This is a genomic window from Arthrobacter sp. zg-Y750, from assembly GCF_020907365.1.
GTDB lineage: Bacteria > Actinomycetota > Actinomycetes > Actinomycetales > Micrococcaceae > Arthrobacter_B.
The window spans coordinates 1-57,671 of sequence record NZ_JAJJOC010000019.1 but is presented as its reverse complement, the minus strand read 5'-3'; the positions used below and the strand labels follow the sequence as shown (position 1 = coordinate 57,671).

The following is a 57,671-nucleotide window of genomic DNA, read 5'->3' as shown; positions in this document are numbered from 1 at the left end:
CGGACCTGGAAGCCCTGGTTTCCACTGCCGCTGGCATCAACACCGAACGCGGGGATGAAATCACGGTGGAAATGGTGTCCTTCAACGCTGACGGCGCCACGAGTGCCAAAGACGCACTGGCCGAAGCGGAAGCAGCCGACGAGGCTGAACGCCGCGCCGAAATGCTGCGGATGGGTATTATCGTGGCCGGCATCGTCCTGGTGATCATCCTGGCCCTGGTGGCCTACGCCATGCGCTCCCGCCGCCAGAACCGCGAAGCCGTGGACCTGGGCGAGCTGCCCGAACTGGATCCGCTGGCCCCGGCCACCAGCCTGGCCATGCTGGAACCGGAACCCCTTCCCACGGACACCGCCTCCATGCAGATTGTTGCCGCAGCCGTTGGCCAGGACCGTAAGCGCGCCGAACTCGACGCCCTCGCCGCGCAGGATCCGGTACGCACCGCAGACTACCTGCGCAACCTCATGGAGGACAGCCGGTCATGACCGAACTAGCTACCGCCCCGGCCGGGCTGGGGCTCGGCCTGGCTGTCCCGGATGACGTACCGGCAAAGGGCGAACTGACCGGCACTCAGAAGGCCGCCATTGTCCTGATGCAGATGGAAACCTCGCGCGCCGCCGTCGTGATGCAGCAGTTCACCGAAGCCGAGGCCCAGTCCATTGCCGCGGAGATCGTCCGGCTCCGCCGGGTGGATGCGTCCGTGGCCGAAGACGCCATCAACGAGTTCTATGACATGACCGTTGAAGGCAGGCGCCGCGCCCACGGCGGCCGCGACGTCGCCATGGGCCTGCTGGAAGCCTCCTTCGGCGTCGAGCGTGCCTCCGGCGTCATGGAGCGCCTGGCCTCCTCCATGGCCGGCAAATCCTTCGAATTCCTGGAGAGCGCCGAACCGAACCAGGTGATCTCCCTCCTGGACGGTGAACTGCCGCAGACCATTGCCCTGGTCCTGGCGCACATGCGCCCCCAGCGTGCCTCGGCGGTCCTCACCGGATTGAACCAGGACCTGCGCACCGACGTGGCGCAGGCCATTGCCACCATGGCCCGGGCAACCCCCGAAGCCGTACGCGTGGTGGCCGAAACCCTGCGCGCCCGGGCCTCCGCCCTGGGCGCCGCCCGCGAAGCCACCGATGCGATCGGCGGCATCCAGCCGCTGGTGGACATCATCAACCGTTCCGACGCCGTCACCGAACGCGCGCTGCTCGAATCCCTCGAGGAACGTGATCCGGACCTGGCCGAGGAAGTACGCTCCCGCATGCTCACCTTCGCCGACCTGGTCAAGCTCGAGCGCCGCGACGTGCAGCTGGTGCTGCGCGGAATCGATGTGGGCACCCTGGCCCTGGCCATGAAGGGCGCCACCGAGCCGGTGCTGGATGCGATCCGCACCAACGTGTCCGAGCGCAACCGGGAACTGCTCGACGACGAAATCAAGGTGTCCGGCCCCGCCCGCCTCTCGCAGGTGGAGGAGGCCCGCGCCAACATTGTCCGGGCCATCCGCGAAATGGAAGCCCAGGGCATCATCGAGGTACACCACGCGGACGAGGAAGAATATGTCTACTGAGACCTTCTCCCGCCTGGTCTACACCGCGCTGGGCGCCGCCGACGAAGCCCAGCTCAACGCCCAGGTGGAGGCACGCGGCCACGCTGCCGGTTACGCCGCAGGCCTGCGGGCGGCGGCCGCCGATACCGAACTGCTGCGCCGCACCCTGCAGGAGCAGTACGAGGATGAAATGCGCCGCGGCCAGGAACGCGTGAACCGCAGCCTCGCCGCGCTCAACGCCGCGGTATTCAGCCTCGAAGGCCGCACCGTGGCCCTGATGACCGAGATGCAGGACACGCTGGCCGCTGCCGCGATGGACCTGGCTGAAGCCCTGCTGCGCCGGGAACTGGCCGACGACGACGCCTCCGCCCGGTCTGCCCTGGCCCGCGCCCTGGAAGGGGTGGACACCGACCTGGTGCAGCGGGTCCGGATGCACCCGGTGGACCTGGCGGCACTGGATGAAGACACCCTGCGCCGCGCCCGCGTCGACTTTGTGGGCGACCCAAGCCTGCCGCGCGGCGACGCGGTTACTGAATTCCCTGACGGATATCTGGACGCTTCGCTGAGCAGCGCCGTCGAACGCGCCCGCGCCGCCCTGCTTGAGGACCGGTCATGACGGCCACCGCCTGGCGCCCGCGCCCCGCGGGGTTCGCCGCCGCCCTGCGCGAAGCCGCACCCCAGCGGGTGGGCCGGGTTTCCTCCGTGCTCGGCCTCAGCGTGGAAATTGCCGGCCTGGACTGCGGCGTGGGGGACCTGGTTTCCATCGGGCACCCCGGCGCTGCCATTGACGCGGAGGTAGTGGCTGCCACCCGCGACGGCATCCGCTGCATGCCCTTTGGCCGGCTTACCGGCCTGACCGCCGGCACACCCGCCCGGTCCAAGGGCACGCCGCTGCTGGTACCCACCGGAGCCGGACTGTTCGGCCGCGTGCTGGACGGGCTGGGCCGGCCGATCGACGGCAAGGGACCGCTGGACATTGAGGCCCTGGTGCCGCTTGACCACGAAACCCCGTCCGCGATGCTGCGCACCCGCATTGACACTCCACTGCAGCTGGGCGTGCGTGCCCTGGATACCCTCACCACCGTGGGCCGCGGCCAGCGCATGGGCTTGTTCGCCGGTTCCGGTGTGGGCAAATCCTCGCTGCTGTCCATGATTGCCCGCGGCACCGACGCCGAAGTGTCCGTGATTGCCCTGGTGGGGGAGCGCGGCCGCGAAGTGCGCGAATTCCTCGAAGACGACCTGGGTGCTGAAGGCCTGGCCCGGTCCATCGTGGTGGTTTCGACGTCGGACGAGCCCGCCCTGATGAGGCTGCGCGCCGCCTTCGTGGCCACCCGAATTGCCGAGTCCTTCCGCGACCGCGGCGCCCACGTGATGCTGATGATGGATTCACTGACCCGGGTGGCCATGGCACAGCGTGAAATTGGGTTGTCCGTAGGCGAACCGCCCGCCACCCGGGGTTACCCGCCCTCCACCTTCTCCCTGTTGGCACAGCTGCTTGAGCGGGCCGGCACCGGCGAACACGGCTCGGTCACCGGCATGTACACGGTGCTGGTGGACGGCGACGACCACAACGAACCCATTGCCGACAGCGCCCGGTCCATCCTGGACGGCCACGTGGTGCTGGACCGCAAGCTGGCCGTATCCGGCCACTTCCCGTCCATCGACGCCCTGGCCTCGATTTCGCGGGTGGCCTCCCGGGTCAACCCGCGCGAACGCAGCGACGCCGCGTCCACGCTGCGCCGGGTAATGGCAGCCCGCCGGGCCGCCCAGGACCTGCTCGACGTCGGCGCCTACCAGCGCGGTTCCAATCCGCTGGTGGACGCTGCCGTGACCAACGAAGACGCCATCAACGCCTTCCTGCAGCAGCGCATGGACGAGCAGACCCCGGCCGAAACCGCCTGGGCGCAGTTGAATAACCTGACGCGAATGCTGGGGGTGTCCTGATGCCCCGCACCTTTCCCCTGGCCGGCCTGCTTCGCCTGCGCCAGATGCAGCAGGAACGCGCAGCCGGTGAACTGGCGGCCGCCAATGTCCGCGAGAAGGAAACGGTACAGGCCCGCACCGAGGCCTACAGTGCCCTGGAATCCAGCAACAGCCAGGCCATGGACTCAGCCACGCTCATCGCCATTGCCGCCGCCCGGGCCTCGTCCCGGAGCATGCTGGCGGACCTGAACGCGCTGGGCGCCCGTCGCACCGCGGAAGTGGAAGCGGCCCGCGCCGAATTCTCCGCCGCCCGGGCCCGCTCCGTGGGGCTGGAGAAGCTGGAAGGCAAGTACGCGGCGGCCGAAGCCGCCGAGGACCTGCGCACCGAACAAAACATCCTGGACGAACTTGCCGGCTCCGCCTGGCACCGCCGGCAGAAGGAAGCCAACTGATGAGCATGACCGACGCCCTGGGGCGGATCGATGAAATCCGGAGCACGCTGACCCAGCTCTCCGGCACCGCGGACGTGAAGAAGGCTGCCTCCGCTTCGGCTTCCTCCGTGGCAGGTTCCGGCGCGGAGTTCGCCTCTACGCTGTCCTCACTGACCGCCGCTGCCTCCACCGGAAGCGGTGCGCCTGCCGACGGCAAGGTGCTCGACGCCGTCCAGAAGTACCTGGGCCTGCCCTACGTCTGGGGCGGCAACGACCCGGCGCAGGGCCTGGACTGCTCCTCCTTTGTGCAGAACGTCTACAAGGACCTGGGCTACACCCTGCCGCGGGTGACCTGGGACCAGATGAGCTCCGGCACCGAGGTGGCGTCCCTGGCACAGGCACAGGCCGGGGACCTGCTCTTCAGCCACGACGGCGGCCACGTGGCCATCTATCTTGGCAACGGAAAGGCAGTGGACGCCCCGCAACCGGGCCAGACCATTGCCATCCGCGATGCGTGGGAAACCGACGCGAACCTGACCACCATCCGCCGCATCCTGCCCGCCGCGGCCGCCGGAACTTCGGGAACGGCCGGAGCCATGGACGCCTCGACAGTAACCGACCTGGTGGCCTCCGCCCGGGCCGCGCAGTCTGCCCTGATGGGATCCGCAGCATGAGCGTGACCACCGGGATGCCGCGGCCCGCCGCCCCCGCACCCGCTACGCGGACCGCTCCGTCCGGAGCGCCGCAGGCCGGTGCATCACGGCCCGACGCCGGTGCATCCTTTGGCTCCTCCCTGGAGGACGCCGTGGCGGCGTCGGCACAGACGGCAGCGCCTGGTACCGCCCGGAAGAACGCCCCGGCCGACCAGCCGGGAGCACAGTTGGAAGCACAGCCGGGAACACAGGTAGAAACCGGAAACACAACGGGAGATACAACCTGGGCCCTGCCGGCCGAAAAGCCGGCAACCGGCGGCGACACCCAGGACACCCCTGTCCTCAATCCCGATTCGGCGGCGGCCACGGCAGGGACTGCACCCCTGCCGGTCCCGGTTGCAGCTCCGGCTTCCCCGGCAGCAACCTTCGCAAATCTGGCCGGAACAACGCTTTCGGGCGGATCCGCAGCCGCCGGGAGCGCTTCCGGTGCAGCGATGCCGGCGTCAACCTCCGGCCCTGCCGGCGGCATCGGCAGTGCGGCAGCAGCAACTTCGGCACCGGCCGGGCCGGCGGCAGCAGCAGTTTCCCCCGCTGCAGCCCCGTCCGTTGCCGTGCCCGCAGCTGCTACAGCCATGCAGGCCTCCGTTGCCGGCGCTTTCCGCGGCGCGGCAGGATCGGGGATGTCCGCTGCTCCCACGCAGGGCAGCACGTCGTCCGCAACGGCAGCATCCGCGCACCCGGCGGCAGCAGGAGCCGCGGAAGGTGCCGCTGCCTCCGTTGCTGCGGAACCCGTTTCCGTTCCGCCCGTTTCCGGCACCTCCCTTTCCAAGATACCGGCGGCTGGGAGCCCGGCGACTGGGAGCCCGGCGGCTGCTCCGGCAGCAGGGCAGGCCCCGGCCGATACTGTTTCCGTCGCCGACGCGGCTGCTGGAACTGGGGCTCCGCTCCTGGCTGGCGCGGCTGCCGCGGCGGTTCCGGCCACCGGGACCACAGACGCTGCGGCGGCCGTACCGGATACCGCGGCTCCCGCCGTCGGCCCGGTCGCTGCCCCCGCACCGCCGTCGCCGTCCGCTCCCATCGCCTCACTTCCGGTGCATGCATCCGCCGCGCCGCCCGCGCCCGCCGCAACCCCGCTGCTGACCCAGGTGGCCCAGCCGCTGTTCAGCTTGGCCGCGGCACCGCAGGGTGAACACGTCATGACGCTCAGCGTCACGCCGGACAATTTGGGACCGGTCACGGTGCGTGCCCATGTGGGCGCGGACGGTGTCCGGATTGAACTTTTTGCCCCGTCGGAAGCCGGACGTGACGCGCTGCGGACCCTTATGACGGACCTGCGCCGGGACCTGGCCGGTTCGGGCATGAACGCCAACCTGTCCCTTTCCTCTTCCGGCACCCCGAGCGAGGGCGCAGGGGACGGAACTGCCGGCCGCCGCGACGGGGAAACCCAACCCGGAGCTTCCGCCGATGCCAACGCTGAAGCCCGGCGCCCTGCCGCGGATGACGCACGCCCACGCACTTACCGTCCCGGACTTCCCGGACCGGCCTCAACCATCGACTTCCTGGCCTAGAAAAGGAGACCCCCGTGCCCATCGAAGCAGTAGTGGCAACACGCGGTACTGATACCGCCGCCGAAGCCACCCGCGCACCCAAACAATCCATGGACAGCGAGGTCTTTATGCATCTGCTGGTGACCCAGCTGCGCAACCAGGACCCCAGTTCACCCATGGACACCAACGAAATGATCGCCCAGACCACCCAGCTGGCCTCCATGGAACAGCTCACCTCCATGGCGAAGATGGATGAAGAGAACTTCTCCCTCCAGATGCGCATCGCGGCCGCCGCACTGATCGGCCAGACCGTCACCTACACCGACGACGCCGGCAAGCCCGTCACCGGAACAGCCAGCTCGGTTTCCTATGCGGCCGGTGTTCCGACCGTCAACATCAACGGCAAGGACGTCCTGCTCGACCGGATCTCCGGCGTCGTCTCCGCAACAGCGGCCGCACCGGATACCGCTGCGCCGGCTCCTGCTCCCGCAACAACACCAGTCTCTGCCTAACCTTCCCTCTGCATCACCCAAGCTGAAAGGCGCCAGCCATGCTTCGCTCTCTTTACTCCGGTATCTCCGGACTCCGTTCACACCAGACCATGCTCGACGTCACCGGCAACAACATTGCCAACGTCAACACCTCGGGCTACAAGGCCACGGCCGTCCAGTTCCAGGACACCCTCTCCCAGCTGACCCAGGGCGCCACAGCCCCGGGCGCCAACAACGGCGGCTCCAACCCGGCCCAGGTAGGCCTGGGCGTGCTGGTTTCAGGTATCACCACCAACTTCACCCAGGGCTCGGCCCAGTCCACCGGGCGTGCTACCGACCTGATGATTTCCGGCGACGGCTACTTCGTCACCAAGCAGGGCGACCAGACCACCTACACCCGCGCCGGCGCTTTCGACGTCGACGCCTCCGGCCGCCTGGTCACAACGGACGGCAAGATTGTCCAGGGCTGGACCGGTGTTGACGGAGTCATCAACACCGGCGGTGCGGTTGGCAACGTCACCCTGCCGGAAGGCGCCATTTCCCCCGCCAAGGCCACCGGGAACGTCACCATGGGCGGAAACCTTCCCTCTGAGACCACCGCCGGGGACGCAGCTGCTACGCCGCCGGTGCCGGCAGGCACGATCGTCCGCGACATGACGGTGTACAACAACAACGGCGTCGCCAGCGTGATCCCGCTGACCTTCACCCGCACCGCCGGAGGCTGGTCCGTCTCCGCGCCGGGTTCAACCCCTGAATCAGCGAACCTGAACTTCACCGACGGCAAGCAGGTGGCCGGGAGCGCGGCCTCCATTACCGTGGGCGGCGCGACGGTGGACCTGACCGGCCTGTCCAGCTATGCCGGCGTCAGCACCGCGTCGGTCACCGGCCAGGACGGGCGCGCCGCCGGCACCCTGGAGTCCTTCTCCATCGCCAAGGACGGCACGCTGATCGGTTCCTTCACCAACGGGGCCAAGCAGGCACTGGCGCGTATTGCCGTTGCCACCTTCACCAACCCGGCTGGCCTGGAAAAGGCCGGCAACTCCGGTTTTACCGCCACGGTGAACTCGGGCAACCCCGTCCTGGGCGGCCCCGGCGACCCCGGCATGGGCAACGCGATTGCCGGTTCCCTGGAAATGTCCAACGTGGACCTCTCCCAGGAATTCACCAACCTGATCGTGGCCCAGCGCGGCTTCCAGGCCAACGCCCGCATCATCACCACCTCGGATGAAGTGCTGCAGGAACTGACCAACCTGAAGCGCTAACCGAAGTTTCACGCAGAACGGCCCCCGCTGCACCGCAGCCGGGGCCGTTCTGCTTTTAAGGCGCTGCGTTCCGGGCCGTGACGCGCGAAACAGCGGTCTTCCTTACAATCCGGGCGCACCGGCCGAAAGTAGGGGTGAGGGCTTATCGGAGTCCCGTGGAACGAACCAGGGCAGGGCAATGATTGTACTCACGCGTCTGAACGACGCCCAGTTTGCGATCAACCCTGATCTGATCGAGCGGATCCACGCCAACCCGGACACAACGCTGGTGATGGTGGACGGCTCGAAGTACATCGTGACCGAGAGCATGCAGGAAGTGATCGACCGGATCGCCGCCTACCGGGCCCTGGTGATTTCCATGGCGCGGGACACCCCTGCACCGGTCCGTGAAAGACCCGGGTTGGGGCTAGTGCCCGAAGTCTTTTCCGCGGAACCGTCCGGTGTCCCGACCCCCAGCAAGACCGTGCCCCTTCGCCCTAGGAACAACTAATGGATCCAGCAACAATAATCGGCCTGGTGCTAGCCTTCGGCTCGCTCTACGCCATGATCACCCTCGAAGGCGCGCATGTTGGCGCGCTTCTGTTGCCGGCACCAATGATCCTTGTCTTCGGCGCCACCATTGCCGTGGGCCTGGCGGGCGGAACGCTCAAGGACTTCCTCATTGCATTCAAGGCCCTGCCCCGGGCCTTCATGGGCAAAACCCCGCAGCCGCAGGAAACCATTGACCGTGTGGTCCTGCTGGCCGAGAAGGCACGCAGTGAGGGCCTGCTGTCCCTGGAACAGGACGCTGCCGAAGTGGAGGACCCGTTCCTGCGCACCGCGCTGCAGAACATCGCCGACGGCACTGACGGCGACGAACTGCGGATGCTGCTCGAAGACGAAGTGGCCACCAAGACGGCCAGCGACAAGATCCCGGTCAAGTTCTTCAACAGCCTGGGCGGCTACGCGCCGACGGTGGGCATCATCGGCACAGTGGTGTCCCTGACCCACGTGCTGGAAAACCTCTCCACGCCGGACCACTTGGGACCGATGATTGCCACGGCCTTTGTCGCGACCCTATGGGGCCTGCTCTCGGCCAACTTCATTTGGCTGCCGATCAGCTCCCGGCTCAAGCGCCTCGCAGATCTTGAAGCCGAAGAAATGACCCTGCTGATGGAAGGTGTCCTGGCCCTGCAGGCGGGCAGCCAGCCCCGCCTGCTGGGCGAACGCCTGCGGGCCATGGTTCCCGCGCACGCGCTGGGCACCAAGGCGGATAAGGCGGAGAAGGCCGAGAAGGTCCAGGACGCAGCGTGAGTGCCAGCAAACGGCGCAAGCCGAAGGTCGAGGAGGAGAGCCACCCGGACGAACGCTGGATGGCCTCCTACATGGACATGGTCACCGTGCTGATGTGTATGTTCATCGTCCTCTTTGCCATGTCCAGCGTGGACCAGGAGAAGTTCGATCAGCTCAAGGAATCCCTGGCCACCGGATTCGGTGCCACGGAAACCAATACGGTGGACACCGCCGTCGGCATCATTGTGCCGCCGGACAAAGTGGACAATGAGGAAATCATTGAGCCCGACGCCGCCCTGGCCGCCAAGGAAGTGGACGACCTCACGGCGCTGCAGGACGCCATCTATGCCGGGTTGCAGGAAAAAGGCCTCGAAGACGCCGTCCGGTTTGAAATGGATGAGCGGGGCCTGACCATCCGCCTGGTCAGCTCCGAAATGTTCTTCGCCCCGGATCTGGCGGACCTCACCGAAGCCGCCGCGCAGGTGCTGGACACCGTGGGCCCGGCGCTGGCACCCACCACCTACCAGGTATCCGTTGAGGGGCACACCGCCCAGGTCCGGCAGTTCGCTTCCGACGCCCTGGACTGGGAACTGTCTTCCTCGCGCTCCGTCAACGTGCTCCGTTACCTCGTGGCCAAGGGCGGCGTGGTCCAGGGCCAGATCAAGGCCGTGGGCTACGGCGAATCCCGTCCCTTGACCCCGGGCACCACAACTGAGGAGCTGGCCCGCAACCGGCGGGTGGACATTGTGGTCCTGTCCGGACAGAGCGAGGACGTGAGATCGTTGATCCCCGGAATCGTGGCCGAACAGCAAGCTGCGGCGGGCAGCTGACCGCGTCCCTTACGCGCGGGCCTGCGCTGCCGATAGTCCCGGATGTGACGGTCCAAGAATCACCTCCTATAAGCACGCCCGCTAAAGCCAAACCGGTAGAGGTTTACGACTTCAGCAGGCCCACTACGTTGGCCCGCGAACATGCGCGGGTACTGGAAATGGCGTTCGATACGTTCGCCCGCCAGTGGGGAACCCAGCTCACTGCCAAGGTGCGGGTGCTCTCGCAGGTTACCTCCGAGCAGGTCCAGGTCCTCAGCTACGACGAATACGCCGCGTCCCTGCCGGACAACACCGGCATGGTGCTGTTCAACATGGCCGCTACCTCGGCCAAGGCCGTTATCCAGTTCCCCATGGACGCCGCACTGTCCTGGGTGGGGCACATGCTCGGCGGCACCGGGTTCCAGTCCGCACCCGAACGCAAGTTCACCCACATTGAACAGGCCCTGCTGGGCAAGATCATGGACGACGCCGTCGAGGACCTGCACTATTCCCTGGGCCACCTGCTTACGTCTCCGCTGACGCTGGCATCCGTGCAGTACAACTCCCAGTTCGCGCAGGCGGCCGCCTCCGGTGACCCGATGATCGTCGCGACCTTCGAAATGGTGGTCGGCGAAACCACTGCGCCGGCTACCGTCGCCATACCGGCAGCGGCCCTGCTGCCCCAGCTGGATCCGCTGGGCGCCCAGTCCACCCACGCCAGCCCCGCTGAACTTATCCAGCGGCAGCTGACGCACGTGCCGGTGAAGGTCTGCCTGCAGCTGGAACCCATTGTGGTGAAACCCGCCATGGTCCTTCGCCTGGCCGTGGGGGACGTCCTGAATCTTGGCCACCCCCGCCACCGTCCGCTGAACGTCACCGTTGACGGTCAGACCCTGGCCCAGGCCGCCGTAGGAGCCAGCGGGTCCCGCCTTGCCGGCAGCATCGTCAGTATCGAGGAGAAGTAGTTATGACCAGCCCCCACAGCCTGCACGCGGACGCCGTTTCCGCCCTGGTGCGCGGCCTGCCCACCCCGCTTGTCCTGGAACCTATTGCCCACAACGGTGCGGGGGTGCCGGCGTCGGAAACCGCTGCCGCGGTAACCGCCTCCTTCGTAGGCGCCGAATCCGCCGACCTGGCAGTGGTCCTGGCGAGCTCATCGCCGCTGTCCGCCATCGCCGGCACCGACTCGCCGCTGGTATCCGCCGCGGACGTCCTGCGCCCGTCGCTCGAAGCCGCCAGCGCCACCCTCGGCGTCGGCGTCCTGGGCGAGGCCCGCACCGAAGACGCGTCCGCACTGTTCGCCGATCCCGCCAGCGTGGTGTTCGAGCTCCGTTCCGCTGAAGGCACGGCCGGCTGGTTTGCCATCAGGCTGCGGGACACCCCGTCGGTGCACGGCGGTTCCGCGGACGATTCGATCGTCGGCAAAATGGGCCGCATCAACAACATTGAGATGGCGCTGACCGTGGAGATCGGACACACGCGCATGTCCGTCCGCGACGTGCTGAACCTCGAACCCGGCCGCGTGGTGGAACTGGACCGTTCCGCGGGGGCGCCCGCTGACATCCTGCTCAACGGACGGCTCATTGCCAACGGTGAAGTGGTGGTTATCGACCAGGACTACGCCGTGCGCATCACCAAGATCCTGGACGTGGTTGAGGGGCTTAATTAGTGGACACCCTGTTTCTGGGACTGCGTGTCCTGGTTTCGCTCGGCGCCGTGCTGGGCCTGCTGTGGTGGCTGCAGCGGCGTTTCAGCAAGGTCGCCGGCACTGACCGCGGCGAGCAGGTCCCGATCCGGGTGGTCAGCCGGCAGCCCATAACTCCCAAGGCCTCCGTGGTTGTGGTGGAAACCGACGGGCAGCGTTTCCTCCTGGGAGTCACCGAAGGTTCGGTCAATGTGCTGCACACCTCGGACCTTCCGCCAGAACCGGAAACAGCGGACGCGGCGCCCGATGCCGAGTTTGCCGCTTCCCTGCAGGCCGCAGCGGACGGCACCGCGGACGCCGCTGCGGTGCCCAGCCGGCGGGCGCACCGCGCAGCCCACGCCCTGCCACTGACCGAACCGGTGCCGGCGAAGTCCGTCCTGGGCGGTTCCATCCTGTCGCCGGAGACCTGGCGCCAGACCGGAAACTTCCTGCGCCAGGGGCGCAAAGGGTGAGCACCGCCGTCGCCGTGCGCCGCACCCGCAATGCCCTGGGCCTGGCCGCCGCACTCCTGTTGGCCGTGGCTGCCCTGCTGCTGCTCAGCGCTGCCGCCGGCCACGCGACCACCTTTGACCCGGCGCCGCCCGTGGCGCCCACGGCTCCGGGGGCTCCCGCCGAGCCCGACGACGGCGGCGGGCTGAGCATCGACATCAACGGCCAGGACGGCGCGCCCTCCACGGCCGTGACCACGCTGATCGGCATCACGCTGCTCTCCGTGGCACCGTCGCTGCTGCTGATGCTTACGTCCTTCACCAAGATCTTCGTGGTGCTGGCGATGACGCGCAACGCCCTGTCACTGCCGTCAATCCCGCCCAACCAGGTGCTCGCCGGGCTGGCCCTGTTCCTGTCGCTGTTCATCATGGCCCCGGTCATCAGCGAGATCAACACGATTGCCGTCCAGCCCTATTTGGACGGCTCCATCAACTTCGACACCGCCATCGACACCGGTTCCGGGCCGCTGCAGCAGTTCATGCTCGCGCACACGCGCGAAGAGGACATTGCCCTGATGACCCGCGCCGCGGGGCAGGAAAACCCCGAGAGCCCCGAATCCGTGCCGCTGACTACCCTGATTCCGGCGTTTATGATCTCGGAGCTGCGGGCTGCGTTCATCATCGGTTTCGTGATCTTCGTGCCGTTCCTGGTCATTGACCTGGTGGTCTCCGCCGCGCTGATGTCCATGGGCATGATGATGCTTCCCCCCGTGATGATTTCCCTGCCGTTCAAGATCCTGCTGTTCATCCTCGTGGACGGCTGGGGCCTGATCATTACCTCCCTGATCAACAGTTACCAGGGCGGCACCTAGTGGATACAAATGCCGTCCTGGACATCGCCATGCAGGGCCTCTGGGTGGCGGCCAAGCTGTCCGCACCGGTGCTGATCACGGCGCTGGTGGTCGGTTTCGCGATTTCGCTGCTGCAGTCCATTACCCAGATCCAGGAAGTGACGCTTTCCTTCGTGCCCAAGGCCATTGCCGTGGCCATAGCCCTGCTGGTCTGCGGACACTGGATGATCTCCGAAATAGTGTCCTTCACGCACGAAATGTTCTCAAGGATTCCGTCCCTTCTCGGCGGCGGCTAGATGAACATTCCCCTTGACCAGGACTGGATCGAGGCGTTCCTGCTGGCCTCGGTCCGGATGGTGGCCTTCCTGGTCATCGCTCCGCCGTTTTCCTACAACGCCTTCCCCGCACGCGTGAAGGCCATGATCGGCCTGGGCCTGGCCTTGGCCGTGGCCCCGCAGCTCAGCCAGGGGTACAGTGCGCTGGACACCGGAGCGTTTTTCATGGCGCTGGTGCTGGAACTGCTGGTGGGGGCGCTGCTGGGCTTCCTGGTCATGGTGGTGTTTTCCGCCGTGCAGTCCGCCGGCAACCTGATCGACACCTTCGGCGGTTTCCAGCTGGCCCAGGCCTTTGACCCGCAATCCATGGTCAACGGTGCCCAATTCACCCGCATTTTCCAGATCACCGCCCTGGCGCTGCTGTTCGCCTCTGACGGCTACCAGCTGATCATCGGCGGGCTGCTGCGCAGTTTCACCGCCCTGCCGCTGGCCGGGGGAGTGGACCTGGCCGAGCCGGTCTCTGCCCTGGCCACATCCGTGTCCCAGATGTTCCTTGCCTCGGTGCAGATCGCCGGACCGCTGCTGGTGGTGCTGTTCCTGGCCGACGCCGGGCTTGGCCTGCTTACCCGCGTGGCCCCGGCGCTGAACGCATTCGCCCTGGGCTTCCCGCTGAAGATCCTGCTGACGCTGACCCTGGCCTCGATGGTTTTCCTGGCCCTGCCGCGCATTGTTTCCTCAATGGTGTCCACCATTGTGCGTGCCGTGACGGGGGTGGGATAAATGCCGGAACAGCCCACAGGCGAACGGACCGAACAGGCCACCGAGAAACGGATGAAGGAAGTCCGGTCCAAGGGCCAGCTCTCCAAATCCGAAGACCTCACCGCATGGGTGGGGGTAGGCATGGCGGCCCTGATGATGCCGTTCACCATTTCCCGCGGCTCCGAGGCAGCCGGGGAGGTGCTGACCGGCGTCTCCACCATCATCGCGAACCCGGATCCCCAGGTGGCCGTGACCCTGATGAATGACGGGCTCGGCAGCATGGCCTATATCCTCGGCCCGTTGCTGGGGGTAGTGGCCGGGGCGGTACTGCTCACCGCCGCCATGCAGGGCGGCATCCATATCAAGAAGTTCAAGGGCAAATTCGAACAGTTCAATGTGCTTGCCGGGGTCAAACGCGTTTTCGGCACCCAGGCGCTCTGGAACGGCGTGAAGTCGCTTGCGAAAACAGCGGTGGTGGGCCTGGTCCTGTATGCGGTAATCCAGCAGATGATGCCGGTGCTGATGTCGGCCGGCGGGCTGCCCGTGTCCGCCGTCCTGGAAGCAGCCGGCGGCGGCACCGCCCTGCTGCTGCAGGCGGCGGTGGCCGCGGGCCTGATCCTCGCCGCGGCGGACATCTTCGTGGTGATGAAGCGCAACCGGAAACGCACCCGCATGACCAAGAAGGAAGTCAAGGACGAGAACAAGAACAGCGAAGGAGATCCGCTGGTCAAGTCCCAGCGACGCTCCCGGCAGCTGGCCATGAGCAGGAACCGCATGATGGCTGCCGTGGGGGACGCCGACGTCGTCCTCGTGAACCCCACCCACGTGGCCGTGGCCCTGAAATACGAGCCGGGCAAATCCGCGCCCCGGGTCGTGGCCAAGGGCGCCGGTGTGATTGCCGCCCGGATCCGTGAGGAAGCCGAAAAAAAGGGCGTCCCCATGGTGTCCGACATTCCGCTGGCGCGTGCCCTGCACAGCGCGTGCGAACTGAACGCCGAAATCCCGGCGGAACTCTACAACGCCGTCGCCCGCGTGCTGGCCTTCGTTATGTCCCTGAAGCGGCGCGGATCCGCTGCCGGAATGCACACCATGGCGGCCGTGCCGCCCCTACCCGTGACCACCCCACAACACCGTAAGGCCGCGCAGTGAAACGCAACCGCAACCTCTTGAAACTCGCCGTCCCCGTAGGCGTCATCGGCATCATCCTGCTGCTGGTGGTCCCCATCCCTGCGGCGCTGCTGGACGTGCTGATCATCATCAACATCCTGCTGGCCCTGGTGATCCTGCTGACCACCATGTTCGTGCGCAAGCCGCTGGACTTCTCGGTGTTCCCGTCCCTGCTGCTGGTTGCCACGCTGTTCCGGCTGGGACTGAACGTGGCCTCCACGCGCCTGGTGCTGGGCGAGGGATATGCCGGGCAGGTCATTGAAGCCTTCGGGCACGTGGCAGTGAACGGGTCCTTGATCATCGGCGCGGTGATCTTCCTGATCCTGGTGGTCATCCAGTTCGTGGTGGTCACCAAGGGTGCCGAGCGCGTGGCCGAAGTGGGGGCGCGGTTCACCCTCGATGCCATGCCCGGCAAGCAGATGGCCATTGACGCGGACCTGAATGCCGGCCTGATCACCGACACCCAGGCACGGGAACGCCGTGCCGAGGTATCCGCCGAAGCCGACTTCTACGGCGCCATGGACGGTGCCTCCAAGTTCGTCAAGGGCGACGCCATTGCCGGCCTGATCATCATCATCATCAACATCATCGGCGGCATCGCCATCGGGATGCTCCAGCGCAGTATGTCCGTTGGCGAAGCCGTCAACACCTACAGCCTGCTGACCATCGGCGACGGGCTGGTCACCCAAATCCCCGCGCTGCTGATGGCCGTCTCCACCGGCATGATCGTGACCCGCTCCAATGCCGAAGCCGATATGGGCAGCACCGCGGGGGCGCAGCTGAGCCAGTCCCGGAACGCCCTGATGGTCGCCGGCGGAGCGGCCATTGTGATGGCCCTGATCCCGGGCATGCCCAAGATGCCGTTTATTGTCATCGGCGCGCTGCTGATCTTCGCGTCGCAGCGGATCAAGAAACGGGAAGCGGCGGCGGAGGCGGAGAAGGCCAGCACCCAGGCCGCCCTGGATGCACCGGCCGCCTCGGAGACCACCGAAGACCTGATTGAGCAGATGCGGGTGCACGCCCTGGAGATCATGCTCGCCCCGGACCTGGTGGACATTGTCACCGGCGGCTCCGATGACCTGCTGGCCCGGGTCCGGGCGCTGCGCCGCAAGATCGCCATGGACCTGGGCATTGTGGTGCCGCCGGTCCGCACCCGCGACAGCGTGGACCTGCCGCTGTCCACCTACGTCATCCGGATTGCCGGAGTGGAAGCAGGCCGCGGAGAGGCGCCCTCCGGCAAGATCCTGGCCTTGGGCGACTACCTGGACGGGCTGCCCGGCACCGCCACCGTGGAACCCGTGTTCGGGCTGGCCGGAAAGTGGGTTCCCGCGGAAATGCAGCATGCCGCGGAAATGGCCGGTGCCACTGTTATCGACCGGGTATCCGTGCTTGTGACGCACCTCTCCGCGGTGATCACCGCCAACGCCGCCCGGCTGCTGACCCGCGAGGACGTGCGGGTGCTGACCGAAGGGGTGAAGCAGGTGAACCCCTCGGCCGTGGATGAACTGGTGCCCGGAGTGCTGTCCCTGGCGGAAGTGCAGCGGGTGCTCCAGGGCCTGCTGGCCGAGCAGATCCCCATCAATGACCTGCCCCGGATCTATGAGTCCCTGCTGCTGCGGGCCAAGGTCTCCTCGGACCCGGAGGGCCTGATCGAAACGGCCCGCACGGCACTGGGCCCGGCCCTGGCCGCCCAGTATGTTGCCGACAACGTCCTGCGGGTCATCATGATTGACCCGTCTCTGGAACAGTCCATGCTCGAAGCGCTGCGTCCCTCGGACCAGGGCAGCCAGATCCTGCTCGACCCCGCCCGGATCGAAACCGTGCTGGCCTCGCTGCGGAACGCCGTCGCCGGAGCCGAAAATGCCGGCTTCAATGCGGTGCTGGTCTGTGCCCCGGCACTCCGCCCCGCTATCCGCCGGCTGGTGTCGGCGCAGGCGGGCGGACTGCCGGTACTGTCCTACCAGGAAGCGACAGCGGGTAATGTCAGTATCGAGACTGTAGGGGTGGTGCGTGGAACCGAGACGATTTCAGCTTGAAGGGACGTCGCTTGACGCCCTGAAAGCCCAAGTGTTTGCCGAGCATGGGCCGCGGGCGAGGATTATCGCCGCCGAGAAGGTCACCGTGGGCGGGATCGGCGGGTTCCTCTCCCGCCAGCACTATGAGGTGACGGTGGAGCTGCCGCCCAGCGGCAGGCGCCGCGCCGCCGTCGAGCCGGACCTGCCCAGCCGTGCGTCTTCGGAACGCGCCGGCATTTCGGCGCTGCTCGAAGAAGCGGACCGGGCCGAATCCACCCTGCACCCGGCCGCACCCGCTGCTCCGTCCGTTTCCACCGGATCGCATGCCTTCGCCGAGCTGATGGACACCCTTGCCGCCAGCACCGGGGCCCCGGTGCAGGCACCTGCCGCATTCGCCCCGGCCCAGCCGCCGGCTCCCGTACCCCTGAACCGGATCGAGCTGAACCAGCTGCAGGCCGGCCAGCTCCAGGGGAACCAGCAGCCGGGCATGGCGCTGGAACCGGTCCAGCGCACCTCACTGCCCCCGGCGCCGCTCGGCGGCGCCGGGGACCTGGTCATGGTGGTCGGCCTGGGCGATGAAGCCCTGGAGGTCTGCCGGTCAATGGCGGATCTGGCCGGCAGCGGAGCGGCTGCGGTCCGGGTAGCCGGTGTGCTGGAGACGGACGGGGTGGGCCGGGCGGCGGACCGCCGGGCGGTAGCCACGGCGCGGGCCGCCGGTGTCATGGCCGGGCACGCCATTTTCCTCGCCTACGGGCTGGGTCGCTCCGGAACCGAGATGGGCCGGCACTCCACGCTGATTTCAGCTCTCGCCGCTGACCAGGTTTGGGTGGCCGTGGACGCCGGCCGCAAGCCTGAAGACACCGCCGCCTGGGTGGGCGCGGTGCGCTCCGCGGTGGTGGTGGACGCCGCCGCCGTCGAGGGCATCGACACCACCGGGACTCCCCAGTCCGTCAACTCGCTGGGCCTGCCTATCGGCTGGCTCGACGGCGGGCCGTCGCCCACGCCGGTCCTCTAGCCCGCCGCCGGGCCTCGCCGCAGGGCCGGGCCGCGAAGCCCGGAGAACCTGCCGTCCCGCGCTTCGGCGGCAGCGCCCCCGATTGCGGTAGAGTGAGCGGATGCTGGTGCTAACACGCAGGTCCGGAGAGCAGATCCTGATCGGGGATGACATTGTTATTACCGTTCTGGACTCACGCGGCGACGGCGTGCGCATCGGCATCGATGCCCCCCGCGGCGTGAAGATCCAGCGCAACGAGGTTGTGCGTGCGGTGGAAGAAGCCAACGTGGCCGCCACCGAAACCCTTCCGGGCGCCGAAGAGCGGATCAAGGCCCTGCTGGCCGGGCGGATTCCCCCGGCACCTGCTGACTGACCGGCCTGCTGACTGACCGGCCTGCCGACTGACCGGCAAACCGGTTTTCGCTGCCGGCACCCTTTGGACAGCAGAAACCCCCACCGTTTCTTGGGGAAAACAGCGGGGGCTCCTGGTCAGTTGCCCGGGGACGGCCGGGCATATCAAGGGTCCGGAGGCTAGGCGACGCCGCGCGCTGCGCGTTTGGTGCCCAGCCCCAGGAACCGGCTGCCGGCTTTGGAACGCCGGGCAGACCCTGCGGACTCGCTCCTCGCCGTCAGGCCCGCGGTCGGGTCCTGCTGCGGGAGTCCGAAGTATTCGGGCAGGACACGGCGCTCATGGTTGCTGCAGCGGACGCCGGGGTACTGGAACCCGTTGATAATCCAACGGCCCCGGTCCTCGATCCACCTGGGCACCATGCGGCGGTTGCACTCGGTGCATACCGGTCCTACGAAGGCATCCCGCTGGACGCGCGTGTAGCGGCGGATGGTGTGGCCGCTCATTGCTGTGTCCATGCGAATTCCCTCTTTCCTCCGGCGATGGGCCGCCGGTTGTTATCCTCCCTGTGAGGCTAGGCCCGCTTCCGGCAGGAAACGGTCAAGCCCGGCACAAGGGCGGCCCAATTTATGCACAGTGTTTCCGCAAGGGACTGGGGGAGCGGGCTCAGCTGCGCCGTGCCGCGCGCCGCTTGCCGGCAGCAGCCGCACCTGCCGCCCCGGCAGCCAGGGCGGCGGCCAGGCCGGCCGCGCCCAACGCCGCCCCGGCGCCCGGCGCGGTGTATGCAGCGGCACCTTGGGCCGCCGTATCCACCTCCACCCCGGCGGCCGCTCCGCCGCGCGGCATACCGTCCAGCTGGGAGGGCATCAGCACGCCGCAGGCTGCCGGCAGGGTTGCCGCCAGCGGAAGCGAAGGATCTTCCGGACTGGTTTTTTGCTGTGCCGCTGCCGGCAGGAGTGCCGGATCCACGCCGTGCATTTCCACGGCCGCGGTTCCGGCCTGCAGGGCTGCCATGGTTTCCGGATCCAGTATGACGGTCCGCTCGTAGCTGTAACTTCCGCCGCCCGGGAACCGGTCGACGGCGACGGCGGACGCCGGGCTGGTGTCTCCGGAGATGGTCAGGGACGTGCTGATGTGCCCGGTCAGGGGAGCGCCTTCGGGCGAGCTGACGACGCCGTCGCCGTCGGAATCCGATTCCGGACCGGCACACACGCCCTGCCCGCCGACATGGATGTGCTGGGTGTGCGGGAAGGGTGCGCCGCGCCAGGTTTCGGCGGCGCCGGTGACGGACATGTGCACCGTGGCCTCGCTGCCGTGGACCTCGACCATCACGCTGCCGCTGGTGCCGCTGTTGTTGGCCGGTGCCAGTTCCGCCTGCCAGGTGCCGTCTTCGGCGGCCGCAGGGCCGGCAGCGACAACAAGGGCGCCGAGCACGGCCGCCGGAACGAGGAACAGTTTTCGGGTTTTCATGGGAGGGACCTCTCGCCAAATGGGTGATTTCGCTTGTTACCCCCGGGCAGAAACTGTAAAGCGCTGACCCTTCGGCGAGGAACATGCACGGGGGCCGACGGCAGCCCCGGGAGCGAAATGGTTCGGCGCCGGAACCGATCATGCGCCCGCCCCGCGGATAGGCGGCGGACTGCTTGTTCCGCTGCGGGTTTTATGCAGGCACGCAAAAGCCCCCGGCACCAACAGGTGCCGGGGGCTTAGTGGAGCCTCCTGCCAGAATCGAACTGGCGACCTTCTCATTACGAGGAAGAGTGCTTACTCGCCGAAGTGCGGGGAACTAGCCGCTCTAGGTGACGAGAAAGTGACGGTTACCCCCAACTATTTGCGGTCAAAGCGTCGTTTATTCGGCTGGCACTGTCATGCAGATCGTCGTCGAACAAGCCTGCATAGGTGTCGAGTGTCATCGTGGCTGATGCATGGCCCGCGATTCGCTGGACAACTTTCACGTTCGCTCCCGCACTGATGGCGAGGCTCACCGCAGTATGGCGGAGATCGTGGAAAGTAGGGCGCGGGAAGCTATCGTCTGTTGATGCGACCGCAGCAATGGCGGGGGCATAATGGCGCCTGGTCCATGTATTGTTCCTGAGCGCGGAGCCTCTGGCTCCACTGAAGAGGCGCTCGCGAGGTTCAATCGTTTCGAGGACTACTGCAAGACGATCGGCCACCACTCTGGGCAGGGGAACGATCCTCTTTTCTCCACCCTTTGTCGGACCCAGAATGAGAGTGCCGCCCACTTCTGCGTAAGCCTTGGAAATGGACAAGGATGGGCGGGGGCCAAGTTGTACGTCAGCCGCCGTGAGGGCCGTGATCTCGCCCCATCGGAGTCCGCAAGTTCCGGCAAGCATGATGAACAGAGAGTGTTCACCTGACGCGAGCGCCAGTGCGACGAGCTGAGGCATCGAAAGATAGACATGGTCCCGAGCTGTCTGCCTGGCAGGGATGTAATCCGTGTTTCCTAGGCTGGCCTCCTCGTCACCTACCTTCGACCCTAGTTCAACCTCTACGTCCAATGACGTAGAGGTTGACCTGCAACATTTCCACGTGATGGTTCATTCGCCACCCTGGGTACGCGGCCTAGGCCGCGTACCCAGCCCGTCTCCGGGTCTGTAAACCTTCAGGTTCTACCTCGGTAGAACTTCTTCTTTCCATAAACCTCTTCCTTCACGCGGCGTTGAAGCGCCGAGATCCACCAGATCCTGGCCTCTGAACGTGGTTGTCGACCACCATGCCTCCGCATACAGGCGCGTGCCCTGTATGCCCCTGAGGATCACCAGAAGGTAGAGGACGTGCGGCGCACCGCACAATACCCATTTTCTTCACATTCTCAATAGGACGACTGCCATGCAAACCAATGCTTTTATTCCGCTTCTACAGTGCGAAGTGCCGAATCCCACCCGGCGCGCTGAGGACGAAACGCTTAGCCAAGCTCGCGAATGGGACAAGACCAAGATGCACTACGTGCGTCTTGGGTTGGACCACCGTTGCGCCGCACAGGCGGCCTATGGGCATCAACTCGGATTTACGCAAGTGAAGGATCCTTGCCCTGCCTGCCTGAAGGTCATCGCGGGGTTCCCGACGCCACAACCCGGGCTGTGGCGTAGCAACAGCCGCCGGCGGACGCGAGGGTTCTCAGCTTCCATAACCGCATAGGCTCCGGCGTCATCTAAGGGTGGAGGTTAAAGCCGGTGGAGGGGACAGATCACCCCTTCCACCGCCACCCTCAGATCGCTTCCAGGACGTCAGTCATCAACTCGCAAAACCTCTACTGATCTGACGTACCGCATCCTCGACAGTCTGCCGGTCTGAACGACAACCCGCTGCGCCTTCCGCGGAAGACGAACCACAGGAGCCTGACTGTTGATCGTGAATCCGACGATCCAACCGAGGTGCCGTGCTTTCGGACTTGAGGCTTGTAGCCAAGCGAGCGAGCGAGGCGCATGAACCCAACGATGATCACCTCCGGTTTGCTCGTGAAGTGAGCTCTTCCCTATTTGGTGATGTGGTCGTCAGCGTCCATCAACCCCTGAAGCACCGTGCGATGCTGATCTGGCAGGAACTAGTCGTTCTAGCTGGGCGTGATCGTCCTGGCCCGGAGGGCATGTGTAGCCGCAGCACCACGACCGTGGTGAAATACCGCCCCTTGGCGATCTGAGGGTGGAGGTCCTGCTTCCCGGACTCCCCGGGGTGCGTAGGGTCGATGCCACCCTTAAAAACCTTGCAACCCGTTCGCCTACTGAGGTGCTAAGACGACCGGTCGCGGTTCCTGCCGGGGGAGGGCTCCCACCCCCGCGCCCGTTCGTAGCGTAGCCATGGCGGGAGGGTGAGCGGCATGTCCCGAACGATGTTAAGGCACGGCAAAAGAGATAACGTCAGAGGGCACGAATACTGTGAGCTCATGGAGCTTACGTGCGAGGAATGCGGAGAGTCGTTTTCTGTTGGAGCCGGTCGTCGGGGAGTCCTCCCCCGGGCCTGCAGCCCGGACTGTAGACGGGCGCGGAGGACACGGGTGAATAGAGAAAAGGCCTCCCGTGTTCGAGAATCTTCCTCGGATACCGAGGAAGATACACTATTTCCCCTGCAAATCGAACTAGCCCCGAAGCCGCTTGTGTGCATAGAGTGCGGCCGTGAATTCGATAAGCCTTCTCACGCAACTAGGAATCCTGGCTATTGCAGCGAAGAGTGTAGAAAGGTCGGCCGGACTGAGCGTGTCCGGCTCAGGAATGCGCGGGTTGCAGCGGAGGCGGCCACTGGATTGCGGGTTCGCACGTATCGCAGCGTGGCGGACGAGCATCCCCCGGCTAGGCGGGTAACAGAATTAACTTGCGTGGAGTGTGGCAATGATTTTCCACGCGGTACCAGTCGTAAGCCTCCTTTGACCTGTGGGGTGGAGTGTAAGAAAAAGCGCAAGGCGCACCAGGTCCGTTTGCTGAATTCTGCAAAGCGGGTTGAGAGGCTAGCTGAGAGAGCCCAGCGGGATCTGGACGATCCGCCTGCTCCTCCACCGGGTCCTTCCGTGATTACCTGCTCCGAGTGCCATGAAGAGTTCACAGTAGATCGACCAACAAATCGGGTGGGTGCACTCCCCATGACATGCAGCGACGGATGCCGGAAGACCAGAAACTACCGCGTTGCACGCGAGCGCGCCGCCCTCCTTTCGGATTGTGAAGTGGAGGGGTGCGGTAGAAGGCGGTGGACGCCAGGGGTCCCATGGTGCACGATGCACTACAACAGGTCACAAACGTATGGCGATCCACTTGCCGAGCCTGCCCGCCGAAAAGCCAATGGAACCTGTCATAGGTGTGGGAAGGAAGCCGCTTCTTCCCACCTATTCTGCTCAGCAGCCTGTCGGCGGGAGGACGAGAGGCTTCATGTCTCTGCCGGTTCGTTCACTGAGTGCCAAACTTGTGGGAAACCCAATGAAGGGCCGCCGAGTCAGAGGTTCTGCAGTGACCACTGCTATAAGTTTTTTGAGCGTGCAAGGAAATATGGAGTGGCTCCGCATGAGTTAAAGAAGATATTCGGAGAAGAGGGCCGCTGTGCCATATGCGGGCGGCCGGATGCTGACCATGTTGACCACGACCATGTGACCGGACGTGTACGTGGATTGCTGTGCAGTCAATGCAATGTCGGTCTGGGTATGTTTCAGGATAGTTCAATGCTGCTGGCAAATGCCATGAACTATTTGCATAGTTCGCCTGCCTTAATGGTGGCCTCCCCGACTCAAACTGAGACATAGCGCGCATTAACCGATGGGAGTGACCCACGTGAAGATAGCCGTACAAACGGCTACGGAGGAGGGCTGCCGGTCGGAAGGGGCAACCCGGACGGGGCCCCCTCCTCTATGGTCTTGATGGCGTAGAGGTGCCCTATTCCCAGAGCCGTGTAGCTTTCCACCGCTGAAAGCGTTCAGCAAAAAGTAGGCGGTCGAAACTTTCCAACCCGCCCACGGTGGGAGGCGCTAAGACGACCGGGGCTGGTGATCCCCGTCAGAGGGGTTCCTCCCCCCGGCCCCGGGTGAACTCCGGCGTGTGTCCACCGGTATCGGAACTGCACAGATCTACACTGTTCCGATGGAAGCCCAAACCTTCGCGACAGTCGTTGCAGCGCTAGCTACCACTTGTTCAGCAGCAGTAGTCGCATGGCAGGCTGTTGAGACCCGCAAATCGGCCCATGCAGCAACACGAGCAGCCGATGCAAGTGAGCGCGCACTGGACGTAGCCAACGAGAGTTTGGCAATCGCCCGAGACCAGAGCGAACAGGGACAGTTCACCGCTCTTGAGGCGTTGCGTGCCAGGCTCGACGAGTTGGGCCCATCCGTCTCGGTGCGGATACTCCCCGAAAATAGACCGCTCTATGTCATCGGCGATTCTTCATCCCAAGAGGCCTACACATATGTGCCTCTTGGCACCCTTATTGAGGTTCCGCAGCAACAGGATCAATGGCTGTATGTCATGTACAGGGTCCGCATAGTGAACTCCGGAACGCATCCAGTAACCCTGCACTCACACCCCGGGTTCTTTCTAGAACTGGGACAACGTGGGCCAATCAGGGGGCGAAATGAGATTCATTTGGAGCCTGGTTCGCAGGGAGCGTGGTACATCCTGGTTGGTGGGCAGATCACACGGTGGGTGTATGGGGCGGAAACCGATAAGTACGGTCACAATATTTCCGGCGAGGGCGGTTGGGCGACGTCGCCTGATGCCGACAAGGGTGTTGCGCTGTCTCAAGAACTCAAGATCATGGGGTCAATTATTTATCCTGCTGGACTTGGGAAATGGGAGTTGCGTGGGATCGCAGAAGACGTGAACTACAACGCTCGATTGAGAGTAAAAAAAGTTGAGCGGCTTTACTTCCGCAGTGAGGGAAAGTGACTGCCGGACGTAGACCTACCGAGCACCTCCATTCCCACACCATAATGTCAGTTATGATGTGTGCATGGACCTCATTCACACCACTCTCCCCACCAGTAACAGTGAGCGCCATGCGCGCCTGATCGCCGCGTGGCAGCTCGCGCAGCAATCGACTAACACTGTGAAGGCGTACAGCCGGAACCTAGTGGACTTCTGTTCCTGGCTGGACAGCCACGGGCTGGACCTGCTCACGGTGGAGCGGGTGCATGTGGATGGTTACCGGCATACCCTGGCGGGTGCCCCGGCCACGGTGGCACGCAAGCTGTCTGCCCTGTCCAGCTTCTATAGGTACGCGCTGGGCATGGGACTGGTGCAGGGCAATCCGGTGCAGCTGATCGCCCGTCCAAAGGTGGACGGCGACCACAGTGCAACGCAGGGATTGACGAGGGAGCAGGCCAAGGCCCTGCTCGGTGCAGCTCGTGCGGACGGACCGCGCTCGCATGCCCTGGTCAGCCTGCTCATGTTCACCGGTATCCGGGTCAGTGAAGCTCTGAGTGTGAGCACCGCTGACTATGGTCACGACTCGGGGCACCGCACGCTGACTATCCGCCGCAAGGGCGGAACGATTGCCAAGGTCGCCGTCCCGGCTCCCGCCGCGGACGCACTGAACACCTATCTGGGCACCACGGGCGCTGACCTGGTGACGGCGGCAGCCAAGGGCCTGTCGATCTTCACGACGGCCACCGGCAAGCCGTGGAACCGGTCAGAGGTGTTCCGCACTATTCAGCGGCTCGCTCGTGCAGCCGGCGTCCCCGGTCAGATCAGCCCGCACAGCCTGCGGCACACGTTCGCCACCATCGCCCTGGACAGCGGCACCGCCCTGCACGACCTGCAGGACTCCATGGGACATGCAGATCCCCGGACCACACGGCGCTATGACCGGGCGCGAAACAACCTCACCAAATCAGCAGGCTACGACGTAGCGAAGGCATTAGCATGATTCAACCGAGCCGACGTTCGTCTCACTCCGCCTTCTATGATCCCTTGCCTGTTGTGGAATTTCAGCCGTTTGCTTGCACTCTGATTTGTCCCTGGCCGCGGAGCGAGAGACTGGGGTAGTTCGAGGCACTGATGGCTGCAAGGCCATCCTGGTAAACAGGGAGAGTGGGGCTCAAGCCTTTGAATGTCAGGATCACGAAGACTCTTTGGCTTGTAGTGACTTCACCCTCAACTCGTTCAAGCAAGGACAACTTTAATGCCCACCTATCGCCACCAGCAGTGCCTTGGGGGTACTTCTTTCGGTAGGTCTTGATGGGACTCCACTTGCCCATCTGAACGCGGTCTCGTTCCCAGGCGTGAGCTTGCGCGCCTTTCTCAAATGGAACAAGCCCTTTCAACTGAAACCCTGTCGGGGTAGAGGTCATGCGTCCAAAGCTCGCATCGACACTGCTTCGTACACACTCGTCGCCAAAAGCTGCATCAACTACCGGTGCGTAAGCGACGGTCATCACGATCTCAGCCTTCAGCTTGCCATCGGTTGTGAGAAGGCATGCTGGGACTGGAAACGGATCTTTGAACCAATCGATGCCCCTCACCATGTTGACTTCGTGCACCGTGGTGAATGAGTCCGGCGTATCCTCCAGGATCACCCCGGACTCAGTAGGAACACCTGCACCGAAGTAGGCGCGATGACTCTGGTCTCTTATTGGTGAAGCGACCGCGGCGGAGTGAACCAGCAAACCTTTTACGAGTTCGGGACACGCTGCGTTAGCCCCGCTGCTCGCCTCGATCTCGTCCCACGTATTTGCGGCTATTGCGCTGACGATGGGCGTGGCGAACGAGGTTCCCACAGATTCGGCCAGGTCATCACCCGGTATGACAGACTGAATGCCGTGTCCAGTGAGGGCACCAAATGTTCCGCCGAAGTCGCCTGACCAATGGACTACATCAGGTTTCTGCTGACCACCGAAACTCGGTCCCCGACGGGAATACGAGGCTGGAGAACCAACGGGGACCGCCCCTCCTAGGTGAGCAAGAGACCCAACAGCCAGTGAGTGCACTGCTTCAGCTGGGCTTGCGATGCCGTCAGTCAGGGCGCCAACCGGGGGCCAGGCTCGCCCGGGAGGGACAGTGTAGTTGCCGGCCGCCTGAACGAAGAGCACATTGTGCTTTGCGGACAGCTCGTCCATTGCCTGGGCGAAAGCACCGTATCCGATCGGATTCAGTTCAGTAGTTGCTGCGAACGAGCAGTTCCAGACGCGTGGGCCATTTTTTGCGTGTTTCTCTACTACCTCTGTGATCCGATCTAGCAGGATGTGCTCAGTGATACTTCCATTTGGTAGTACCTGACCGTCAACGATGGGCGCAGTATCGGCGGGGAAGCCTGCGTTCTGATTGATCTCTCTCGACGCCACGATCAACCCCGCAACGAAGGTTCCGTGTAGCTCGTCGCGGTCGCTACCGAGATCGTAGGTCTCGCGGTCCGTCACCCATGGGTCCAGGGCTCCAACTGCCACGCCGGTATCGAGTACGCCGACTGGTCTGGACGCAGTTGTGGGACCGCCGATAGTGACGGAACCTGACGAGGAAACCTTCCGAAACGACTGCTGTTGGATATCCCTGAAGGCGCTGTAATCAGGCGCGAGCACAGCGCTTCGTATGCCTAGGATCTTCAAGAGGGACGACGCCGATGCTGACGGCGAAACACGGAAGTATGCGCTTTTTCGACGCGAGCTGCCTACTGCGTCGAGCAGCTCAAACCCTTCCTCTTCTAGATAATCTCTGATTGGTTGCCCAGTCACGAGGGGGCTTTCGACATCCAGCCAAGGGAAGAAGTCGAGCTTCAGAGGCTTTTCATCCTCTGCGGCGGACTGAACTACTTCTTGTCCGCTGCCGGATGCAGTGGCGTGGGCAAACGGCTCCCATAACGAGAACGAGTCGAAGGTGGACACGGCATAGATTTCCTTCGCCGTCGACGGCGTGTTGATCCGATCAGCGAGGTTTGCCAGAGTGCTTTGACTGGCGTTCGTGACGATCTCACCCGTTCTCAGCGTTGCCTCAACGCTGAGCCCTGACCTTGTCAGGAACTCAGTTGGTCTGTTCGACTTAGCTAGCGCCTCATCTCGCAGGTTGATCACAAGTGGAATCCTGTTTACCCCGGTCAGCGGGTCCATGGATTCGACAAGCCGACCGATGCTACTTACTTCAGTCGAGAGTCTCCCGACGAGGTCCGCCGTGACATCGACGAGAGGATCTTTCTGACTTCCGCCACCTGTTTTAGGCCGTGCTTCCTGGGGTCGGCTCGGAAGTAAAAGAATCGGACGTTCCGGTGCCATTTAATGCTTCCCCTTTGATTGCATTCGAGACCTGCCTTGCACTCACCCCGAACAGTTCAGCCAAGGCGCGGATACTGAAGACAGTAGGTGCCCATTGTCTCAATGCCAAAATCTCGGTTTGTACGCTGTCAAAGACATGGTAGCGGTCGTACCACTTGATCCGGGCGAGCCTGCGCATCGCGGAAGTCAGCACGATCTGTTCATGGCCTTCTAGCATGGTTGTTCTTGCCATGTCGAAAGCGGCTGTCTGAATCGCGGCACCTGATAGGCCCTCGGAGAAACGGACCAGAACTTCTAAGTCCTTGGGGGATGGTGCGAACCTGCCTAGCTTTTGCTTCCAGATCTCCTGCCGTTCAACCGGATTGGGCAGGTCGACTTTGAGTGTGTTCTCGAAACGTCTCCACACCGCTGGATCTAGAAGAGATTCGTGATTGGTCGCTGCGATCAGCACAGTGGAAGGGGACATAGCGTCGATGTTTTGCAGTAGAGCGATCACGACCCGTTGAAGCTCGCCGATCTCTCTAGAGTCTGTACGGTCCTTACCCAGCGCATCAAACTCGTCTAAGAAAAGAACGCAGGGGTTGCGGTCAGCAAACTCAAACACCTGCCGAATGTTGCGACTGGTTTGTCCTAGGAGAGATGAGACAAGAGTGTCACTCCTCGTCGTGATCAGTGGGAGTCCAAGGTCGTAAGCGATCTTCCTTGCGATGGAGGTTTTGCCGGTCCCGGGCGGCCCGTAAATCAGCAAGCGGCTAGCTGTCGCTATGCCTTCGGCAAGCCATCGTTCATGTGATCGCACGGCCATGAGGAAGTCTTGTACAGTGCCCGCAACATACGGGTGCAATACGATTTCTTCCGGAGCCCGATCGGGGTTGAGGACGTCTACCGTATCTAGTTGCGAGTCCTGGTCACGAGGGGGAGCCGTCGCAACCCCAGTTGAGGCGAACGTCGGGGCGGGTGTCTTGGCCAAGACCGTTCGGATTGCGTTTGCTTGCCTCCCCTGCTTCTCGTCTTCCAGTTTGCTCACCAGAAGACTCGCGTAGTCCGCTGCCTTTCGTGGATCGTGCCGCAGTGCGGCTTCCAGGATCTTCACAACTTCGGATAGGTGTTCCATTACGCCACTTCCGCCAAGAGGATACGATTTTGAGACCAAACGTATCACTCGGGGGCGACTTTGTATCACTTGGAGGGGTTGCTGTATCGCGGTGCACGCAGGTCGTTCCGCAGCAGCCGTTCTACGCTTCCTCTGAGGGTTGCCCTCGAATACGGGTGACCGCGATGTTGCGGGCGAGAAGGTGACGAAAAAGTGACAGCTAGCTCGGGAATCACCGGTCAAAGGCGGTAATGCAGATCAAGGAGGCAATGTCAAGGATCATCAAGAAAGCCCCTAGATCAGGGGGATCTAGGGGCTTTTCGCTGAGCCTCCTGCCAGAATCGAACTGGCGACCTTCTCATTACGAGTGAGACGCTCTACCAACTGAGCTAAGGAGGCGGGCTTCAGCTGTCCGTTGCCGGGCAGAATCCACAAGGAACTACTTTATACGCACCTTCGGTGCGGGTCAAAATGGCTGCCTGCCGCGCTCCGGAACCCGGGCACGGGATCAGCTGCAAACCAGGTCCTCCTCGGGCACCGTGCCGTCCACAAAGTAGTCATCCACCACGTCTTCCACGCACTGGCTGCCCCGCCCGTAAGCCGTGTGGCCTTCACCTTCCCAGGTCACCAGCACGGCGGAGTCCATCTGCGCAGCCAGTGCCTGCGCCCATTCGTACGGGGTGGCCGGGTCGCCGGTGGTGCCGATCACCAGGAGGTCCGCGGCACCGGCGGCCTTGATCGGATGCGGCTCGTTGACCGGTGCATGCGGCCACACCTCGCAGGTGATGCCGCCGTAGGCAAGGTACTTGCCAATGGTGGGGGAGGCTGCCTCAAGGTCCCGGGCGTCCGCGGCCATCTGCGCGTCGTCGCTGACCATGGGGTAGTCCAGGCAGTTGACTGCGCTGAAGGCCACGGTGCTGTTGGACTTGTAGTGCCCGTCCTCGTCCCGGTCTGCGCTGATGTCCGCAAGCCGGAGCATCATGGTGGGATCGCCGTCCTTGAGCGCACCCTCCAGTGCCTGGGACAGCACCGGCCAGTTGGCGTCGTCGTAGAGGGGAAGGATGAAGCCGCTGACGAACGTGGAGACGGTGACTACGCGGCCGTCCGCCGCCGTCATCGGGCTGGCTTCAACCGAGGCCAGCAGCTCCTGGATGGTCTGGACCGCCTGGTCGGGGGTGCCTTCAAGCGGACAGTTCCGGCCGGTCAGGCAGTCCTGAACATACGCGCGGATGGCCTTCTCGAACGCGGCCGCCTGGCCCAGGGTCACTTCCTCGTTGCTGGAGGACGGGTCCAGGGCGCCGTCGAGCACCAGCCGCCCCACGTTCCCGGGGAACAACTCGGCGTAGGTGGCGCCGAGGAAGGTGCCGTAGGAGAACCCCAGATAGTTCAGCTTTTGATCGCCGACGACGGCGCGCAGCACGTCCATGTCGCGGGCGGCGCTGGCGGTGTCCACAAAGCCGAGCAGATCGCCGGTTTCGGCAGCGCAGGCATCCGCCAAGGCCTTGGCGCTCAGCCGTGCCTCTTCCAGTCCCTCCGGGGTGCCGGGGTCGACGTACTCGGCGCGTGCCGCGTCCATTTCCTCATCATCCAGGCACTTCACGGGCGAGGAGCGGCCAACGCCGCGGGGATCGAAGCCCAGCACGTTGTAGTTCTCCCGCAGCCGGTCGCTGGCCACCTGGTCCAGGGACTGGCGGACAAAGTCGTATCCGGAACCGCCGGGACCACCCGGGTTGATGAGAATGGTGCCCTCGGCCTCCCCGTCGGCGCTGGCCATGATGGTGGACAGCTCCAACGTGCCGGCACCGGGATCTTCATAGTCCATTGGCACCGTGACGGTTGCGCAGCGGAAGTCCCCTTCGCACTCCTCCCAGGCCACTTCCTGGCTGTAGAACTCCTGCAGCTCTTCGGGCACATCGCCGATGATGTCCGCTGACGCCGTCGTCGCCGATTCCGCGGGCCCGGGCTCCGCCGCCCCGGGGTCCGTCCCGTCTCCGGGAGTGCAGGCGGTGGCAGCAGCCAGCAGCAGCGCCGAGACGGCCGCGGCGGCCATCCGCGGAAAGCGGCGGCGGGCAGTGGCGGTAGTCATTTCTTACTCCTGGTGCGGCTCGGCCTGCGGCGTCCGAAGGCTGGCGGAAGAGGGCGGGAAGGTCCTGCTGTGGACATTACAGCAGGCTCACGGTCATCGCCTCGATGGCCAGCAGCGGCGCCACATTGGTGGTCACCAGGCGGCGGCGGACGGTGTTGATCTCTTCCATCCGCATCAAGGTCTGCTCCGGGGACCCGTAGGCGGCGAACTCGTCCAGCTCGCGGCGCATCGCCTCGTTCACCAGCGGTCCGCGGCTGCCGATCTGGATCATCAGCACATCGCGGTAGAAGGACAGCAGGTCCGTCAGCGCCCGGTCGAAGTAGTCGTTCTTGGACCGTTTCGCGCGGCGCACCTGGTCCTCTTCCAGCCGCTTCACCTGGCTGCGCAGCGACGGCGGCAGGGTCCCGCCCTCGGGTGCGCCCAGGGAGGCAAGCAGGGCCTGCTTCTCTGCAGCGTCACGTTCTTCGAAGGAACTGGCGGCTTCCGCCTCGGCCAGGGACACCAGGTCAGCGGCCGCCTTCATGGCTCCGGAGACATTCCGCAGCGACAGCGGCAGCCGCACAATGCTCTCCCGGCGGCTGCGCGCACCTTCGTCCGTGGCCAGGCGCTTGGCCACACCGACATGGCTCTGCGCGGCGCGGGCGGCGTTCATAGCGACCTCCGGGGCGATCCCGTCGCGGCGGATCAGCAGCTGCGCGACATCTTCCACCGGGGGCAGCCGCAGGCCCACCGGGCGGCACCGGGAGCGGATGGTCACCAGGACGTCTCCGGGGCTGGGGGCGCACAGCAGCCAGATGGTGCGCGGCGGCGGCTCCTCGATGGCTTTGAGCAGCACGTTGGTGCTGCGTTCCTGCATCCGGTCCGCGTCTTCCACGATGATGACCCGCCAGCGGCCGGTGGACGGCTTGTCCTGGGCCTTGCGCACCAGGTCACGCGCCTCGTCAATGCTGATGGTGACTTTCTCCGTGGTCACGGACGTGACGTCGGCATGGGACCCGGCCAGTACGGTCACGCATGCCTTGCACTTTCCGCATCCGCGCAGGGAAAGGTCTTCCTGCTCGCAGACCAGGGCGGCGGCGAAGGCGCGGGCGGCATTGGAGCGGCCGGAACCGGGCGGGCCGGTGAACAGCCAGGCGTGGTTCGGGCGGGGTTCGGCGGCGCCTCGGCGCAGCTGCTCCACCACCGGGTCCTGCCCCTGCAGGTCATCCCACACACTCACGGCAGCAGCTTTTCCACGCGGCGGAGTATGGCCTCGGCCAGTTCGTCCCTGGGGCGGCCGGCGTCGAGCACCAGGTACCGGCCCGGCTCGGCCTGCGCGGTTTCCAGGAAGGCGCGGCGGATCTGCAGGTGGAAGGCGTCCGGCTCGGACTCGAGCCGGTCTTCGGTGCCCTGCCCCGCCGTCCGCCGGTCCCGCCCGCGTTCGGGTTCGACGTCGAGCAGGACGGTCAGGTCCGGTTCCAGCCCGCCGGTGGCCCAGTTGTTCAGGCTGCGCACGGTGTCGGTGCCCAGCCCCCGGCCGGCGCCCTGGTAGGCCACCGAGCTGTCAATGTACCGGTCGCACACCACCACGGTTCCGGCGGCCAGCGCGGGGGCAATCACCTGCTGCACATGGGCGGCCCGGGAGGCGGCGAAGATGAGCGCTTCGGTTCGGGCGTCGATTTCTCCGTTGCCGTGCTCCAGGACCAGTGTGCGCAACGCCTCGCCCACCGGGGTGCCGCCGGGTTCGCGGGTGCGTAGGACGCAGTGCCCGGCGCGTTCCAGGGCCTCGGTCAGCCGCTGCGCCTGCGTGGACTTCCCGGCGCCGTCTCCGCCCTCCATGGCAATGAACAGGCCGCGGGTTTCGGGGAGATTAGAATTGCTCACCCGCCTAGCCTACCTAGTCCGGCTGGGAGCCCATGCAGCACTTTCGCACCGCATCCGGTAGGCGGAGGGGACGCTCCGCCGGACTAGGCTGATCCCTATGAGCCCCTCTTCCCCGCACGGACCAGCTGTTTCCCCCGATACCCTCGTTGTCTCGGCCGGCCGGCCGGTGCGCGAGCACGATGCGCCGGTGAACCCGCCCATAGTGCTCTCCTCCACCTACTTCGGCACCGGCAGCCCCGTTGCGGGCGAGCGCGGGTACGGCCGGTATTCCAACCCGACCTGGGACCCGTTCGAAGAGGCGCTGGGCGAACTGGAGGGTGCCGCCCTGCCCGCCCTGGTCTACGGGTCCGGCCTGGCTGCGGTGATGGCCGCCCTGTCCCTGGTTCCGGCAGGCGGGGTGGTGGTGATGCCCCGGCACAGCTACCAGGGTTCGCTGCTGCTGGCAGCCGAGGAAGCCGCGAACGGCCGCTTCTCGGTGCGGACCGTGGACATCGCCGACACCCGGGAGGTGATTGCGCAGCTCGACGGCGCCGCCATGCTGTGGATCGAAAGCCCCACCAACCCCATGCTCGAAGTCGCCGACATTCCGGTGCTGGCCGCAGCGGCCCGCGACGCCGGGGCGCTGGTGGTTGCCGACAACACCTTCGCCACGCCCCTGGTGACCCGCCCGCTCCTGCTGGGCGCCGACGTCGTGGTCCACTCCGTGACCAAGTACCTGGCCGGGCACTCCGACGTGGTCCTGGGCGCTGCGGCCACCTCCGATCCCGGGCTCCGGGACCAGCTGCTTCGATACCGGTCCCTGCACGGCGCCGTCGCCGGACCGTTCGAAGTGTGGCTGGCCCTGCGCGGGCTGCGCACGCTGGCACTGCGGATCGAGCGCTCGCAGGCCACCGCCATGGAACTGGCCCGGCGGCTGCGGGAGGCGCCGCAGGTGGAGAAGGTCCGCTACCCGGGACTGCCGGAAGACCCGGGGTACGCCCGGGCCCAGGCGCAGATGAACGGATTCGGCTCCGTGCTGTGCATCGAGGTGGCCGGCGGCGCGGCAGCCGCGGAAAAGGTGACCGAATCGGTACGGCTGTGGCTGCCGGCCACGTCCCTGGGCGGGGTCGAGTCGCTGATCGAACGGCGGCGCCGCCAGCCCGGGGAGCCGCACACCGTTCCCGAAGGCCTGCTGCGGCTTTCCACCGGCATCGAAAACCCCGGGGACCTCTGGAACGACCTGCAACAGGCACTTACGCGGTAGGCTAGCGCTGTGGCCCTCATGTACATGATCCAGTACTACCTCTACCTCGCGCTCGGCGTAGTCGCGCTCGCCATTGAGCTGTGGGCGCTCCTGGACTGCGTCCGGCGCAAGCCCGCAGACTTTGAACGGGCTTACAAGCGCACCAAGGGGTTCTGGCTTGGCCTGACCGGCGGAGCCAGTGCCGTGGGGGTCCTCGCGGTTGCCGTGCCGTCCCTGAGCCTGCTGCTGTTCCAGCTGGCCGCGGTTATTGCCGCTTCCGTGTACCTGGCCGACGTGAAGCCCGCCATTGGCAGCTCCCGCGGCAGGGGAGGCAACCAGGGCCCCTACGGCCCCTGGTAAACAACCGGCCCGGGCAACACCGGGCACTAAGCGGGCCGGACGGCGTCCCACGCCACAGTGATCTCGCCCAACCGCCACCGGGACGGACCGGTCAGCAGCGGCGCGCCGCCGGCCTTCAACGCTGCGCACATGCTGAGCCAGCGCTGCCGGTTCCCGTAGGACCCCATGGGTGCGGCTTCCTCCCATGCCCGGTCCATTGACTGCAGGAAAGCATGGATCCGTTCACCGGGAACGTTGCGGTGAATCAGTGCCTTGGGCAGGCGCTCAGCCACGTCGGAGGGCCGCTCGAAGGCGCCGAACCGCAGCGAAATGCTCAGCGAAACCGGCCCCCCGGCGTCAAGTTCCACCCAGGTGGCCCGGCGGCCTATCTCGTCGCAGGTGCCGTCAATGAAAATGCCGCCGGGCGCCAGGCGGGAGCACACCATGTCCCAGTACTGCGCATAGTCCTCTTCCGCATACTGGCGCAGCACGTTGAACGCCCGGACCATCACCGGCCGGCGTCCGTCCACGGGCAGCTCGAACCCGCCCTGCCGGAAGCTCAGCCCCTCCCGTTCCAGCGGTTTGGCGGCCAGCACGCGGGCAGGATCGATTTCGATGCCCATCACCTCGACGTCGGCACGGATGCGGCCGAGCCGGCCATGCAGCTCGACGGCGGTGGTGGGTGCGGCACCGTATCCCAGATCCACGATCAGGGGGTCCGCGGCCTGGCGCAGCCGCCACTTGGCAGGCCCCGCAAGCCACCGGTCCACCCGCCTGAGCCGGTTGGGGTTTGTAGTGCCCCTGGTCACATTTCCCACGGGTTTCTGGGCTTTTTGCACCAGATAATGCTAGCCCTACTGCGGGTGCGTCCTGGACGCGGTTGCGGGCGGCAGGGGCGGCTTGGAATCCTCGGGGCAGCGTGCGGTCCGTGCAGGTGCCGCCCTCCCTGACAGGTGTGCTCTCCGATACCATGGCTTATATGACCTACAAACTGATCCTTCTGCGCCACGGGCAGAGTGAATGGAATGAAAAAAACCTCTTCACGGGCTGGGTGGACGTGGATCTGACGGACCTCGGCCGCGCAGAGGCCATCCGCGGCGGTGAGCTGCTGGTTGAGAACAACATCCTCCCGGACATCCTCTACACGTCCCGGCTCCAGCGGGCCATCAACACCGCCAACCTGGCCCTTGGCACCGCCGACCGCATCTGGATCGACGTCAAGCGCAGCTGGCGCCTGAACGAACGCCACTACGGTGCGCTGCAGGGCAAGGACAAGGCCCAGACCCTGGCCGAATACGGCGAGGAGCAGTTCATGCTCTGGCGCCGTTCCTACGACACGCCCCCGCCGCCCCTGCCGGACGACAGCGAATTCTCCCAGGCCCACGATCCGCGCTACGCGGACCTGAGTTCGGACGTGCTGCCCCGCACCGAGTGCCTCAAGGACGTGCTGGACCGCTTCCTTCCGTACTGGGAGTCGGACATCTCCAAGGACATCCGCACGGGCAAGACCGTGATGATCGCCGCACACGGCAACTCGCTGCGCGCCCTGGTCAAGCACCTGGACGGCATCAGCGACGCCGATATTGCCGCGGTGAACATTCCCACCGGCATCCCGCTGGTGTACGAACTGGATGAAAACCTCAAGCCGGTGAAGGCCGGCGGCACCTACCTCGACCCCGAGGCCGCCGCCGAGTCCATCAAGGCCGTGGCCAACCAGGGCAAAAAGAAGTAGGACTTTCGCAGGTATTGCCCGGCAGCGCTCGGGCAGTGCCGGCAAACAAACAGCAAGGGCGGTCCCGCGCGGGGCCGCCCTTGCTGTGTCCGGAGCCTGCCGCCGGTGCTAGACGCCGCTTTCGGACAGCGGCTGCCATTCTCCCGTCACCAGGTAGTTGACCTTGCGGGTCACCGAGACGCCGTGGTCGGCAAACCGTTCAAAGTAGCGGCTGGCCAGGGTGAGGTCCACCGTGCTGACCGCGGGTACATTCCAGTCGGCGGAGGCGATGGACTTGAAGACCCCTGCATGCAGCTCGTTGATCCGCGTGTTGGCGGCGTAGATGTCCTTGCTCAGTTCCAAGTTGCGGGTTTCCAGCAAATCGGTGAGCCGTTCGGAAATGCGGATGTCCAGCCGGGCCATTTCCCGGAACGTTTCCACCATCGCCTCCGGCACTACGTTGGCCGGGTAGCGCAGCCGGGCCAGCTGGGCCACGTGCCGTGCAAGGTCGCCCATCCGCTCCAGCGACGCACTCATACGCAGCGAGCCCACAATCATCCGCAGGTCGCTGGCAACGGGACCCTGCAGGGCCAGGACGTCGATGGCCCGCTCGTCCAGGTCGTTCTGCAGGAAATCGATGCGTGCGTCGGCGGCAATGACATCCTGCGCCAGTTCAATATCGGCGCCCTCGAAGGCAAGGGTGGCTTTCTGCATCGCCTCCGTCACAAGCTGCGATATCTGGGTCAGTTCTTCACCGATCTGGTGAAGTTCGGCCTGGAAAACCTTGCGCACTGAAGCGTCCTCTCGAAAGCGGTGGTTTCTGCGAAAAAATGCGGGGGCGGTACGGCCACGCCGCTCCTGCAGGATGTCAGCCCGGGGTTAACCGCACGGACCCCTTAGATGAACGTTAGTTTAACTAATCGGCCAAAGCCATCAGGAATCGTTCCGGCCGGGAATCGCGTGCCTAAGCTAGGAAGGTGAATCCTGTACTGCTGGCGCTGCTGGCCGGAGCGCTCGGCCTGGCCGTTGGTGCCTTCGGTGTCCTCGCCTACGAAGTGAGCCAGCGGAAGCGCCGGGAATTGGCCGATGTTTCGGAACCCACGGTGCCCGAGGGCGCGGCGGAGGTCCTGGGCGTCATCGGACGTGCCTATATCGTGGCCGACGCCGTCGACGGTGTGGTCCGGGCCAGTCCCGGTGCGTACGCTTTCGGCCTGGTGCGCGGGCACACCATGGTCAACGACAGCCTGCTGGCCATGTGCGCCCGGGTTCGGCGTGACGGCGTCATCGAGGAGGCGCGGCTGGAACTGCCCCGCGGCCCGCTGGGGGAAGGGGCGCTGATCCTGCAGGTGCGCGTTGCCACTGTGGGGGAGGAATATGTCCTGATCCTCGCTGACGACCGCACCGAAATCACCCGCACGGAGGAAGTGCGCAATGATTTCGTCGCCAACGTCTCGCACGAGTTGAAGACCCCGGTGGGTGCCATCTCGCTGCTGTCTGAAGCGCTCGACGACGCCGCGGGAGACGAGGAAGCGGTCCGCCGGTTCGCGGGGCGGATGCACCGCGAGTCCAGCCGCCTGACCGCCCTGGTGCAGGACATCATTGAGTTGTCCCGGCTGCAGAGCACCGACATTGTGGACCGGGCGAAACCGGTGGACGTGAACCGCGTCCTGGAAGACGCCGTCGAAGCGAACCGGTCCAACGCGGAGAACAAGAACATTGAGGTGGTCCTGGGCGGGAAGTCCGACGCCGCCGTTTTCGGCGATGCCCAAATGCTCACCACTGCGTTCCGGAACCTGATCGACAACGCCATACGGTATTCTCCCGAGGGCAGCCGGGTGGGAATAGGTCTGCAGTCCCGGGCCGGGATGGCCCAAGTGGCGGTCACCGACCAGGGTGCCGGTATTGCTCCGGAGGAACAGGAACGGATATTCGAACGGTTCTACCGCATTGACGCCGCACGTTCCCGCCATACCGGCGGCACCGGGCTCGGCCTGAGCATCGTCAAGCACGTGGTGGCCAACCACGGCGGCGAGGTGGACCTGTGGTCCAGGCTCGGGCACGGATCAACCTTTACCGTGCGGCTTCCGGAAATGGACATAGCCGATACAAATGAATCGAAGCAGGGAGCAACCGCTTGACCCGGATCTTGATTGTCGAAGACGAGGAGTCCTTCAGCGACCCCCTCTCCTATCTGCTGAAGCGGGAGGGATTCGACGTTGATGTGGTGGACAACGGGACGGACGCCATCGCCGTCTATGAACAGTCCGGCGCGGACCTGCTCCTGCTGGACCTGATGCTGCCGGGGCTTTCCGGCACCGAGGTCTGCCGCCGGATCCGCCAGCGTTCCGACGTGCCGGTGATTATGCTGACCGCCCGTGATTCGGAGATTGACAAGGTCGTGGGACTTGAGATCGGTGCGGATGACTACGTAACCAAGCCTTATTCCTCCCGTGAACTGCTGGCCCGGGTTCGGGCCGTCCTGCGCCGGCGCGGTGAGGCTGCCGATTCCGGCGGGGCCGCACTGGAGGCAGGACCGGTTCGGATGGATATTGACCGGCACGTGGTGCAGGTCAACGGTGCCGGCGTGCAGCTGCCGCTGAAGGAGTTCGAGCTGTTGGAGTTGCTGCTGCGAAACTCCGGCAGGGTGCTGACCCGAGGGCAGCTGATCGAGCGGGTTTGGGGAGCCGATTACGTGGGCGACACCAAAACCCTGGACGTACATGTGAAGAGGCTGCGAGCCAAGATCGAGGATGACTCCTCGGCGCCGCGGCACCTGGTTACCGTCCGCGGGCTGGGCTACAAGTTCGAGGCCTGAACCCAGGGGTCGAACCGGCTCCGACGCGGGAAATGACGAAGGGGGCCGGTGCCGAAGCACCGGCCCCCTTCGGGGAATGGAATGTCCTAGCCGTTGGAGGGGCTGGTCGGTGCCGTTCCCGTCTCGCTGTTGGTGTCTGCGTCTGCGTCTGTGGCCTCGTCCGAGGGGACTTCGGAGGGGGACTCCGACGGCGTGGGGGAGGGCAGGTACTGCTGGTAGAACGGCTGGTCGCCGTTGACCACGGGAATGTTCAGGCCGGTCTTCTCAGCGCCCATCTGCAGTTGGGCGTCGATGCCGTCGCCGGCGGGAACTTCGACGGCACTGACCATGACCCGTTCGGGGGATTCCTTCTCGAAAACGACCTTGTCTCCGGCCGGAAGGTTCCACGTCAGCGTGGAGCCGCCCACGGCAAGCGTGAAGGACTGGGAGTTCGAGGAATCGTTCAGGACGGTGCCGATCAGCCGGCCCGGATCTCCGTTGCCGTTGCTGACCACCAAAAGGTTGCGCAGCTGCAGGTCGCCCACGTTCTCTACGATGCCGTCCGAGGGGGAGTACTCGCGGGTGGTTGCCTGCTCGTTCACAGCGCTGCAACCTGCCGTGCCCAGCATGCCCAGCGCGATGACGCCGGCCGCAGCGGCGCGGCGGACCCGGTTCTTGGGTGTGAATCTCACAGCACAAACTCCTGAAGTATTACGGTCTACGGACCTGAGGCTATCTTTGGTGCCTAGCCTATCGGCTAAACGGGGAAAAACTGGATTCCTTGGTCGATTCCGGAGGGTGCGGCAGGCGCATCAAACTACCTGCAAGAGGCGGAATACTACCCACCCGGGACGCCAAGAGGTACCTGACCTGCGAAAACTCTACTCGGCGTGTCGCATCTCTGGTAAACTGAGGGCCGGGAAAGGGGAAAGACCACATGGTTTTTGAGGTTGGCGAAACAGTTGTTTACCCTCACCACGGTGCCGCGAAGATCGAAGAGATCAAGATGCGAACCATCAAGGGCGAAGAGAAAATGTATCTCAAGCTTAAGGTGGCCCAGGGTGATCTGACCATTGAAGTACCGGCTGAGAACGTCGACCTCGTTGGGGTGCGCGATGTAGTGGGCAAGGAAGGCTTGGAGCACGTCTTTGACGTACTGCGGGCCGAGCTCACTGAAGAGCCCACTAACTGGTCGCGCCGGTACAAGGCAAACCTGGAAAAGCTCGCGTCAGGTGATGTTGTCAAGGTAGCGGAGGTCGTCCGCGATCTCTGGCGCCGGGACCATGACCGCGGGCTGTCTGCAGGCGAGAAGCGAATGCTCGCCAAGGCACGCCAGATTCTTATTTCGGAACTGGCACTTGCTGAAAAAACGGATGAAGACCAGGCGGCAGTTGTGCTTGACGAGGTACTCGCGAGCTAGGCTACCGATTCATTTTCCTGCAATTGCCGGTCCTTCGGGGCCGGCAATTGTTGTTTTCCGGCCGTTTTCCGCCGCTAAGGTGGAACGGTGTCCCCATCATTTTCCTCCCCACGGCGCATCGGCGTTGTTGTTGTAGCCGGCGGTTCCGGCCAGCGCCTGGGCTACGGCATCCCCAAGGCAGCTGTTCCGCTCGCCGGTGAGCCGATGCTCGCCCACACCCTGCGTGCAGTATCTGCCGCAGGCATCGCCTCCGCGGTTGTGGTTGCCGTGCCTGCCGGCGACACCGTGATGCGCGGCATCTGCGCCGCCCCCGAGTTCACCGCCCCCGGATGCCCGGACATCCGGGCCGTCGACGGCGGAGCCAGCCGGCCCGAATCGGTGCGTGCCGCGCTGGCAGTACTGCCGCAGGACCTAGCCGCCGTCCTGGTCCACGATGCCGCCCGGGCGCTGACACCTCCGGAGGTTTTCCTGCGGGTAGCTGCCGCGCTGGCGGACGGCGCGCAGGCAGTCATCCCCGCTGTGCCCGTGGTGGACACCATCAAGGACACCGAGCCCGTCCAGCCGGCTGCCGGCGCGGGGGCCGCCCGCCGCGTCACCGGTACCCCGGACCGCTCCCGGCTGCGCGCCGTCCAGACACCGCAGGGTTTCGAGGCCGCCCTGCTCCGCAGGGCCCACGACGCCGCACTGTCCTTCGACGAGGCGCAGGCTGCCTCCGTGACGGACGACGCCATGCTGGCCGAATCCCTGGGTGTCGAGGTCTACGTGGTCGAAGGCTCCCAACTGTCCCTGAAAATCACCACCCCGCTGGACATGGTGCTCGCAGAAGCGATCCTTTCCGGCGGCTACCGGCATCCGGAGAACTGACATGAGCATGCCCCGCACCGGAATTGGCGTGGATGTCCACGCCTTCACCCCCGAATCCGCGCCCCGGCCGCTGTGGGTTGCGGGCCTGCACTGGGAGGATGAACGCGGCCTGGCCGGCCACTCCGACGGCGATCCGGTGGCGCACGCCGCAGCGGACGCGCTGTTCTCCGCTGCCGGCCTGGGTGACCTGGGCACGCATTTCGGCACCGATCGCCCCGAATATGCCGGCGCCGCGGGTGTGGTGCTGCTCCGCGAGGCGGCGCGGATCGTGCGCGAGGCCGGGTTCGAGATCGGCAACATCGCCGTGCAGTTGATCGGCAACCGCCCCAAGTTCAGCCCCCGCAGGGCCGAAGCCGAAGCGGTCCTCAGCGAGGCGGCCGGTGCACCCGTCAGCGTCTCTGCCACCACCACCGACGGACTGGGTTTCACCGGCCGGGGCGAGGGAATCGCCGCCGTGGCCACCGCCGTCGTCGCCTCCGCAACCCGCTGACCCCCAGCCAATCCGGGAACCGGGCACGGGCGGTTTCGGCTAGCCTAGAGCAGTGAGCTTGAGATTCTATGACACGGCGACAGCGCAGGTCCGGGACTTCGTTCCCCTGGTGGAGGGAAAGGCCAGCCTCTACTACTGCGGTGCCACCGTGCAGGGACTCCCGCACGTAGGGCACATCCGTTCCGCCATCGCCTTTGACCAGCTCACCCGCTGGCTGCGGTACCGCGGCCTGCAGGTCACCGTGGTGCGCAATGTGACGGATATTGACGACAAGATCCTGGCCAAGGCCGCCGATTCCGTCGGCGCGGACCCGGCCCCCGGCGTGGTACCGGACGAGCCGTGGTGGGCGCTGGCGTACCGCTTCGAGCAGGAATTCGCCCGGGCCTATGACACCCTCGGCGTGCAGCGGCCCACCTATGAACCGCGCGCCACCGGGCACATCCCGGAAATGCACGCCCTGATCGCCACGCTGATCGAGCGCGGCCACGCCTATCCGGCCCTGGATGACTCCGGCGACGTGTACTTCGACGTGCGCTCCTGGGAAAAATACGGGTCCCTGACCCACCAGAGCATCGAGGACATGCAGGCCGCGCCCGACGCCGGACCCCGCGGCAAGCGCGACCCCCGGGACTTCGCGCTGTGGAAGGGGCATAAAGAGGGTGAGCCGGACACGGCCGCATGGGACAGCCCGTGGGGACGCGGCCGGCCCGGCTGGCACCTGGAGTGCTCTGCCATGGTCACCAAATACCTCGGCACCGAGTTCGACATCCACGGCGGCGGACTGGACCTGCGGTTCCCGCACCACGAAAACGAGATGGCCCAGTCCCAGGCCGCGGGCCACGGCTTCGCCAACTTCTGGATGCACAACGGCATGGTCACCTTCGAGGGCGAAAAGATGTCCAAATCCATCGGCAACACCGTCAGCCCGGCTCAAATGCTGGAGGCGGCCAGCCCCCGGGTGGTCCGCTACTACCTCGGCCAGGCCCACTACCGTTCCGTGCTGGACTACCGGCCCACCTCCCTGCAGGAGGCCGCTGCCGCCGTCGAGCGCATCGACGGGTTTATCGCCAAGGCATCGGCCAAGGCATCCGCGGCTGATGCCGGGCAAGCGGCCGTTCCCGAGGCGTTCGCTGCGGCAATGGATGATGACTTGAACGTGCCGCAGGCCCTGGCCGTGCTGCATGAGACGGTGCGTGCCGGGAACACGGCACTGGCCGAAAACGACGCCGACGCCGCCGGGCAGGCGCTCCGCGCCGTCCTGGCGATGACATCCGTCCTGGGACTGGACGATGCCCGTGAGGCCGAGTCGTCGTCGCCCGCCGACGCCGCCCTGGACGCCCTGGTGCAGGACCGCCTGGCCGAGCGGCGGCAGGCCCGGGCGGAGAAGGACTGGGCCCGCGCCGACGCGATCCGTGACGCGCTGGCCGCGGTGGGCATCACTGTGGAGGACACTGCCGACGGCGCGTCCTGGAGCTTCGCCTGAGCCGAACCCCCGGACCCGGGAGCGGGTGTCCTGCAGCCCGGCCGGACACTGCGTAAACTGAAAGGGAATGCTTTCTTCTAGTAAAGGTGTAACCGATGGCCAACAATGGACGTCCCGGCGCAATGCGCAAAGCCAAGAAGGGCCCCAGCGGCGGTACCGGCGGGCTCGGCCGCAAGGCCCTCGAGGGCAAGGGCCCCACACCCAAGGCTGAAGACCGCCCCTACCACAAGGCGTTCAAGAACAAGCAGCTCTCCGAGCGCTCCGCTGCCAAGCGCGGCGACTCCCGCGCCGGCGGCCGCAGCGGCACCAACGTCCGCGGCAAGGTCGCCGAAGAGGTCGTCACCGGCCGCAACTCCGTGGTGGAAGCCCTGCGTGCCGGCATCCCCGCCAAGGCCCTCCACGTTGCCGTCCGCATCGACATGGACGACCGTGTCCGCGAATCCCTGAAAATGGCCGCCGAACGCGGCCTGCCGGTGATGGAAACGCATAAGCCGGAACTGGACCGCATGACCAACGAGGCCGTGCACCAGGGCCTGGTCCTGCAGATCCCGCCGTACGAATACGCTGATCCCACGGACCTTGCCTCCGAAACCATCGAGGCTTGGAAGAAGGGGCACATCCGCAACGCGCCGCTCTTCGTGGCCCTGGACGGAATCACGGATCCCCGCAACCTCGGCGCGATCATCCGCTCCGCTTCCGCCTTCAGCGCGCACGGCGTGATCGTGCCCGAGCGGCGTGCCGTGGGCGTCACCGCGTCGGCCTGGAAGACCAGTGCCGGTGCTGCCGTCCGCGTTCCCGTGGCCCGCGCAGGCAACCTGAACAACACCCTGAAGACGTTCAAGAAGATGGGCATCTTTGTCCTCGGACTGGACGGCGACGGCGACGTGTCACTGCCGTCGATCGTGCTGGCCAAGGAACCGATCTGCATTGTGGTCGGCTCCGAAGGCAAGGGCCTCTCCCGCCTGGTCCGCGAGAACTGCGACCAGATCGTATCCATTCCGATCGATTCCGCCATGGAGTCGCTCAACGCCTCCATGGCTGTGGGCATTACCCTGTACGAAATTTCCCGGCAGCGCTCCGCCTAGTCCTCAGGTTCCGCCTCCGGCAGCAAAGGGCACCATGGCACACGTGATTACCGGCACCACCGCGGGCAGCGCACCGAAGCGGGACTCGCGGCCCCTTCCGCTGGGCCTCCGGCACGCGGTGCCCGGTGTGCCGGAGGTGCCCGGAACCGTCAACGTGTCCGTTTACGCTCCGGGCGTGCCCGCGCTGGACATTTTCTACGAGACGGCGCCGGGCAGCTGGAAATCGGCGCCGCTCACGGATACGGTGCTGGGCATCCACCACGGCCGGGTCCTCGGGCTGCGGCCGGGCAGCCGGTACGGTTTCTGGCCGCGGGGCGCGGACCTTCCCGCGGAGCCGGGAGGGTTCCAGCTGCTGCTGGATCCCTACGGCCGCGGCATAGAGGAAGCAGACAGTGGCTCCGACCCCGTCTATTTCTCCGTTTACACGGGCTCGGCTTTCGACTGGGGTGATTCAACGCGGCCGTACACCCCGTGGCGGGACACGGTCATATACGAGGCCCATGTCCGCGGCCAGACCATGCTGCATCCCGGAATCCCCGAAGAGCTCCGCGGAACCTACGCCGGCATGGGGCACCCGGTGATGGTCCAGTACCTCCAGGACCTGGGCATCACCGCCGTGGAACTGCTGCCGGTGCACTTCCACGCCGATGAGCTGCACCTGCAGGAGCTGGGCTTGACCAACTACTGGGGGTACAACACTCTCGGTTTCTTCGCCCCGCATGCCGGGTACGCCACGGAGGCTGCCCGCCGGGCCGGTGCCCAGGCCGTGCAGGACGAGGTCAAGGCAATGGTCAAGGCCCTGCACGAAGCCGGCATCGAGGTCCTGCTGGACGTGGTCTACAACCACACCGCCGAGGGCAAGGCCGAACGGCCGGCCTTGAGCTGGCGGGGCCTGGGGGATGAAACCTACTACCGGCACGGTCCCGACGGCGGATACGTGGACACCACCGGCTGCGGCAACACGCTGGATTTCAGCGAGCCCCGTGTGGTCCAGCTGGCCCTGGATTCGCTGCGCCACTGGGTGCAGGAATACCGGGTGGACGGTTTCCGCTTCGACTTGGCACCTACGCTGTGCCGCGACGGTGACGGAAAGTTCAACCCGCGGCACCCCTTCCTGGTGGCGGTGGCGGCGGATGCCGTGCTGCAGGACGTAAAACTCATTTCCGAACCGTGGGACGTGGGCCCGGACGGATGGCAGACCGGCCGCTTCCCGCAGGGATGGGCGGAGTGGAACGACCATTTCCGCGACATCGCCCGGGATTTCTGGCTCCGGGACCAGGCGGCGCTGGCCGCCGGCGGCGAAGGCGGTTCCATGGGCCGGCTGGCCGGTGCGCTGGCCGGCTCCTCTGAACTGTTTGCCGGGTCCGGCCGCACCCCGCTGGCGTCCATCAACTTCATCACCGCCCACGACGGCTTCACCCTTGCCGACCTGACCACCTTCGAGCGCAAGCACAATGAGGCCAACGGGGAAGAGAACCGGGACGGGACCGGCGAGAACCGCAGCTACAACCACGGCGTCGAAGGGCCCACCGACGACGAGCGGATCAACGCGGGCCGCGCCCGCACCGCCCGGAATCTGATGGCCACGCTGACCCTGTCCCTGGGCGTTCCCATGCTGACTGCCGGTGACGAGACCGGACGCAGCCAGCGCGGCAACAACAACGCCTACTGCCAGGACAATGAGCTCTCCTGGCTGCACTGGGACTTCGACGACTCCGCCCGGCGGATGCTCTCGACCACCCGCACGCTCCTGCGCCTGCGCCGCGAATACCTGGCCAGGCAGCCGTACCACTTCCCGGCGGACCCGCGGCAGTCCTTCCTGCTCTGGTTCGACCAGGACGGCTTACCCATGACCCCCGAACGCTGGAATGACCCGCGCACCCGGCTGGTGCAGGTTTTGATCGGGTCCGGCGACGGGGCACTGAACGGGTCGGTGGTGCTCAACGGCGGGCTGCACGACGTCGGGATCCGGCTGCCGGATGCCGAAGCCCTGTCAGCGGCGCGCCGGGACGCCGGCATCAGCCAGGACGCGGGAGCAGGACCCGACGGTACGGACCTGGGGTACGAACTGGTGTTTTCCACCGCCGATGTCCCGGGCGAGGCAAACCGGCACGGTGCCCGTCTGCCGGCCGGGGAGACGGACACTGTGCCCGCGAATTCCATCAGCCTCTACCGCGCCGCCTAGCCGGTCACGGACGGGCCGCGCCGGTACGGTGCCCGTCCGTGCAACACCGGCTAAGAGGCGTTGGCCACCAGCCCCAGCTCGGCCTTGGACGCCAGGCCTGAATGGGTCGGGAGCACCCGAACGGTGTAGCCGAACGGTCCGGCCTGCTCAATCCGGATGGTGCCCTTGAACATGTGCCGTCCCGAGCCCAGGTCCTCCTCCGGAGACAGTTCCTGGAGCCGGTGTCCGCTCAGGCGGTCATTTTCGGTGACCATGCCGTAGGCCACTTCCACGCTGACATCCTCGGGCCGGAGCGAACCCAGGGAGACGTAGGCCTGTACGGTCAGGCTGTCGCCGATCTGCGGGTTCTCACTGACACCCACCGAATCCACGTGCTCCACCTGCACGGTGGACCAGCCGTCCCGGACCCGGGTGATCCACAGGGCCAGTTCCTTGGCGGCGGAGTATCCCTCCGCCGTCATGGCCCGCCCCGACGAGCTTGCCGGCCGGTACAGCCGGTTCACATAGTCCTTGAGCATCCGCGAGGCGGAGACGTTCGGGCCCAGGTCCGCGAGGGTGTGCTTGACCATTTCCAGCCACTCGTGCGGCAGGGAATCGGCGGGCGGTTCGGAAGGGCCGGCCGCGCCCGCATCTGCGGGGGGCTCGGCACCGTAGAACATGGGTGCCACCGAGTTCTCCAGGAGGTCATACAGTGCTGCCGCCTCGATGTCGTCGCGCTGGTCCGCGCTGTACACCTCACGGGTGCGGGTGCCTTTGCTGGGGTTGGCGGAGGGAATGGCCCAGCCGTTGTTGCCGTCGTACATTTCATCCCACCAGCCATCAAGGATGGACAGGTTCAGGCCGCCGTTGATGGCCGACTTCATGCCGGACGTTCCAGATGCCTCCAACGGCCGCAGCGGGTTGTTCAGCCACACGTCGCAGCCGGGGAACAGAGTCCGTGCCATGGCAATGTCGTAATTGGGCAGGAACACAATCCGGTGACGCACCGCCGGGTCGTCCGTGAAACGCACCAGGTCCTGGATCATCTTTTTGCCCTGCTCATCGGCGGGATGGGATTTGCCCGCCACCACCACCTGGATGGGCCTGGTTGGATGCAGCAGCAGTGCCTTCAGCCGGTCCGGATCCCGCAGCATCAGGGTCAGCCGCTTATAGGTGGGCACGCGTCGCGCAAAGCCGATGGTCAGCACGCCCGGGTCCAGGACGTGCTCGCTCCAGGCCAGTTCCGCGTCCGAAGCCCCCCGCTTGCGCCAGGCGTTCTTGACCCGCTGCCGCACGTCCTGCACCAGGTTGCTGCGCAGCTTCCGCCGCAGGTCCCACAGGTCCTTGTCGTCGATCTCGTATGCCCGGCCCCAGTCGCGGTCGTGGACGGTGGACACACCGAACTTTTCGCTGGCCAGGGCCGTCACCTCCGGGTCAATCCAGGTGGGGACGTGCACGCCGTTGGTGACCGAGGTGATGGGCACCTCGGAGACGTCGAAGCCGGGCCAGAGGCCGGAGAACATTTCCCGGGACACTTCTCCGTGCAGTTTCGCCACGCCGTTGGCCCGCTGCGCCAGCCGCAGGCCCATCACGGCCATGTTGAACTTGGACGGGTCGCCGCCCTCATAGTTCTCCGCGCCGAGCGCCAGGATCCGGTCCGTGGGGACCGACTGGGCCAGCCCAGCACTGAAGAAATGGCGGATTTGGGCCTGCTCGAACCGGTCAATGCCGGCCGGCACCGGGGTGTGGGTCGTGAAGACCGTGGAAGCGCGGGCAACGGTCAGTGCTTCCTCCCAGGTCATGCCCTCATCCATCAGCTCCCGGATCCGTTCCACGCCCTGGAACCCGGCGTGGCCCTCGTTGCTGTGGAAGACCTCAGCCGCGGGAGCATGGGTCAGCCGCTGGAACACACGCAGCGCCTTGGCCCCGCCCATGCCCAGCAGCAGTTCCTGCTGCAGGCGGTGGTCTCCGCCGCCGCCGTAGAGCCGGTCGGTGATGCCGCGGGCGGCGTCGTCGTTGCCGATGACGTCGGAGTCCAGCAGCAGCAGCGGAACCCGCCCGACGTCGGCGCGCCAGATCTGTGCCGTCAGCTGCCGGTTGTCCGGCAGCGGAAGGGCGATTTTGGCCGGGCTGCCGTCCTCCTCCCGCAGCAGGGTCAGCGGCAGGCCGTTGGGATCCAGCACGGGGTAGGTTTCGAGCTGCCAGCCGTCCCGGGACAGCGCCTGCTTGAAGTAGCCGGCCTTGTAGAGCAGCCCGACGGCTATCAGCGGCACACCCAGGTCCGAGGCGGCCTTCAAATGATCGCCGGCCAGGATGCCCAGGCCGCCGGAGTACTGCGGCAGCACGGCGCTGATGCCGTACTCAGGGGAGAAGTAGGCAATGGACTGCGGAGCGTCCTCGCCCAGTCCCTGGTACCAGCGCGGTTCATGGAGGTATTTGTCGAGGTCTTCGCCCAGGTCCTGGATGACGGAGACCAGATGCTCATCCTGGGCAATGCGCTCAAGCTTGTCCCGGCTTACGGTGCCCAGCAGCTTCACCGGATCGCCGCCGCTGGTACGCCAGGCCTCGGGGTCCAGGCTCTCGAACAGCCGGAGCGTGGGCTGGTGCCAGGACCAGCGCAAATTCCAGGCCAGCCGCCCGAGGGGCTCAATGCTGGGAGGTAGGACAGTGCGGACGGTAAATCTGCGGATTGCCTTCACCCCGGTTAGGCTAGCGCACTTCGCGGCGGCATAAACCGGAATAACTGACAAAAGCAACGGAATTTCCCGCAGGCCTTGAAAAGCAGGTGAAACCCGGGCCCACCTGCGGCGATTCCCGCAAAAAGTACGTTGCCTTAGCATTCTGCCCAAAATCTCGCTAACGTCTAGTCTGTGACCACATCCAGCGCATTGACACCAGAAGACCTGCCGCCCAAGGACCTCCGGTTTGGCCGGATACCCGTAACCAATGTGTCCCCCGTGGTTGAGTACGGCCGTTTCCCCGCCAAAGCCGTTCCGGGCGAGGACCTGGTCATCGGTGCCACCGTATTCCGCGAAGGCCATGACCTCGTGGGTGCCAGCGCTGTGCTGTACGACCCCCAGGGCAACGTGGCCGCCCGGAACCGGATGCACCCGGTCGGCCTGGGCCTGGACCGCTGGGAAGGAATGCTTCGCCCCGCAGACACCGGGCGCTGGAGTTTCGCCGTGGAGGGTTGGGCCGACCTCTACGCCACCTGGCACCACAACGCGGAAGTGAAGATCGCCGCCGGCGTCGACGTCGAGCTGATGCTTACCGAAGGCCACCACCTGTTCGCAGCCGCCGCAGCGGAGCGCACCGGGTCCGACGCAGATGTCCTGCGGTCCGCTGCAGCAGCGCTCGCCGATACCGGACGGCCCGTCGAGGAGCGCCTGGCCGCCGCCGCCATCCCCGCGGTGACCGAAGTACTGGACCGCGATCCCATCCGCGACCTGGTCACCAGCTCTGACCGGTTCCCGATCCTGGTGGAGCGCGAACTTGCCGGCCGGGGCGCCTGGTACGAATTCTTCCCCCGCTCCGAAGGCGCGGTCCTTGATCCAGCCACACGGGAGTGGACTTCGGGAACCTTCCGCACGGCCGCCGGCAGCCTGCAGCGCGTGGCGGACATGCAGTTCGACGTGATCTACCTGCCGCCGGTCCACCCGATCGGCACCAGCCACCGCAAGGGCCCGAACAACACGCTGGTCGCCGGCCCGCAGGACCCCGGGTCGCCCTGGGCCATCGGTGCGGCCGAAGGCGGCCACGACGCCATCCACCCGGACCTGGGCACCTTCGAAGATTTTGATGCCTTCGTGGACACCGCCCGCGGGCTTGGGCTGGAAGTGGCCATCGACCTCGCCCTCCAGGCTTCCCCCGACCATCCCTGGGTGCAGAGCCACCCGGAATGGTTCACCACCCGCGTGGACGGCTCCATTGCCTACGCGGAGAACCCGCCGAAGAAGTACCAGGACATTTATCCCCTGAACTTCGACAATGACTACGAGGGCCTGGCGCAGGAGATCCTGCGCATCGTGCGCCTGTGGATCAGCCACGGTGTGCGGATCTTCCGCGTGGACAACCCGCACACCAAGCCGCTGCGCTTCTGGGAATGGCTGATCAGCACGGTCAATGACGAGTTCCCGGACGTCATTTTCCTGGCCGAGGCCTTCACCCGCCCGCCCATGATGCATGCCCTGGCCAAAGCCGGGTTCCAGCAGTCCTACAGCTACTTCACCTGGCGGAACTCCCGCAAGGAGATCGAGGACTACTTCACCGAGGTCTCCCATGACTCGGCGGCGTTCTTCCGTCCGAACTTCTTCGTCAACACCCCCGACATCCTCACCGAGTTCCTGCAGTACGGAGGCCCCGGCGCCTTCAAGATCCGTGCGGTGCTGGCGTCCACCGGCAGCCCGCTGTGGGGCGTCTACGCCGGCTACGAGCTCTTTGAACATGTGGCCCGGCCCGGGGCCGAGGAGTACATCGACAACGAAAAGTTCGAGTACAAGCAGCGTGACTTCGCTGCCGCCGAAGCAGAGGGCCGCAGCCTGGCTCCCTACATCACCCGGCTGAACGAGATCCGCCGCAGCCATCCCGCCCTGGGCGACTTGGAGAACCTGACGGTCCACTCCAGCACCGACGAGGCGACGGTGGTCTACTCCAAGCACAAGCAGGTCCGGCCCGGTGATCCGTCCAGCAGTGACACGTTGATTATCGTGGTCAATGTGGACCCCCACAGCGCCCGCGAATCCACGGTAAGCCTCGACCTCGATGCCCTTCACCTGACCCCTGCGGACTTCAACGAAGACGGCACCTTCTGGGTGGATGACCTCATCAGCGGCCAGAGCTGGCGCTGGGGAGCCCACAACTACGTCCGACTTGACGCCCATTTTGAACCCGCGCACATCCTGTCCGTTCGGAGGAACTCCTAGTGCCCAACCCGTTTCAACTGCACGCACCCGGCTTGACCAATGATCCGCATTGGTACCGCAAGGCCGTTTTTTATGAAGTACTTGTCCGCGGCTTCGCGGATGCCAACGGGGACGGATCAGGTGACTTCAGCGGCCTGATCGAAAAACTCGACTACCTGCAGTGGCTGGGCATCGACTGCCTCTGGCTGCCGCCGTTCTTCAAGTCGCCCCTGCGCGACGGCGGCTATGACATCTCCGATTACTACGACGTCCTGGACGAGTTCGGCACCATCAGCGATTTCAAGCGCCTGGTGGCCGAAGCGCATGCGCGCGGACTCCGCGTCATCATCGACCTCCCGCTGAACCACACCTCCGACAAGCACCCCTGGTTCGAGGAGTCCCGCAATGATCCGGACGGCCCCTACGGCGACTTCTACGTCTGGTCGGACACGGATGAGAAGTACGAAGACGCCCGGATCATCTTCGTGGACACCGAGGAATCGAACTGGACCTTCGACCCGGTCCGCCGGCAGTTCTTCTGGCACCGGTTCTTCAGCCACCAGCCGGACCTGAACTTCGAGAACCCCAAGGTTGTCGAGGCGATCTTCGACGTCGTCCGGTTCTGGCTGGACCAGGGCATCGACGGGTTCCGTGCGGATGCCATCCCGTACCTGTTCGAAGAAGACGGCACGAACTGCGAGAACCTGCCCGCCACGCACCGGTTCCTCAAGGACCTGCGGACCATGGTGGATGAAAACTATCCGGGCCGGGTCATCATCGCCGAAGCCAACCAGATGCCGCACGAAGTGGTGGAGTACTTCGGCGACGAGACTGGCGACGAATGCCACATGTGCTTCCACTTCCCGATCATGCCGCGGCTGTTCTACGCGCTGCGGGACCAGAAGGCAGCCCCCATCATCCAGACCATGGAGGAAACCCCGGCCATCCCGCCGGGCGCACAGTGGGGGACCTTCCTGCGCAACCATGACGAGCTGACCCTGGAAATGGTGACCAATGAGGAACGCCAGGCCATGCTCGGCTGGTACGCCCCGGATTCGCGGATGCGGGCCAACATCGGCATCCGGCGCCGGCTGGCTCCGCTGCTGGACAACTCCCGTTCCGAAATCGAACTGATCCACGCGATGCTGCTGGCCCTGCCTGGCAGCCCGTTCCTGTACTACGGGGACGAGCTGGGCATGGGCGACAACATCTGGCTCGAAGACCGGGACTCCTCGCGCACGCCCATGCAGTGGAACCCGGACCGCAACGCCGGGTTCTCCACGGCTGATCCGGGAAAGCTGTACCTGCCCGTGGTCCAGTCGCTGGTCTACCACTACAACCACGTCAACGTGGAGGCGCAGCTGGCCAGCTCCAGCTCCCTGCTGCACTGGATCCGGCAGATGATCATGGTCCGCCGGGCCCACCCTGCCTTCGGGCTGGGATCCTACCGGAACGTGCCCACGGACGCAGAGGCAGCCCTGGCCTTCGTGCGTGAGCTTCCGGACAACAACCCGGAAGGAGAGCCGGGGGAGACGATGCTGTGCATCTTCAACCTGTCCCAGCACCCTATTTCCGCGTCCATGAAGCTGCCTGAATTTGCCAACCGCGGCCTGCGCGATGCCTTCGGCGGCACTCTCTTCCCCACCATTGGGGATGACGGGGCGCTGACCTTGACCCTGGGCAGCCATGACTTCTACTGGCTGCGCCTGCGGTCGGTGAAATCCGACACCTCTTCGCCGCAGACCGAAGCTATTCCCATGATTCCAATCTCGGAGGCCGCACGGCGATGACCCAGCTGAACCCGTCCCTGCCCGAAATCCTGACGTCCTGGCTGCCCGGCCAGCGATGGTTCCCGGCCAAGGGCCGGGATGTGCTGCTGGAACGGGTCGGCGGCATCCGCCTCGAGGATCCCGACGGCGAGGTGGGCATGGAAGTGCACCTCATCGCCGTCGTCTCCGGCGACCGCCGGGATGTGATCAGCGTGCCGGTGAGCTACCGGTCAAACGCTGCGCCCGAACTCGAAGCGTCCCTGCTGGGACGGGCGCACCACGAGGAACTGGGGGAGCGGTGGCTGTACGACGCCACCGCCGACCCGGTGTTCGTCACAGCCTGGCTTGAACTCATGCGGGCCCAGGCATCATCCCTGGACGGCCACACCCACGGTTTTGCCCAGGACGGCTTCGAGGACTGGGAGCCGTTTGTGGAACCGCTGCCCACCAAGCTGCTTAAGGGTGAACAGTCCAACACCTCGGTGGTCGTACAGGCTCCCGAGGCACCGTTGATCGTCAAGTTCTACCGCGTTGTGGCCGCCGGCGTCAGCCCCGACGTCGAGGTCAGCGCCCGGTTGACCGAGGTCGGCTCGGTGGATGTGCCGGCAACGTACGGGTGGGTCACGGGCACCTGGAAGGATATTGCGGACGAAACGGGGGAAACCCTGCTGACCGGACACCTGTCCGTCCTGCGCGAATTCTTCCCCGGCAGCCAGGACGCCTGGCGGATCGCCTCCGCGGCAGCCCTTGAGGGCAGGGACTTCTCGGCAGAGGCCGAAGAGCTGGGGGCTGCCACCGGCCGGATCCACCAGCAGCTCGCGGCAGCTTTCGGCAGCCGTCCGCCGTCGGCGATTGAACGCGCAGAGTTCCTGTCCGCGCTCAGCGCCCGGATCCGGTGGGCTTGGAAAGAAGCCGGCGAAACAGTGGGTCCCTTCGCGGACGCCGTGGAGTACCTGCTGGAGCAGCTCGGAAACCTCCAGACCCTGCCCAACCTGCAGCGGATCCATGCCGATTACCACCTCGGCCAGGTGCTGCGCGCACCTGAGCGCGGCTGGATCGTCCTGGATTTCGAAGGGGAGCCGCTGCGGCCTGCCGCGGAACGAAGCGTTCCGGATGCCCCGCTGCGCGACGTCGTCGGAATGCTGCGCTCCATTGACTACGCAGCCGGCGTCGCCCTGATCGACGGCGCTGCCGGCGAAGATGCTGCCGGCGAAGAGTATGGAGCTGACGCCGTGCAGCGCAACGAGGCCGCCTACCGCTGGGCTGCGGCCGCCTCGGATGCGTTCCTGCGCGGTTACGAGAAGGAAACCGGCACCGCCATCAACCGCAGCGACCCGCTGTTCCTGGCCCTGTGGCTGGATAAGGCGCTGTACGAAGTTGTGTACGAGATTCGAAACCGTCCCCGCTGGGTCAGTGTGCCGGCTAAAGCCGTTCGGCAGATTCTGGCCCAGGCCGAGAACGCCATGCGTGCGGACGACGACAGCCAGGAAGAGAGCACCATGAATAAGCCCCGCAAGCCGCGGTCCGCAGCAGCCACCGCCGAACCCGAGGCTCCCGATGTTCCGGCTGCCGGCAACCCGGACACAGCAGCACCGGCCCCGGCGCCCGTACCCGTGACCGAAGACGTGCTGCAGGCCGTATCCGAAGGCCGCTATTACCAGCCGCACGCCGTTCTCGGTGCCCACGCAAACGAGTCCGGAACGGTGACCATCCGGACGCTGCGCCCGCTGGCGCAGGAAGTCGTTGCCGTGACGCCCGACGGGCGGCTGCCGCTTCGGCACGAGTACAACGGCATCTGGGTAGGCGCGCTTCAGGCAGGGACCCCCGGTACTGTGCCCGACTACCGGGTAGAGGTGACCTACGACGGCGGCGAACCCCAGATGTTCGACGATCCCTACCGCTTCCTGCCCTCACTGGGGGATATGGACCTGCACCTGATTGGCGAAGGCCGGCACGAAAACCTGTGGACCGTGCTCGGGGCCAACCTGCACCACTACAACTCAGTGCTCGGCGACATCCACGGCGTGAGCTTCGCCGTCTGGGCGCCCAATGCACAGGCAGTGCGCGTCAAGGGCGATTTCAACGGCTGGAACGGTGCCATTAATGCCATGCGCTCCCTCGGCGGATCCGGCGTCTGGGAGCTTTTCCTTCCCGGCGTCGAACCCGGTGCCCGCTACAAGTACGAAATCCTGGGCAGCGACGGCGTGTGGCGGGAAAAGGCCGACCCCATGGCCAAGGGCACCGAGGTGCCGCCCCTGACCGGATCCCGCGTGGTCGAGTCCACCTACACGTTTGAGGACGCCGAGTGGATGGAAGCGCGTGCAGCACGCGATCCGCACAACTCGCCCATGAGTGTGTACGAAGTGCACCTGGGCTCCTGGCGCCTGGGCCTGAACTACCGCGAGATGGCCGACCAGCTCGCGGAGTACGTGGCATGGCAGGGCTTCACCCACGTGGAATTCATGCCCGTGGCCGAACACCCGTTCGGCGGCTCCTGGGGCTACCAGGTCACCTCGTACTTTGCCCCCACCGCCCGTTTCGGGCATCCGGATGAGTTCCGCTACCTGGTGGACCGGCTCCACCAGGCCGGTATCGGCGTCATCCTGGACTGGGTGCCGGCACACTTCCCCAAGGACTCCTGGGCGCTGGCCAAGTTCGACGGCCAGACCCTCTACGAGCACGGCGATCCGCTGCGCGGCGAGCAGCCCGACTGGGGCACGCTGATCTTCGATTACGGACGCCGCGAAGTGCGCAACTTCTTGGTGGCCAATGCGCTTTACTGGCTCGAGGAGTTCCACATTGACGGCCTGCGCGTGGATGCCGTTGCATCCATGCTCTACCTCGACTATTCCCGGCCTGCGGACCAGTGGCGTCCCAACGCGTTCGGCGGACGCGAAAACCTGGAAGCGATCTCCTTCCTGCAGGAGGTCAATGCAACCGCTTACAAGCGGGTTCCGGGCATCGTGATGATCGCCGAAGAGTCCACGGCTTTCCCCGGTGTCACCCGCCCCACGAGCACGGGGGGTCTCGGGTTTGGGCTGAAATGGAACATGGGCTGGATGCACGACACCCTCGAGTACATGGCCGAAGACCCGATCAACCGCGTCTACCACCATGCCAAGCTCACGTTCTCGCTGGTTTACGCGTATACCGAGAACTTCCTGCTGCCCATCAGCCATGACGAAGTAGTGCACGGCAAGGGTTCGCTGCTGCGCAAGATGCCCGGTGACCGCTGGCAGCAGCTGGCCAACCTGCGCGCCTACCTGGCCTTCCAGTGGGCGCACCCCGGCAAGCAGTTGATCTTCATGGGCACGGAGTTCGGCCAGGAAGCGGAATGGTCCGAGCAGTACGGGCTGGACTGGTACCTGACGGATACCCCGCAGCACAAGGGCATCCAGCTGATGGTGAAGCAGCTCAACGAGATTTACCGCAACACCCCTGCCCTGTCCGACCGGGACAACGAGCCCGCCGGGTTCCAGTGGATCAATGAGAACGACGGGGCGCACAACGTCCTGTCCTTCATCCGATGGGATCACCAGGGCAATCCGTTGGTCTGCGTGGCGAACTTTGCCGGCGCTCCGCACGAGAACTTCCGGTTGGGGATGCCGTGGTCGGGGGAGTGGGTTGAAGCGCTCAACACCGACGCCGCCGAGTTTGGCGGCTCCGGTGTCGGCAATATGGGAGTGGTCCAGGCGGTTGAAGGGGCGTGCAACGGCCAGCCTGCCTCGGCCACCCTGACCGTCCCGCCGCTCGGTGTCCTGTACCTGATGCCCAAGCAGTAGTACTGCGCACCGGCGGTGCAGCCGGTGGGATCGGTTTCTGCCTGGCATGCGTAAGCGGCCAGGCAGAAACCGTGCTAAGCTTAATTCCCGCGCTGATCGAGAGGTTCGAACGGTTGTGAGTCTGGGGGAGCACGTCTTCCCGCCGGTTCGCCGGATGGACAAACGCCGGTTTGACACTCACGCAGAAGCGCGGCTAGGATAGAAAAGTTGCTCCGGAGCGACGCAGAGCTTTGATCCTGATGGATCAGCCTGCTGGTGCCGGAAGCAGTCTGTTGTTTGAGAACTCAATAGTGTGCCAAGTTTATTGATACCAATTTATTTTAATTGGTTGAATCGACTGTTCCGCCCACCCCGTGGGCTGGAATGGTTTTTTTAGCTGGTTTCGAATTTAGTGCAGTGCCTGGCGGCCAATTTTCCTTGGCCCCGGCATTGTGTCTGTATGAACA

At 65.4% G+C, this 57,671-nt stretch carries 51 protein-coding genes and 1 tRNA gene (1 of these 52 running past the window's edge); 39 read left to right on the top strand and 13 right to left on the bottom strand.

Annotation, left to right across the window (positions count from 1 at the left end):
• From fliF to csrA, 22 genes are all read left to right on the top strand, one after another.
• Positions 1 to 482, top strand: partial view of a flagellar basal-body MS-ring/collar protein FliF gene (gene fliF, locus LOC57_RS12960; RefSeq protein ID WP_227913275.1) — the end only. 1,108 nt of this gene lie to the left of the window's left edge; 482 of the gene's 1,590 nt are visible here — the last part of the coding sequence; its start codon lies beyond the left edge, outside the window; its stop codon occupies positions 480 to 482.
• Complete coding sequence (fliG, locus tag LOC57_RS12955) at positions 479 to 1,555, top strand: flagellar motor switch protein FliG (protein ID WP_227913276.1); 1,077 nt, start codon at positions 479 to 481, stop codon at positions 1,553 to 1,555. Before fliF ends, fliG begins: the two co-directional genes overlap by 4 nt.
• Positions 1,545 to 2,150 carry a FliH/SctL family protein gene (locus tag LOC57_RS12950; RefSeq protein ID WP_227927059.1) on the top strand — a complete coding sequence of 202 codons (606 nt, stop codon included), beginning with the start codon at positions 1,545 to 1,547 and terminating at the stop codon, positions 2,148 to 2,150. The genes fliG and LOC57_RS12950 overlap by 11 nt, the downstream gene beginning before the upstream one ends.
• Positions 2,147 to 3,478, top strand: coding sequence for a FliI/YscN family ATPase (locus tag LOC57_RS12945; RefSeq protein WP_227913282.1), 1,332 nt, complete (start codon positions 2,147 to 2,149; stop codon positions 3,476 to 3,478). Before LOC57_RS12950 ends, LOC57_RS12945 begins: the two co-directional genes overlap by 4 nt.
• Positions 3,478 to 3,909, top strand: a complete 432-nt coding sequence (locus tag LOC57_RS12940) for a flagellar export protein FliJ (RefSeq protein ID WP_227913283.1) — start codon at positions 3,478 to 3,480, stop codon at positions 3,907 to 3,909. The genes LOC57_RS12945 and LOC57_RS12940 overlap by 1 nt, the downstream gene beginning before the upstream one ends.
• Positions 3,909 to 4,562 carry a C40 family peptidase gene (locus LOC57_RS12935; RefSeq protein WP_227927058.1) on the top strand — a complete coding sequence of 218 codons (654 nt, stop codon included), beginning with the start codon at positions 3,909 to 3,911 and terminating at the stop codon, positions 4,560 to 4,562. Before LOC57_RS12940 ends, LOC57_RS12935 begins: the two co-directional genes overlap by 1 nt.
• Complete coding sequence (locus LOC57_RS12930; RefSeq protein WP_229960207.1) at positions 4,559 to 6,109, top strand: flagellar hook-length control protein FliK; 1,551 nt, start codon at positions 4,559 to 4,561, stop codon at positions 6,107 to 6,109. Before LOC57_RS12935 ends, LOC57_RS12930 begins: the two co-directional genes overlap by 4 nt.
• Positions 6,110 to 6,123: 14 nt before the next feature.
• Positions 6,124 to 6,600 (top strand): flagellar hook assembly protein FlgD, encoded by a 477-nt coding sequence (locus LOC57_RS12925; RefSeq protein WP_227927056.1) that lies wholly within the window; start codon positions 6,124 to 6,126, stop codon positions 6,598 to 6,600.
• 38 nt (positions 6,601 to 6,638) lie between these two features.
• Positions 6,639 to 7,841, top strand: a complete 1,203-nt coding sequence (locus LOC57_RS12920) for a flagellar hook protein FlgE (protein ID WP_227913289.1) — start codon at positions 6,639 to 6,641, stop codon at positions 7,839 to 7,841.
• A gap of 178 nt (positions 7,842 to 8,019) precedes the next feature.
• Positions 8,020 to 8,331, top strand: coding sequence for a flagellar FlbD family protein (locus LOC57_RS12915; protein WP_227913290.1), 312 nt, complete (start codon positions 8,020 to 8,022; stop codon positions 8,329 to 8,331).
• Positions 8,331 to 9,134 carry a motility protein A gene (locus LOC57_RS12910; RefSeq protein ID WP_227913291.1) on the top strand — a complete coding sequence of 268 codons (804 nt, stop codon included), beginning with the start codon at positions 8,331 to 8,333 and terminating at the stop codon, positions 9,132 to 9,134. Before LOC57_RS12915 ends, LOC57_RS12910 begins: the two co-directional genes overlap by 1 nt.
• On the top strand, positions 9,131 to 9,943 hold the full coding sequence (locus LOC57_RS12905) for an OmpA/MotB family protein (RefSeq protein ID WP_227913292.1): 813 nt from the start codon (positions 9,131 to 9,133) through the stop codon (positions 9,941 to 9,943). The genes LOC57_RS12910 and LOC57_RS12905 overlap by 4 nt, the downstream gene beginning before the upstream one ends.
• A gap of 44 nt (positions 9,944 to 9,987) precedes the next feature.
• Positions 9,988 to 10,887, top strand: a complete 900-nt coding sequence (locus LOC57_RS12900) for a flagellar motor switch protein FliM (protein WP_227913294.1) — start codon at positions 9,988 to 9,990, stop codon at positions 10,885 to 10,887.
• A 2-nt stretch (positions 10,888 to 10,889) separates the two neighbouring features.
• Complete coding sequence (fliN, locus tag LOC57_RS12895; protein ID WP_227913296.1) at positions 10,890 to 11,591, top strand: flagellar motor switch protein FliN; 702 nt, start codon at positions 10,890 to 10,892, stop codon at positions 11,589 to 11,591.
• Positions 11,591 to 12,079 carry a FliO/MopB family protein gene (locus LOC57_RS12890; protein ID WP_229960202.1) on the top strand — a complete coding sequence of 163 codons (489 nt, stop codon included), beginning with the start codon at positions 11,591 to 11,593 and terminating at the stop codon, positions 12,077 to 12,079. The genes fliN and LOC57_RS12890 overlap by 1 nt, the downstream gene beginning before the upstream one ends.
• Positions 12,076 to 12,927, top strand: a complete 852-nt coding sequence (gene fliP / locus LOC57_RS12885) for a flagellar type III secretion system pore protein FliP (RefSeq protein WP_442860726.1) — start codon at positions 12,076 to 12,078, stop codon at positions 12,925 to 12,927. The genes LOC57_RS12890 and fliP overlap by 4 nt, the downstream gene beginning before the upstream one ends.
• Positions 12,927 to 13,202: a flagellar biosynthesis protein FliQ gene (gene fliQ, locus LOC57_RS12880; protein WP_229960200.1), complete on the top strand. Its 276-nt coding sequence runs from the start codon at positions 12,927 to 12,929 to the stop codon at positions 13,200 to 13,202. The genes fliP and fliQ overlap by 1 nt, the downstream gene beginning before the upstream one ends.
• Entirely contained in the window at positions 13,203 to 13,961 is a 759-nt protein-coding gene (locus LOC57_RS12875) for a flagellar biosynthetic protein FliR (protein ID WP_227913302.1), read from the top strand. It abuts the gene before it with no gap.
• Entirely contained in the window at positions 13,962 to 15,089 is a 1,128-nt protein-coding gene (locus LOC57_RS12870) for an EscU/YscU/HrcU family type III secretion system export apparatus switch protein (protein ID WP_227913304.1), read from the top strand.
• Positions 15,086 to 17,143: a flagellar biosynthesis protein FlhA gene (locus LOC57_RS12865; RefSeq protein ID WP_227927050.1), complete on the top strand. Its 2,058-nt coding sequence runs from the start codon at positions 15,086 to 15,088 to the stop codon at positions 17,141 to 17,143. Before LOC57_RS12870 ends, LOC57_RS12865 begins: the two co-directional genes overlap by 4 nt.
• Positions 17,118 to 18,137 carry a hypothetical protein gene (locus tag LOC57_RS12860; protein WP_229960198.1) on the top strand — a complete coding sequence of 340 codons (1,020 nt, stop codon included), beginning with the start codon at positions 17,118 to 17,120 and terminating at the stop codon, positions 18,135 to 18,137. Before LOC57_RS12865 ends, LOC57_RS12860 begins: the two co-directional genes overlap by 26 nt.
• Positions 18,138 to 18,237: 100 nt before the next feature.
• Positions 18,238 to 18,489 carry a carbon storage regulator CsrA gene (gene csrA / locus LOC57_RS12855; RefSeq protein WP_227913311.1) on the top strand — a complete coding sequence of 84 codons (252 nt, stop codon included), beginning with the start codon at positions 18,238 to 18,240 and terminating at the stop codon, positions 18,487 to 18,489.
• Between the two features lie 158 nt (positions 18,490 to 18,647).
• Here the strand turns inward: csrA and LOC57_RS12850 are convergent, their stop codons facing one another.
• From LOC57_RS12850 to LOC57_RS16620, 3 genes are all read right to left on the bottom strand, one after another.
• Positions 18,648 to 18,983: a hypothetical protein gene (locus LOC57_RS12850; protein ID WP_227913313.1), complete on the bottom strand. Its 336-nt coding sequence runs from the start codon at positions 18,981 to 18,983 to the stop codon at positions 18,648 to 18,650.
• Between the two features lie 148 nt (positions 18,984 to 19,131).
• Positions 19,132 to 19,935 (bottom strand): hypothetical protein, encoded by an 804-nt coding sequence (locus tag LOC57_RS12845; protein ID WP_229960195.1) that lies wholly within the window; start codon positions 19,933 to 19,935, stop codon positions 19,132 to 19,134.
• A 347-nt stretch (positions 19,936 to 20,282) separates the two neighbouring features.
• Entirely contained in the window at positions 20,283 to 20,873 is a 591-nt protein-coding gene (locus tag LOC57_RS16620; RefSeq protein WP_442860725.1) for a site-specific integrase, read from the bottom strand.
• Positions 20,874 to 22,303: 1,430 nt separating this feature from the next.
• On the opposite strand from LOC57_RS16620, the gene LOC57_RS16615 reads away from it, so the two are divergent.
• From LOC57_RS16615 to LOC57_RS12835, 3 genes are all read left to right on the top strand, one after another.
• Positions 22,304 to 23,710: an endonuclease domain-containing protein gene (locus LOC57_RS16615; RefSeq protein ID WP_442860724.1), complete on the top strand. Its 1,407-nt coding sequence runs from the start codon at positions 22,304 to 22,306 to the stop codon at positions 23,708 to 23,710.
• Between the two features lie 334 nt (positions 23,711 to 24,044).
• Positions 24,045 to 24,845: a hypothetical protein gene (locus tag LOC57_RS12840; RefSeq protein WP_229960193.1), complete on the top strand. Its 801-nt coding sequence runs from the start codon at positions 24,045 to 24,047 to the stop codon at positions 24,843 to 24,845.
• Between the two features lie 64 nt (positions 24,846 to 24,909).
• A complete protein-coding gene (locus LOC57_RS12835; RefSeq protein ID WP_229960191.1) occupies positions 24,910 to 25,824 on the top strand; it encodes a tyrosine-type recombinase/integrase in 915 nt (304 codons plus the stop codon).
• 61 nt (positions 25,825 to 25,885) lie between these two features.
• On the opposite strand, the gene LOC57_RS12830 is transcribed toward LOC57_RS12835, so the two are convergent.
• From LOC57_RS12830 to tmk, 6 genes are all read right to left on the bottom strand, one after another.
• A complete protein-coding gene (locus LOC57_RS12830; protein WP_229960189.1) occupies positions 25,886 to 27,997 on the bottom strand; it encodes a S8 family peptidase in 2,112 nt (703 codons plus the stop codon).
• Between the two features lie 103 nt (positions 27,998 to 28,100).
• On the bottom strand, positions 28,101 to 29,273 hold the full coding sequence (locus LOC57_RS12825; protein WP_229960186.1) for an AAA family ATPase: 1,173 nt from the start codon (positions 29,271 to 29,273) through the stop codon (positions 28,101 to 28,103).
• 305 nt (positions 29,274 to 29,578) lie between these two features.
• A tRNA-Thr gene (locus LOC57_RS12820) sits at positions 29,579 to 29,651 on the bottom strand.
• Between the two features lie 109 nt (positions 29,652 to 29,760).
• Positions 29,761 to 31,338 carry an alpha/beta hydrolase gene (locus tag LOC57_RS12815; protein WP_227913317.1) on the bottom strand — a complete coding sequence of 526 codons (1,578 nt, stop codon included), beginning with the start codon at positions 31,336 to 31,338 and terminating at the stop codon, positions 29,761 to 29,763.
• A 76-nt stretch (positions 31,339 to 31,414) separates the two neighbouring features.
• Positions 31,415 to 32,557, bottom strand: coding sequence for a DNA polymerase III subunit delta' (locus LOC57_RS12810; protein ID WP_227913318.1), 1,143 nt, complete (start codon positions 32,555 to 32,557; stop codon positions 31,415 to 31,417).
• Entirely contained in the window at positions 32,554 to 33,201 is a 648-nt protein-coding gene (tmk, locus tag LOC57_RS12805; protein WP_227913319.1) for a dTMP kinase, read from the bottom strand. The genes LOC57_RS12810 and tmk overlap by 4 nt, the downstream gene beginning before the upstream one ends.
• A gap of 97 nt (positions 33,202 to 33,298) precedes the next feature.
• On the opposite strand from tmk, the gene LOC57_RS12800 reads away from it, so the two are divergent.
• Positions 33,299 to 34,444: a trans-sulfuration enzyme family protein gene (locus tag LOC57_RS12800; protein ID WP_229960184.1), complete on the top strand. Its 1,146-nt coding sequence runs from the start codon at positions 33,299 to 33,301 to the stop codon at positions 34,442 to 34,444.
• An 18-nt stretch (positions 34,445 to 34,462) separates the two neighbouring features.
• Positions 34,463 to 34,783, top strand: a complete 321-nt coding sequence (locus tag LOC57_RS12795; RefSeq protein ID WP_227913349.1) for a DUF2516 family protein — start codon at positions 34,463 to 34,465, stop codon at positions 34,781 to 34,783.
• 26 nt (positions 34,784 to 34,809) lie between these two features.
• Here LOC57_RS12795 and LOC57_RS12790 read toward each other — a convergent pair whose 3' ends face one another.
• Positions 34,810 to 35,604, bottom strand: a complete 795-nt coding sequence (locus LOC57_RS12790) for a class I SAM-dependent methyltransferase (protein ID WP_442860728.1) — start codon at positions 35,602 to 35,604, stop codon at positions 34,810 to 34,812.
• A 137-nt stretch (positions 35,605 to 35,741) separates the two neighbouring features.
• On the opposite strand from LOC57_RS12790, the gene LOC57_RS12785 reads away from it, so the two are divergent.
• Positions 35,742 to 36,494 carry a phosphoglyceromutase gene (locus LOC57_RS12785; protein WP_227913321.1) on the top strand — a complete coding sequence of 251 codons (753 nt, stop codon included), beginning with the start codon at positions 35,742 to 35,744 and terminating at the stop codon, positions 36,492 to 36,494.
• A gap of 108 nt (positions 36,495 to 36,602) precedes the next feature.
• On the opposite strand, the gene phoU is transcribed toward LOC57_RS12785, so the two are convergent.
• The gene (gene phoU, locus LOC57_RS12780) at positions 36,603 to 37,265 is read right to left on the bottom strand and encodes a phosphate signaling complex protein PhoU (RefSeq protein ID WP_227913322.1); all 663 of its coding nucleotides are present in this window, start codon (positions 37,263 to 37,265) and stop codon (positions 36,603 to 36,605) included.
• Between the two features lie 185 nt (positions 37,266 to 37,450).
• On the opposite strand from phoU, the gene LOC57_RS12775 reads away from it, so the two are divergent.
• Together LOC57_RS12775 and LOC57_RS12770 are read left to right on the top strand one after the other, a co-directional pair.
• Positions 37,451 to 38,611 carry a sensor histidine kinase gene (locus tag LOC57_RS12775; RefSeq protein WP_227913323.1) on the top strand — a complete coding sequence of 387 codons (1,161 nt, stop codon included), beginning with the start codon at positions 37,451 to 37,453 and terminating at the stop codon, positions 38,609 to 38,611.
• Entirely contained in the window at positions 38,608 to 39,288 is a 681-nt protein-coding gene (locus LOC57_RS12770; protein ID WP_227913324.1) for a response regulator transcription factor, read from the top strand. The genes LOC57_RS12775 and LOC57_RS12770 overlap by 4 nt, the downstream gene beginning before the upstream one ends.
• Before the next feature lie 86 nt (positions 39,289 to 39,374).
• Here LOC57_RS12770 and LOC57_RS12765 read toward each other — a convergent pair whose 3' ends face one another.
• Positions 39,375 to 39,959 carry a hypothetical protein gene (locus LOC57_RS12765; RefSeq protein ID WP_229960181.1) on the bottom strand — a complete coding sequence of 195 codons (585 nt, stop codon included), beginning with the start codon at positions 39,957 to 39,959 and terminating at the stop codon, positions 39,375 to 39,377.
• A gap of 245 nt (positions 39,960 to 40,204) precedes the next feature.
• Between LOC57_RS12765 and LOC57_RS12760 the strand changes: the two genes are divergently transcribed.
• From LOC57_RS12760 to glgX, 6 genes are all read left to right on the top strand, one after another.
• Positions 40,205 to 40,687 (top strand): CarD family transcriptional regulator, encoded by a 483-nt coding sequence (locus LOC57_RS12760; RefSeq protein ID WP_227913326.1) that lies wholly within the window; start codon positions 40,205 to 40,207, stop codon positions 40,685 to 40,687.
• An 87-nt stretch (positions 40,688 to 40,774) separates the two neighbouring features.
• A complete protein-coding gene (gene ispD / locus LOC57_RS12755; RefSeq protein ID WP_229960179.1) occupies positions 40,775 to 41,551 on the top strand; it encodes a 2-C-methyl-D-erythritol 4-phosphate cytidylyltransferase in 777 nt (258 codons plus the stop codon).
• A 1-nt stretch (position 41,552) separates the two neighbouring features.
• Positions 41,553 to 42,041, top strand: coding sequence for a 2-C-methyl-D-erythritol 2,4-cyclodiphosphate synthase (gene ispF, locus LOC57_RS12750; protein ID WP_229960177.1), 489 nt, complete (start codon positions 41,553 to 41,555; stop codon positions 42,039 to 42,041).
• 52 nt (positions 42,042 to 42,093) lie between these two features.
• Positions 42,094 to 43,524 carry a cysteine--tRNA ligase gene (gene cysS / locus LOC57_RS12745; protein ID WP_229960175.1) on the top strand — a complete coding sequence of 477 codons (1,431 nt, stop codon included), beginning with the start codon at positions 42,094 to 42,096 and terminating at the stop codon, positions 43,522 to 43,524.
• A 95-nt stretch (positions 43,525 to 43,619) separates the two neighbouring features.
• On the top strand, positions 43,620 to 44,609 hold the full coding sequence (gene rlmB, locus LOC57_RS12740) for a 23S rRNA (guanosine(2251)-2'-O)-methyltransferase RlmB (protein ID WP_227913330.1): 990 nt from the start codon (positions 43,620 to 43,622) through the stop codon (positions 44,607 to 44,609).
• Between the two features lie 34 nt (positions 44,610 to 44,643).
• The gene (glgX, locus tag LOC57_RS12735; protein WP_229960173.1) at positions 44,644 to 46,794 is read left to right on the top strand and encodes a glycogen debranching protein GlgX; all 2,151 of its coding nucleotides are present in this window, start codon (positions 44,644 to 44,646) and stop codon (positions 46,792 to 46,794) included.
• A gap of 50 nt (positions 46,795 to 46,844) precedes the next feature.
• Here glgX and glgP read toward each other — a convergent pair whose 3' ends face one another.
• Positions 46,845 to 49,472, bottom strand: coding sequence for an alpha-glucan family phosphorylase (glgP, locus tag LOC57_RS12730; protein ID WP_229960171.1), 2,628 nt, complete (start codon positions 49,470 to 49,472; stop codon positions 46,845 to 46,847).
• 171 nt (positions 49,473 to 49,643) lie between these two features.
• Between glgP and LOC57_RS12725 the strand changes: the two genes are divergently transcribed.
• The 3 genes from LOC57_RS12725 to glgB are packed head-to-tail and all read left to right on the top strand — an operon-like array spanning position 49,644 to position 57,225.
• Positions 49,644 to 51,695: an alpha-1,4-glucan--maltose-1-phosphate maltosyltransferase gene (locus tag LOC57_RS12725; RefSeq protein ID WP_229960169.1), complete on the top strand. Its 2,052-nt coding sequence runs from the start codon at positions 49,644 to 49,646 to the stop codon at positions 51,693 to 51,695.
• The gene (treS, locus tag LOC57_RS12720; protein ID WP_227913333.1) at positions 51,695 to 53,464 is read left to right on the top strand and encodes a maltose alpha-D-glucosyltransferase; all 1,770 of its coding nucleotides are present in this window, start codon (positions 51,695 to 51,697) and stop codon (positions 53,462 to 53,464) included. The genes LOC57_RS12725 and treS overlap by 1 nt, the downstream gene beginning before the upstream one ends.
• Positions 53,461 to 57,225, top strand: coding sequence for a 1,4-alpha-glucan branching protein GlgB (gene glgB / locus LOC57_RS12715; RefSeq protein ID WP_227913334.1), 3,765 nt, complete (start codon positions 53,461 to 53,463; stop codon positions 57,223 to 57,225). The genes treS and glgB overlap by 4 nt, the downstream gene beginning before the upstream one ends.
• The last annotated feature ends 446 nt before the right edge of the window (positions 57,226 to 57,671 follow it).

Coding starts and splice junctions, on each gene's coding strand:
- fliG (WP_227913276.1), top strand. CDS start 479: ATGACCGAACTAGCTACCGCCCCGGCCGGGCTGGGGCTCGGCCTGGCT.
- LOC57_RS12950 (WP_227927059.1), top strand. CDS start 1,545: ATGTCTACTGAGACCTTCTCCCGCCTGGTCTACACCGCGCTGGGCGCC.
- LOC57_RS12945 (WP_227913282.1), top strand. CDS start 2,147: ATGACGGCCACCGCCTGGCGCCCGCGCCCCGCGGGGTTCGCCGCCGCC.
- LOC57_RS12940 (WP_227913283.1), top strand. CDS start 3,478: ATGCCCCGCACCTTTCCCCTGGCCGGCCTGCTTCGCCTGCGCCAGATG.
- LOC57_RS12935 (WP_227927058.1), top strand. CDS start 3,909: ATGAGCATGACCGACGCCCTGGGGCGGATCGATGAAATCCGGAGCACG.
- LOC57_RS12930 (WP_229960207.1), top strand. CDS start 4,559: ATGAGCGTGACCACCGGGATGCCGCGGCCCGCCGCCCCCGCACCCGCT.
- LOC57_RS12920 (WP_227913289.1), top strand. CDS start 6,639: ATGCTTCGCTCTCTTTACTCCGGTATCTCCGGACTCCGTTCACACCAG.
- LOC57_RS12915 (WP_227913290.1), top strand. CDS start 8,020: ATGATTGTACTCACGCGTCTGAACGACGCCCAGTTTGCGATCAACCCT.
- LOC57_RS12910 (WP_227913291.1), top strand. CDS start 8,331: ATGGATCCAGCAACAATAATCGGCCTGGTGCTAGCCTTCGGCTCGCTC.
- fliN (WP_227913296.1), top strand. CDS start 10,890: ATGACCAGCCCCCACAGCCTGCACGCGGACGCCGTTTCCGCCCTGGTG.
- LOC57_RS12875 (WP_227913302.1), top strand. CDS start 13,203: ATGAACATTCCCCTTGACCAGGACTGGATCGAGGCGTTCCTGCTGGCC.
- LOC57_RS12870 (WP_227913304.1), top strand. CDS start 13,962: ATGCCGGAACAGCCCACAGGCGAACGGACCGAACAGGCCACCGAGAAA.
- csrA (WP_227913311.1), top strand. CDS start 18,238: ATGCTGGTGCTAACACGCAGGTCCGGAGAGCAGATCCTGATCGGGGAT.
- LOC57_RS12850 (WP_227913313.1), bottom strand. CDS start 18,983: ATGGACACAGCAATGAGCGGCCACACCATCCGCCGCTACACGCGCGTC.
- LOC57_RS12845 (WP_229960195.1), bottom strand. CDS start 19,935: ATGAAAACCCGAAAACTGTTCCTCGTTCCGGCGGCCGTGCTCGGCGCC.
- LOC57_RS16620 (WP_442860725.1), bottom strand. CDS start 20,873: ATGCCTCAGCTCGTCGCACTGGCGCTCGCGTCAGGTGAACACTCTCTG.
- LOC57_RS16615 (WP_442860724.1), top strand. CDS start 22,304: ATGTCCCGAACGATGTTAAGGCACGGCAAAAGAGATAACGTCAGAGGG.
- LOC57_RS12840 (WP_229960193.1), top strand. CDS start 24,045: ATGGAAGCCCAAACCTTCGCGACAGTCGTTGCAGCGCTAGCTACCACT.
- LOC57_RS12835 (WP_229960191.1), top strand. CDS start 24,910: ATGGACCTCATTCACACCACTCTCCCCACCAGTAACAGTGAGCGCCAT.
- LOC57_RS12830 (WP_229960189.1), bottom strand. CDS start 27,997: ATGGACCCGCTGACCGGGGTAAACAGGATTCCACTTGTGATCAACCTG.
- LOC57_RS12825 (WP_229960186.1), bottom strand. CDS start 29,273: ATGGAACACCTATCCGAAGTTGTGAAGATCCTGGAAGCCGCACTGCGG.
- LOC57_RS12815 (WP_227913317.1), bottom strand. CDS start 31,338: ATGACTACCGCCACTGCCCGCCGCCGCTTTCCGCGGATGGCCGCCGCG.
- LOC57_RS12800 (WP_229960184.1), top strand. CDS start 33,299: ATGAGCCCCTCTTCCCCGCACGGACCAGCTGTTTCCCCCGATACCCTC.
- LOC57_RS12795 (WP_227913349.1), top strand. CDS start 34,463: ATGTACATGATCCAGTACTACCTCTACCTCGCGCTCGGCGTAGTCGCG.
- LOC57_RS12785 (WP_227913321.1), top strand. CDS start 35,742: ATGACCTACAAACTGATCCTTCTGCGCCACGGGCAGAGTGAATGGAAT.
- LOC57_RS12760 (WP_227913326.1), top strand. CDS start 40,205: ATGGTTTTTGAGGTTGGCGAAACAGTTGTTTACCCTCACCACGGTGCC.
- ispF (WP_229960177.1), top strand. CDS start 41,553: ATGAGCATGCCCCGCACCGGAATTGGCGTGGATGTCCACGCCTTCACC.
- rlmB (WP_227913330.1), top strand. CDS start 43,620: ATGGCCAACAATGGACGTCCCGGCGCAATGCGCAAAGCCAAGAAGGGC.
- glgX (WP_229960173.1), top strand. CDS start 44,644: ATGGCACACGTGATTACCGGCACCACCGCGGGCAGCGCACCGAAGCGG.
- glgB (WP_227913334.1), top strand. CDS start 53,461: ATGACCCAGCTGAACCCGTCCCTGCCCGAAATCCTGACGTCCTGGCTG.